General features: G+C 41.4%; 53 protein-coding genes, 3 pseudogenes and 2 riboswitches (1 of these 58 running past the window's edge). Of the genes and pseudogenes, 14 read left to right on the plus strand and 42 right to left on the minus strand.

Going from position 1 to position 57,671, the window contains the following annotated elements; all coding sequences use genetic code 11:
- Window positions 1-1,161 precede the first annotated feature (1,161 nt).
- Window positions 1,162-1,485 carry an HPr family phosphocarrier protein gene (locus J2S25_RS13985; RefSeq protein ID WP_307192195.1) on the plus strand — a complete coding sequence of 108 codons (324 nt, stop codon included), beginning with the start codon at window positions 1,162-1,164 and terminating at the stop codon, window positions 1,483-1,485.
- Between the two features lie 227 nt (window positions 1,486-1,712).
- On the opposite strand, the gene J2S25_RS13990 is transcribed toward J2S25_RS13985, so the two are convergent.
- A complete protein-coding gene (locus J2S25_RS13990) occupies window positions 1,713-4,016 on the minus strand; it encodes a transglycosylase domain-containing protein (RefSeq protein ID WP_307192196.1) in 2,304 nt (767 codons plus the stop codon).
- Window positions 4,017-4,198: 182 nt separating this feature from the next.
- Entirely contained in the window at window positions 4,199-4,372 is a 174-nt protein-coding gene (locus tag J2S25_RS13995; protein WP_157841625.1) for a hypothetical protein, read from the minus strand.
- Between the two features lie 155 nt (window positions 4,373-4,527).
- On the opposite strand from J2S25_RS13995, the gene J2S25_RS14000 reads away from it, so the two are divergent.
- Window positions 4,528-5,046, plus strand: coding sequence for a universal stress protein (locus J2S25_RS14000; protein WP_052807018.1), 519 nt, complete (start codon window positions 4,528-4,530; stop codon window positions 5,044-5,046).
- A gap of 34 nt (window positions 5,047-5,080) precedes the next feature.
- Here J2S25_RS14000 and J2S25_RS14005 read toward each other — a convergent pair whose 3' ends face one another.
- The 5 genes from J2S25_RS14005 to thiT form a co-directional block, all read right to left on the minus strand.
- Window positions 5,081-5,545 carry a helix-turn-helix transcriptional regulator gene (locus J2S25_RS14005; RefSeq protein ID WP_044393965.1) on the minus strand — a complete coding sequence of 155 codons (465 nt, stop codon included), beginning with the start codon at window positions 5,543-5,545 and terminating at the stop codon, window positions 5,081-5,083.
- Window positions 5,546-5,654: 109 nt separating this feature from the next.
- A complete protein-coding gene (locus J2S25_RS14010) occupies window positions 5,655-5,816 on the minus strand; it encodes a FeoB-associated Cys-rich membrane protein (RefSeq protein WP_084221816.1) in 162 nt (53 codons plus the stop codon).
- 21 nt (window positions 5,817-5,837) lie between these two features.
- On the minus strand, window positions 5,838-7,847 hold the full coding sequence (gene feoB, locus J2S25_RS14015; RefSeq protein ID WP_084221819.1) for a ferrous iron transport protein B: 2,010 nt from the start codon (window positions 7,845-7,847) through the stop codon (window positions 5,838-5,840).
- Complete coding sequence (locus tag J2S25_RS14020) at window positions 7,847-8,071, minus strand: FeoA family protein (protein WP_052807019.1); 225 nt, start codon at window positions 8,069-8,071, stop codon at window positions 7,847-7,849. The genes feoB and J2S25_RS14020 overlap by 1 nt, the downstream gene beginning before the upstream one ends.
- A gap of 206 nt (window positions 8,072-8,277) precedes the next feature.
- Window positions 8,278-8,859 (minus strand): energy-coupled thiamine transporter ThiT, encoded by a 582-nt coding sequence (gene thiT, locus J2S25_RS14025; RefSeq protein ID WP_307192197.1) that lies wholly within the window; start codon window positions 8,857-8,859, stop codon window positions 8,278-8,280.
- Window positions 8,860-8,964: 105 nt separating this feature from the next.
- Window positions 8,965-9,071, minus strand: a riboswitch (TPP riboswitch).
- Window positions 9,072-9,308: 237 nt separating this feature from the next.
- Between thiT and J2S25_RS14030 the strand changes: the two genes are divergently transcribed.
- On the plus strand, window positions 9,309-10,442 hold the full coding sequence (locus J2S25_RS14030; protein ID WP_307192198.1) for a histidine kinase N-terminal domain-containing protein: 1,134 nt from the start codon (window positions 9,309-9,311) through the stop codon (window positions 10,440-10,442).
- Window positions 10,443-10,485: 43 nt separating this feature from the next.
- Here J2S25_RS14030 and J2S25_RS14035 read toward each other — a convergent pair whose 3' ends face one another.
- A complete protein-coding gene (locus J2S25_RS14035) occupies window positions 10,486-11,754 on the minus strand; it encodes a dicarboxylate/amino acid:cation symporter (protein WP_307192199.1) in 1,269 nt (422 codons plus the stop codon).
- Window positions 11,755-11,874: 120 nt separating this feature from the next.
- Between J2S25_RS14035 and J2S25_RS14040 the strand changes: the two genes are divergently transcribed.
- Complete coding sequence (locus J2S25_RS14040; RefSeq protein ID WP_307192200.1) at window positions 11,875-12,435, plus strand: GNAT family N-acetyltransferase; 561 nt, start codon at window positions 11,875-11,877, stop codon at window positions 12,433-12,435.
- 27 nt (window positions 12,436-12,462) lie between these two features.
- Here J2S25_RS14040 and J2S25_RS14045 read toward each other — a convergent pair whose 3' ends face one another.
- Window positions 12,463-13,530 carry an ATP-binding protein gene (locus J2S25_RS14045; RefSeq protein ID WP_307192201.1) on the minus strand — a complete coding sequence of 356 codons (1,068 nt, stop codon included), beginning with the start codon at window positions 13,528-13,530 and terminating at the stop codon, window positions 12,463-12,465.
- Between the two features lie 455 nt (window positions 13,531-13,985).
- Between J2S25_RS14045 and J2S25_RS14050 the strand changes: the two genes are divergently transcribed.
- A complete protein-coding gene (locus tag J2S25_RS14050; RefSeq protein ID WP_307192202.1) occupies window positions 13,986-15,332 on the plus strand; it encodes a hemolysin family protein in 1,347 nt (448 codons plus the stop codon).
- 44 nt (window positions 15,333-15,376) lie between these two features.
- Here the strand turns inward: J2S25_RS14050 and J2S25_RS14055 are convergent, their stop codons facing one another.
- The 8 genes from J2S25_RS14055 to J2S25_RS14090 form a co-directional block, all read right to left on the minus strand.
- Window positions 15,377-16,324 carry a cation diffusion facilitator family transporter gene (locus J2S25_RS14055; RefSeq protein WP_044393974.1) on the minus strand — a complete coding sequence of 316 codons (948 nt, stop codon included), beginning with the start codon at window positions 16,322-16,324 and terminating at the stop codon, window positions 15,377-15,379.
- A gap of 161 nt (window positions 16,325-16,485) precedes the next feature.
- Complete coding sequence (locus tag J2S25_RS14060) at window positions 16,486-18,282, minus strand: TIGR04190 family B12-binding domain/radical SAM domain protein (RefSeq protein ID WP_439117502.1); 1,797 nt, start codon at window positions 18,280-18,282, stop codon at window positions 16,486-16,488.
- Window positions 18,283-19,042: 760 nt separating this feature from the next.
- On the minus strand, window positions 19,043-19,366 hold the full coding sequence (sugE, locus tag J2S25_RS14065; RefSeq protein WP_307192204.1) for a quaternary ammonium compound efflux SMR transporter SugE: 324 nt from the start codon (window positions 19,364-19,366) through the stop codon (window positions 19,043-19,045).
- Between the two features lie 80 nt (window positions 19,367-19,446).
- Window positions 19,447-19,546, minus strand: a riboswitch (guanidine-I (ykkC/yxkD leader).
- Between the two features lie 28 nt (window positions 19,547-19,574).
- Window positions 19,575-21,950: a sensor domain-containing protein gene (locus J2S25_RS14070; RefSeq protein ID WP_307192205.1), complete on the minus strand. Its 2,376-nt coding sequence runs from the start codon at window positions 21,948-21,950 to the stop codon at window positions 19,575-19,577.
- 94 nt (window positions 21,951-22,044) lie between these two features.
- Window positions 22,045-22,431 carry a YidH family protein gene (locus tag J2S25_RS14075; RefSeq protein WP_307192206.1) on the minus strand — a complete coding sequence of 129 codons (387 nt, stop codon included), beginning with the start codon at window positions 22,429-22,431 and terminating at the stop codon, window positions 22,045-22,047.
- Between the two features lie 73 nt (window positions 22,432-22,504).
- Complete coding sequence (locus J2S25_RS14080) at window positions 22,505-23,416, minus strand: cation diffusion facilitator family transporter (protein ID WP_307192207.1); 912 nt, start codon at window positions 23,414-23,416, stop codon at window positions 22,505-22,507.
- 158 nt (window positions 23,417-23,574) lie between these two features.
- On the minus strand, window positions 23,575-24,981 hold the full coding sequence (locus J2S25_RS14085; protein WP_307192208.1) for a SpoVR family protein: 1,407 nt from the start codon (window positions 24,979-24,981) through the stop codon (window positions 23,575-23,577).
- A gap of 68 nt (window positions 24,982-25,049) precedes the next feature.
- Window positions 25,050-25,373, minus strand: coding sequence for a DUF3889 domain-containing protein (locus tag J2S25_RS14090; protein WP_307192209.1), 324 nt, complete (start codon window positions 25,371-25,373; stop codon window positions 25,050-25,052).
- 135 nt (window positions 25,374-25,508) lie between these two features.
- Between J2S25_RS14090 and J2S25_RS14095 the strand changes: the two genes are divergently transcribed.
- A complete protein-coding gene (locus tag J2S25_RS14095) occupies window positions 25,509-25,760 on the plus strand; it encodes a YhdB family protein (protein WP_044393986.1) in 252 nt (83 codons plus the stop codon).
- A gap of 71 nt (window positions 25,761-25,831) precedes the next feature.
- Here the strand turns inward: J2S25_RS14095 and J2S25_RS14100 are convergent, their stop codons facing one another.
- Both J2S25_RS14100 and J2S25_RS14105 read right to left on the minus strand, forming a co-directional pair.
- Window positions 25,832-27,577, minus strand: a complete 1,746-nt coding sequence (locus J2S25_RS14100) for a phospho-sugar mutase (RefSeq protein ID WP_307192210.1) — start codon at window positions 27,575-27,577, stop codon at window positions 25,832-25,834.
- 80 nt (window positions 27,578-27,657) lie between these two features.
- A complete protein-coding gene (locus J2S25_RS14105; protein ID WP_307192211.1) occupies window positions 27,658-29,196 on the minus strand; it encodes a bifunctional GNAT family N-acetyltransferase/carbon-nitrogen hydrolase family protein in 1,539 nt (512 codons plus the stop codon).
- 237 nt (window positions 29,197-29,433) lie between these two features.
- On the opposite strand from J2S25_RS14105, the gene J2S25_RS14110 reads away from it, so the two are divergent.
- Window positions 29,434-29,904, plus strand: a complete 471-nt coding sequence (locus J2S25_RS14110; protein WP_044393990.1) for a thioredoxin family protein — start codon at window positions 29,434-29,436, stop codon at window positions 29,902-29,904.
- Window positions 29,905-29,953: 49 nt separating this feature from the next.
- Here J2S25_RS14110 and J2S25_RS14115 read toward each other — a convergent pair whose 3' ends face one another.
- A complete protein-coding gene (locus J2S25_RS14115) occupies window positions 29,954-30,352 on the minus strand; it encodes a YhcU family protein (RefSeq protein ID WP_044393993.1) in 399 nt (132 codons plus the stop codon).
- Between the two features lie 151 nt (window positions 30,353-30,503).
- Between J2S25_RS14115 and J2S25_RS14120 the strand changes: the two genes are divergently transcribed.
- On the plus strand, window positions 30,504-31,415 hold the full coding sequence (locus J2S25_RS14120; protein ID WP_044393995.1) for an RluA family pseudouridine synthase: 912 nt from the start codon (window positions 30,504-30,506) through the stop codon (window positions 31,413-31,415).
- Between the two features lie 48 nt (window positions 31,416-31,463).
- Here the strand turns inward: J2S25_RS14120 and J2S25_RS14125 are convergent, their stop codons facing one another.
- The 4 genes from J2S25_RS14125 to J2S25_RS14140 all read right to left on the minus strand — a co-directional run bounded on the left by J2S25_RS14125 (window position 31,464) and on the right by J2S25_RS14140 (window position 33,827).
- Entirely contained in the window at window positions 31,464-31,718 is a 255-nt protein-coding gene (locus J2S25_RS14125; RefSeq protein ID WP_044393996.1) for a GlsB/YeaQ/YmgE family stress response membrane protein, read from the minus strand.
- 368 nt (window positions 31,719-32,086) lie between these two features.
- Window positions 32,087-32,914 carry an aldo/keto reductase gene (locus J2S25_RS14130; protein ID WP_439117503.1) on the minus strand — a complete coding sequence of 276 codons (828 nt, stop codon included), beginning with the start codon at window positions 32,912-32,914 and terminating at the stop codon, window positions 32,087-32,089.
- A gap of 235 nt (window positions 32,915-33,149) precedes the next feature.
- Window positions 33,150-33,533, minus strand: a complete 384-nt coding sequence (locus tag J2S25_RS14135) for a DUF302 domain-containing protein (RefSeq protein ID WP_307192212.1) — start codon at window positions 33,531-33,533, stop codon at window positions 33,150-33,152.
- Between the two features lie 111 nt (window positions 33,534-33,644).
- Window positions 33,645-33,827: an H-type small acid-soluble spore protein gene (locus tag J2S25_RS14140; protein ID WP_307192213.1), complete on the minus strand. Its 183-nt coding sequence runs from the start codon at window positions 33,825-33,827 to the stop codon at window positions 33,645-33,647.
- Window positions 33,828-33,999: 172 nt separating this feature from the next.
- On the opposite strand from J2S25_RS14140, the gene J2S25_RS14145 reads away from it, so the two are divergent.
- The gene (locus J2S25_RS14145; RefSeq protein WP_307192214.1) at window positions 34,000-35,301 is read left to right on the plus strand and encodes an NCS2 family permease; all 1,302 of its coding nucleotides are present in this window, start codon (window positions 34,000-34,002) and stop codon (window positions 35,299-35,301) included.
- Between the two features lie 1,030 nt (window positions 35,302-36,331).
- Here the strand turns inward: J2S25_RS14145 and J2S25_RS14150 are convergent.
- From J2S25_RS14150 to ytvI, 3 genes and pseudogenes are all read right to left on the minus strand, one after another.
- Window positions 36,332-37,684 carry an L-cystine transporter gene (locus J2S25_RS14150; protein WP_198528194.1) on the minus strand — a complete coding sequence of 451 codons (1,353 nt, stop codon included), beginning with the start codon at window positions 37,682-37,684 and terminating at the stop codon, window positions 36,332-36,334.
- A gap of 201 nt (window positions 37,685-37,885) precedes the next feature.
- A pseudogene (locus tag J2S25_RS14155) lies at window positions 37,886-38,104 on the minus strand (glutaredoxin family protein); the annotation flags it as partial.
- Between the two features lie 128 nt (window positions 38,105-38,232).
- Window positions 38,233-39,264 (minus strand): sporulation integral membrane protein YtvI, encoded by a 1,032-nt coding sequence (ytvI, locus tag J2S25_RS14160; RefSeq protein ID WP_044394003.1) that lies wholly within the window; start codon window positions 39,262-39,264, stop codon window positions 38,233-38,235.
- A gap of 147 nt (window positions 39,265-39,411) precedes the next feature.
- Between ytvI and J2S25_RS14165 the strand changes: the two genes are divergently transcribed.
- Both J2S25_RS14165 and J2S25_RS14170 read left to right on the plus strand, forming a co-directional pair.
- Window positions 39,412-40,059, plus strand: a complete 648-nt coding sequence (locus tag J2S25_RS14165; protein WP_044394005.1) for a DNA-3-methyladenine glycosylase — start codon at window positions 39,412-39,414, stop codon at window positions 40,057-40,059.
- Complete coding sequence (locus tag J2S25_RS14170; protein WP_044394006.1) at window positions 40,056-40,598, plus strand: D-glycero-alpha-D-manno-heptose-1,7-bisphosphate 7-phosphatase; 543 nt, start codon at window positions 40,056-40,058, stop codon at window positions 40,596-40,598. Before J2S25_RS14165 ends, J2S25_RS14170 begins: the two co-directional genes overlap by 4 nt.
- A 370-nt stretch (window positions 40,599-40,968) precedes the next feature.
- Here the strand turns inward: J2S25_RS14170 and J2S25_RS14175 are convergent, their stop codons facing one another.
- From J2S25_RS14175 to J2S25_RS14190, 4 genes are all read right to left on the minus strand, one after another.
- A complete protein-coding gene (locus J2S25_RS14175; protein WP_044395916.1) occupies window positions 40,969-42,165 on the minus strand; it encodes a class I SAM-dependent rRNA methyltransferase in 1,197 nt (398 codons plus the stop codon).
- A gap of 528 nt (window positions 42,166-42,693) precedes the next feature.
- Entirely contained in the window at window positions 42,694-44,145 is a 1,452-nt protein-coding gene (locus tag J2S25_RS14180) for a transposase (RefSeq protein WP_241768537.1), read from the minus strand.
- 348 nt (window positions 44,146-44,493) lie between these two features.
- The gene (locus J2S25_RS14185; RefSeq protein ID WP_044395912.1) at window positions 44,494-44,814 is read right to left on the minus strand and encodes a hypothetical protein; all 321 of its coding nucleotides are present in this window, start codon (window positions 44,812-44,814) and stop codon (window positions 44,494-44,496) included.
- Window positions 44,815-45,036: 222 nt separating this feature from the next.
- Window positions 45,037-45,882 carry a DegV family protein gene (locus J2S25_RS14190; protein WP_044395910.1) on the minus strand — a complete coding sequence of 282 codons (846 nt, stop codon included), beginning with the start codon at window positions 45,880-45,882 and terminating at the stop codon, window positions 45,037-45,039.
- A gap of 309 nt (window positions 45,883-46,191) precedes the next feature.
- Between J2S25_RS14190 and pgoN the strand changes: the two genes are divergently transcribed.
- Both pgoN and J2S25_RS14200 read left to right on the plus strand, forming a co-directional pair.
- Window positions 46,192-47,022, plus strand: a complete 831-nt coding sequence (pgoN, locus tag J2S25_RS14195; RefSeq protein WP_044395908.1) for a glyoxal/methylglyoxal reductase — start codon at window positions 46,192-46,194, stop codon at window positions 47,020-47,022.
- A gap of 158 nt (window positions 47,023-47,180) precedes the next feature.
- On the plus strand, window positions 47,181-48,140 hold the full coding sequence (locus tag J2S25_RS14200) for an NAD(P)H-dependent flavin oxidoreductase (RefSeq protein ID WP_044395905.1): 960 nt from the start codon (window positions 47,181-47,183) through the stop codon (window positions 48,138-48,140).
- Window positions 48,141-48,387: 247 nt separating this feature from the next.
- On the opposite strand, the gene J2S25_RS14205 is transcribed toward J2S25_RS14200, so the two are convergent.
- Window positions 48,388-48,885, minus strand: a complete 498-nt coding sequence (locus J2S25_RS14205; RefSeq protein ID WP_052807091.1) for a PIN domain-containing protein — start codon at window positions 48,883-48,885, stop codon at window positions 48,388-48,390.
- A gap of 3 nt (window positions 48,886-48,888) precedes the next feature.
- Window positions 48,889-49,110, minus strand: coding sequence for a hypothetical protein (locus J2S25_RS14210; RefSeq protein WP_128721580.1), 222 nt, complete (start codon window positions 49,108-49,110; stop codon window positions 48,889-48,891).
- A gap of 120 nt (window positions 49,111-49,230) precedes the next feature.
- Here J2S25_RS14210 and J2S25_RS14215 point away from each other — a divergent pair, with 120 nt between their 5' ends.
- Window positions 49,231-50,031, plus strand: a complete 801-nt coding sequence (locus J2S25_RS14215; RefSeq protein ID WP_431305982.1) for a C39 family peptidase — start codon at window positions 49,231-49,233, stop codon at window positions 50,029-50,031.
- Window positions 50,032-50,138: 107 nt separating this feature from the next.
- Here J2S25_RS14215 and J2S25_RS14220 read toward each other — a convergent pair.
- From J2S25_RS14220 to queG, 9 genes and pseudogenes are all read right to left on the minus strand, one after another.
- Window positions 50,139-50,471, minus strand: a pseudogene (locus tag J2S25_RS14220) (helix-turn-helix domain-containing protein); the annotation flags it as partial.
- Window positions 50,472-50,506: 35 nt separating this feature from the next.
- Window positions 50,507-50,877 (minus strand): annotated as a pseudogene (gene tnpA / locus J2S25_RS14225) (IS200/IS605 family transposase).
- A 192-nt stretch (window positions 50,878-51,069) separates the two neighbouring features.
- Window positions 51,070-52,239, minus strand: a complete 1,170-nt coding sequence (gene yhbH / locus J2S25_RS14230) for a sporulation protein YhbH (protein ID WP_044391766.1) — start codon at window positions 52,237-52,239, stop codon at window positions 51,070-51,072.
- 255 nt (window positions 52,240-52,494) lie between these two features.
- Window positions 52,495-52,692, minus strand: coding sequence for a hypothetical protein (locus J2S25_RS14235; protein WP_241768424.1), 198 nt, complete (start codon window positions 52,690-52,692; stop codon window positions 52,495-52,497).
- 92 nt (window positions 52,693-52,784) lie between these two features.
- Window positions 52,785-54,680, minus strand: coding sequence for a PrkA family serine protein kinase (locus J2S25_RS14240; protein WP_044391770.1), 1,896 nt, complete (start codon window positions 54,678-54,680; stop codon window positions 52,785-52,787).
- Between the two features lie 338 nt (window positions 54,681-55,018).
- Entirely contained in the window at window positions 55,019-55,495 is a 477-nt protein-coding gene (trmL, locus tag J2S25_RS14245) for a tRNA (uridine(34)/cytosine(34)/5-carboxymethylaminomethyluridine(34)-2'-O)-methyltransferase TrmL (RefSeq protein WP_044391772.1), read from the minus strand.
- Window positions 55,496-55,580: 85 nt separating this feature from the next.
- Window positions 55,581-56,465 (minus strand): amidase domain-containing protein, encoded by an 885-nt coding sequence (locus tag J2S25_RS14250; RefSeq protein WP_044391774.1) that lies wholly within the window; start codon window positions 56,463-56,465, stop codon window positions 55,581-55,583.
- 72 nt (window positions 56,466-56,537) lie between these two features.
- The gene (locus J2S25_RS14255; RefSeq protein WP_044391776.1) at window positions 56,538-57,293 is read right to left on the minus strand and encodes an NRDE family protein; all 756 of its coding nucleotides are present in this window, start codon (window positions 57,291-57,293) and stop codon (window positions 56,538-56,540) included.
- 48 nt (window positions 57,294-57,341) lie between these two features.
- On the minus strand, window positions 57,342-57,671 hold the end of the coding sequence (gene queG / locus J2S25_RS14260) for a tRNA epoxyqueuosine(34) reductase QueG (protein WP_044391778.1). Its footprint extends 816 nt past the window's final position; 330 of the gene's 1,146 nt are visible here — the last part of the coding sequence; its start codon lies beyond the right edge, outside the window — the gene reads right to left on this strand; it ends in the stop codon at window positions 57,342-57,344.

Consider the following 57,671-nt stretch of genomic DNA (forward strand, 5'->3'; position numbering starts at 1 on the left):
AAAGCCAACCGAAATTCATCTCCCACCTACTCATTGGGCTTTAGCCCTTCCCATTCCTTGAGGATGAGAGACTTCTTTCGGAAATCCGTTAAAATAAGAAAAGCGGAGGCAGTCATGAATGCTGCTTCCGCTTTTCATTATGGCTTTTTTTCCAAAAATTATCCCTTATAAATTGCGTATCCGATGTAATAGCCAAGAATCATGATGCTCGCGATGCTTAATGTTACTGTTAGCTCCGCCATCTCAACAACCTCCTGATATTCATATGCTTATGATTAAGCTACCATAGGAAAACCAGAGACAACAAAGCTGTTTCGCAACATTCTGTGACAAAAACAAGAGTCTTTGTAACGTAACGCACACACTACCACCATTAAAAAGGGTCAACACATAAATACTGATATTATAAGAAAAACGCAAGCGCCTTTATGATTGTCGCAACTTCCTAGTGGCAAGCACCCGTTTCCTTCTCCTGCTAGAGGCGGATTTAATCAGCGCTGAGGTCTTATGCTGGGTGTTTTCTCATAAAAGCTTCCACCGCAGGCCGGCCGCTCTTTGATATTTGCTATTTCTGGAGCATTATGACGCCAAGCTGTTTATTGATGACCTCTTTTTCCGGTTTCTGGAGATTCTGGTAACCACTACGGCTCATTGGTTACCTCTTTTTCCGGTTTCTGGAGATTTAGGGCACCAATACGGCTCATTGGTTACCTCTTTTTCCGGTTTCTGGAGATTCAGGGCACCAATACGGCTCATTGGTTACCTCTTTTTCCGGTTTCTGGAGATTCAGGGCACCAATATGGCTCATTGGTTACCTCTTTTTCCGGTTTCTGGAGATTCAGGGCACCAATACGGCTCATTGGTTACTTCTTTTTCCGGTTTCTGGAGATTCAGGGCACCAATACGGCTTATTGGTTACCTCTTTTTCCGGTTTCTGGAGATTCAGGGCACCAATATGGCTCATTGGATACCTCTTTTTCCGGTTTCTGGAGATTCAGGGCAATATGGCTCATTGGTTACCTCTTTTTCCGGTTACAGGAATTTGCAATCGCCAATTCTACCAACATCGCCCATTTAACTCCATGAAGGTTTTCAAACCACGATTACGGGGTAATATTCAACTAACCTACTTAAAAAGTTTTTTAAAGGAGTTAATTATAAATGAAAGAGATTATCTCATCTAATGTATTGGTCGAAAAGAAATTTACAATGAAGAAAATGCTTGAAATTTATCAGACTGCCAGCAAATTGGATGGGACTACTTACCTTTACAGTCGTCAAAAGGCAGTTGAGGCAACCTCTTTATCCAAGCTTGTATCCTTCTTGTTAACTGTTGAACCAAATACGACTTTAAAAATAATTATGGAAGGTATCGATGTAGAACCTAAATTGACACTGCTGACAAAATTGGTATCAAATGAAGCTTCTGTTTTACGGGTGAAGCGCAAGCATCTGATTGAGACTACCGAATCTTTTCAAATTTAGTTGTATTTAAGCATAATAAAATTGAGGTGATATTTTGTGGTTAGAACTATTTTAATGATCATTGGGGCAATTGTCGTGATCGGTTTCTTGTTTAGTTTGTTATAAGTTTAGTGAAAAGGGCTGCCTAGGCTAGCCTCTTTTTTTTTCGTTTAGGATAAAGCAAAAATGGTTTGTGCTGCTGCTTCAAAATTTAAAAAAACAGCACAGGAATCCCGTGCTGTTTCCATTTAGTTATTGTTTTTTTCCCTATTTGATCCATCCTCGCCAGTTCCACCGGTTTCTCCTGATCCTCCTCCGGCATCTTCTGCACCACCAGTATCCCCTGTTCCTCCACCAGCATCTCCTGCACCTCCAGATTCCCCTGTTCCTCCAGTATCCCCTGCACCTGAACCATTAGTATCTCCTGATGCTCCGGCGTCTGCTGCTCCTCCGTTATCTTCTCCATTTCCTGCATCATTTTTATCTTCGGTTTCGGGTTTGCTGTCACCAGTTTCGGTTGTCGTAGCGGCTTCCGTTATGTTGTCTTTTTCCTTGTTCTTATCGGGTTTAGCTTTTGGTTCATCTTTTTTCTTCAGCTTCTCTTTTGCTTCTTCCCACTGCTTCTTCAGTTTTTCTGATTCTTTCTTAATTATTGTTTCTAATTTCTTTAGAGACTTGGCACGCTGCTGCTGCTTATGTTCCTCTATATATTTTGAAAGTGGAGGGACACCGAAGGACTCTGCTGTTGTATTTTTCAAGGCCTCTGACATAAAATCTTTAAAAATCAGAGCGGCTCCTTCGCTACTTGTCGTCGTTAAATAATGTTCTTTATCGGTTTTATCGTAACCAACCCATACAGCCCCGACAAGCTGGGGAGTGTAGCCGACAAACCACTGGTCTTTTGTTCCATTTATTCCTTGAATCGGAACTTGGGTAGATCCCGTTTTTCCAGCTAATTCCCTGCCAGGGATTTGTGCTCCTTTTCCTGTTCCATCCTGAACAACATCAAGCAGCATAGTCGTCATTTTTTCTGCGGTTTCTTTTGAGACAACCTTGCTCTTTTTCCCTTTGTACTCCACAATTGTCTTGCCTTCCTTATCTACGATCTTCGTAATCGCGTGCGTTTCATACCGCTCACCACTGTTCGCAAACGACGAGTATGCCTCAGCCATCGTTAAGGGAGATACCCCTTTCGATAAACCTCCTAGTGCCAGACCTAAATTCCGATCGTTTTGTGGATCGAGTTGTATTCCAAACTTCTTGACAGATTCCATCCCTTTGACAATTCCGATCTCATTCAAAAGCCAGACTGAAGGCACATTCAAGGAGTCCCTAAGTGCTTCATACATCGGCACCTCGCCTTTATATTGATCATTATAATTATGTGGTTTGTAATCTTTGAATTCCATTTCCTCATCCTTAAGCATGTCGGTAACATCCCAGCCTTCTTCCACCGCTGGAGCATATACGGCGAGCGGCTTCATGGTTGAGCCGGGCTGTGCTGTTAGCTGGGTAGCTCGATTATACCCACGGAATACATGTTCCCCGCGGCCGCCTACAAGAGCACGGATGCCTCCTGATTTTGGATCGACCAATACAGCGCCGCTTTGGACTAGTTGTTTTTCTGTTCCTTTCGGGAATATTTCATCTTTCTGATAAGTGGCTTCCACCGCTGACTGCATGGTTCTATCGAGTTCGGTATAAATTTTCAGTCCGCCAGTCAGTACATCTTCCTGAGTTAGACCGTATTTTTTTATGGCTTCTTCGATAACATGGTCTACATAAAAAGGGTAGCGGCCGCGTAACGGGTCTTCGCCATTTTTATTGAGGGCAATTTTTTCAGCAACTGCCTGATTGTATTCCTCTTCCTTAATAAATCCGTTCGTTTTCATCATTTGCAGAACAAGATTTCTTCTCTCCATGGCCTGATCATAGTTCTTATGTGGGTCGAGAGCCGATGGTGCCTTGATCAGTCCCGCAAGCAAAGCTGCTTCGCTTATGGAAAGATCTTTTACATCCTTGCCAAAATAGCCCATTGCCGCCTCTTTGATGCCCCATGAGCCATTACCGAAATAAATCCGATTCAGATACATTTGCATGATTTCATCTTTGGAATATTGCTTTTCGATTTCCCTGGCCAAGAAGAATTCTTCCAACTTTCTTTTGTATGTCTTTTCACTCGAAAGCAAAGCATTCTTTGTCAGCTGCTGCGTGATCGTACTTCCACCTTCCACAATGCTGCCTGCCTTGATATTTTGTACAAAAGCCCGCGAAATTCCAACAAGATCCACCCCAGAATGTTCATAAAAGCGGTGATCCTCGATGGCAATGACTGCATTTTTGACATGGTCCGGGACAGCTTCAATCTTGATCCCTTCGTTTTTCACTGCCGAAATTTTGCTTGCGACCTCTCCATTGACATCGTAAATGACAGTAGACTGGGCCATGTCATCGTTCAATGCGCTGATGTCTGCCCCCTCCGAATAAACATGGAAAAAGCTCAAGAATGCCAGTATTGCTGTTGAAACTGACAAAACAAGCACTTGGTTCATATGAAACCTCTTCCAGCCGTTTAAAAAACGTGCTGCTAGTAAATTTTTGCTCACTGAGCACCCCAACCTTTTAAAAATAGTTTAGAAACAGAACACTTTCTTTTACCCATTATTCAAAAGGAATTAACACATTTTGCTAAAAAAAGACCAATCGCCAAATACGCGAGTGATCCTTTCCTACATTAATTTATTTCCTTTTTCTCCATTTCCTCAGCAGCCCTATCCCTTTCCCGGAGAAGCGTTTCCATATACATGTAAACGATCTGTTTTGTTTTGTCATCTGCTTGGATGACATCAAGGTGCTGCAGGCATTTCCGTATTGTCGGATGTATTGCCTTTTGAGAATCTTTTCCCATATAGGCCACTCCTTATCTCAAAATAAACGATTTACAACAAGTTTCGTCGCTTTTTGATCATTTATGAGGGTTTACCCAATTTTTTTCATGTTAGTTCTTTTGGAAAAACGGGTAAGGACAAGAAAAAGAAGTACGAACCTTGGAGGTAGAAGAATATGGCCGCAATGAAAAATGTGGTTCTCGCTTATGATGATTCCGCTGGTGCTCAAAAGGCCCTTCAGTTAACGAAGGAACTTACTAGAAACTTAGACGGGATCAAGCTGTTTGTTGGTCATGTATATGAAGAAAAAGTAAAAAATAAACTGATCGACTCAGTTGACCAACCAAGTATGCCGTTGCCAATTGCCAGCTTTCCTGCAGACGGACTCCAAGTTCCTCCTTTAACCACAGAACAAGGTGCTTTTGACAAATCAGAGCACGCAATTATTACGCATAGTACGGAAACAGTCTTCCAAACGATCAAATCTGAATTGGAATCCCTTCATATGGACAGTGATTTTTCTATTTTAGAAGGAAATCCGGCGGAAAGTATTTTGGAATATGCAAAGGAAGTCGATGCAGATTTGATTATTATTGGGAAGTCAGGAAATGAAGGAATCAAGCGGAAGCTCCTCGGAGGTGTAAGTCAAAAGGTTGCAAGTCATGCTCATTGTCATGTGCTTATAGCAAAATAACAGTGGAAGAGCCGGGGAAAAGGTGCCCGGCTCTCTAACTATCCATTGCTTCTGAAGCAAGTTCCTTCAAACGATGCCTAGTTTCTATTTCTTCAAAACTGCTAAAAATCCGAAAATCATCTTGATCGACGATCCTGTAATGCTGGCTGAGAATATTTTGCTGCATGACAAAGCCACCAACTCTGGCGATTTCCCGCCACCAGACTTTCCCTCCCAACGTCTTTTCTTTTCGGTAATCTGTACCTTCATGAGCAATCGTTTCGAGCACCTCAAGCGGTTCATTGCCGAGCAAAAACTGAATCGACTCCGTCTCCCTAAACAATGCACAGATAGTAACGACAATGGACCACCCGGCCTGTGCTCTGCCTTTTTCGATTTGGACAAGGGTCTTTTTGGAGATTCCAATGATGTCAGCCATTTTATCCTGGGTATAACCTACTTCTGCTCTAAGGATCCTCAATTTCTCCGAAACCCTGCTAATGATTTCATCTCTCGTCATCCGCTTCATCCTTCTTCATTCTTTTAGTGTAATTTTACACTTACTTGCTCGAAATTCAACAAAAAAAGACTCAGAATAAAATAAAACAATTCCGAATCCTCTTTTCCCCTTATTTGACCTGTTTTTTCTGATTAACGCTACAGTTGCTTGAACAGGAGCTTTGGATAGAGCAAGCAGCACATTTTCCTTCTTTTGATTTTTGGATGAATCGATAGAAGGCCCAGCCGGCATATCCGAAAATGGCTCCGCCAATTACAATATTTGCGATCATGTTCCTTTCCTCCTTCAGCTGTTAGCTAAATCCCATCAGCATTCCGCCCTGGTATATGACTAGCGACAACAGATAAGCGACGACTAGCGCATAGCCGATTGAAAAGGCAGTCCAGCGTTTAGAGCCTGTTTCTTTATAAATGGTCGCGGTAGTCGCAAGACAAGGGATATAAAGCAGAATGAACACCATGAAGCTATAAGCAGCAAGTGGGGTATAATGAATCGCGAGCAACCCTTGAAGACTTGCTTCATCTGGCACAAAGTAGATGATGTTCATGGTGGAAATAATCGCTTCCTTCGCCAGGAAACCAGTGAAAAGGGAAGCACTTGCCTGCCATGTTCCGAATCCGATCGGAGCGAATAGAGGCGCAAAGATTCCTCCTAGCAGTGCCAGATAGCTTTCATCCATGCTGACATTCACGCCTTCGGGACCAGCATAGGCGAGCAGCCAAATCAGCACAGAACCTGCAAAGATGAATGTTCCGGCTTTTTTTACGAAGCCTTTTCCTTTATCCCAGGTGCTTCTCCAAAGTGCTTTTGCCTGCGGCATTCTGTATGGCGGCAGCTCAATAACGAAAACGGATGTTTCCCCTTTCAGCAATGTTTTTGAAAAGACCTTGGCCAGAATCAGTGCCACTGCAACTCCTAGTACATACAAACTAAGAACGACAGCAGCCTTGTTGCCTGTGAAAAACGCACCGACAAACAATGCGTATACAGGAAGCCTTGCTGAACATGACATTAGCGGCGTCAGCAGGATGGTCATCAATCTCTCTTTTGGTGTCTCTATCGTCCGTGCTGCCATGATCCCTGGCACATTGCAGCCGAATCCGATCATCATTGGGATGAAGGCCTTCCCGTTAAGGCCGACAGATTCCATTAACCTGTCCATGACCAGTGCGACACGGGCCATATACCCTGAATCTTCAAGCAGCGAAATGAAAAAGAATAAAATAAAAATTTGTGGTACAAATACCAGGACTCCTCCTACCCCGGCGACAATTCCATCAAGGATAAGGTCTTGAATAAACGAGGATGCCCCTGCCAAGTTGAGTGCTGCTGTGATTCCAGCTGTAACGGGTCCGGATAGGACTGCATCCAATGCATCGGACAGTGGGAAGCCGAGCCAGTCAAAGGTTAGCATAAACAGGATGTACATCATGAAGAGAAAGATTGGGATCCCGAGGAATTTATTCGTCACGATCCGATCGACTTTCTCCGACAAAGGAATTTTCCCATCTACTGGAATGGTAGTGGCTGCAGACACAATTTTTTCGATTGCATCACTTCGTTTTCGGTGGATCACCTGGTCGAGCGCTTGTATGCCGCCCGATTGTTGCTGCTGTGCAACCGTTACTGAATCGACAATGGATTCAATTTCTGCCTCTGGCAAAAACGTTGTTAAATAGGTTTTTACATAGGGATTTCCCTCAAACAGTTGAATCGCCAGCCAGCGAACAGGATGCCTTGTCCTCCCATTCAGCTTCTGTCCCAGCTGGAGAATTCCCTCCTCTATCGCTTTTCCATAATAGACTAGCGTTTTTTCGCTTGACACTGTCGCTTCTCCTGTTGCCAGTTCCGCAAGTTCCTTACAGCCTTTTCCCGACCTTGCCACTACTGGAGCAACATGGACACCCAATGATTTTGACAACTTTTCAATATCGATTTGAATGCCTCTGTTTTTTGCGACGTCCAGCATATTCAACCCAACTGTGACTGGTGCTCCATATTCCAAAAGTTGCAGGGTGAGATGTAAGTTCCGCCTTAATTGGGACGCATCCAAGATGTTCAAAAGCTTCTCAAAAGATTCTTCCAGGAAGAAGTTCGTAACCACCCCTTCATCCTTCGACAATGGATTGAGCGAATAGACTCCTGGTAAATCAATCAGCTGATCCTTTCCATTCTTAAAAAGGCCAACTTTCTTTTCGACCGTTACTCCGCTCCAGTTGCCAACATATTCATATGATCCTGTTAAGTTATTAAATAATGAAGTTTTACCGGTATTTGGATTGCCGATAAGCGCGATATTCATCATACCCGCTCCACTTCGATCCGTAATGCTTCTTTGCGGCGGATACCGATGCATTGACCGCACGATTCCACCATGACCGGGCCGCCAAAAGGCAGAATGCATTTTATGCACACTTCTGATCCTTCAGCGATCCCGAAATCTAGCAGTCTTCGTCTGACAAATTTATCCGTTCCCGCAATATTCATGATCCGGCCCTTTTCACCAGTCTTAAGATTTCCCAGCATAGCCATCACCTTTTTTAGTTTCTTAAATTTATTGTATCAGAAAATCATTGACTTGAGGTAACTAATTGAGAATGATTATCTTTATTTAATCAGGTACTGATCTATTTTACTGTGATATAAATCACGAAGCACCAAAACGCCATAAAATCGACAATTTTTAAAAAAAGAGCTGAACGAATTGTCAGCTCTCCTTGCATTTCATATTTTTATTGCTTCGATCTTACCATCCTTGACGGAGCGGAGCTAATAACAAGAATGATCATAATGGCGCTTAAGATCATACTTGGAAGCATATAGGTTCCATTGTAGATGAGTGAATAAAGCCATGCTGGCTGTCCTTCTGGTGCCCAAACTCCGAAAAAGACCCAGCCAGAGAAAAAGTGAGCGATAAAGCGAAGTGCGCTTCCCACGAAGGTACCTGCGATAATCCAGCCAATCCACTTTTTTTTATCTCCATTTTTGATATTCACTTGGACTTGCTTGGCAAATAGACCGGCAAATCCTAAAACAGTAAAGGCAATCAAATAATCGATGATCCCCTGAACAGGATGGAAAATTTGCGAAAAGCCTAGGATGAATTGCAATAGCCCCAACAGGAGACCAGTAATTGCCCCTCCCTTAATTCCCCAGCGAAATGCCATCAAGAATACCGGCACCATTGCGATGGAAACCGAACCTCCCTGCGGCCAAATTCTCGAAAATAAAAAACCGGAGAATAGATCCAGCAAATAAGCCAGTGCCGAAAATACCGCAATCTCCACTAAAAATAGAGTCTGTTCTTGTTTCATTTTTGTTCCTCCTCCTTTTCAGAATGAGGTCCGTTTTCAACACGCCTTATCTGCTTCAGTAACAAAAAAAGCAATCAGGGATCGATATAGGCTCCCAAGATTGCTTTCCTATCGCATCCACATTCCTTCGCTAGCATTACCTAACAGGTTCAAAGGGTAAGAACTCGGGCGCTCACTCTCAGCTACACATGGCAGCTCCCCTTGTGGTTATTATTTAATTTCTACATTATGAATATACTCCTTCTTCCATTCGATCACAAGTCAAAAGGGAACCTCCATGTCGATCAAACTAGAAAAATCTCCATCAAAGTAGCAAAAATATCGGTCTTTTGTCACGTTTTTTTCTTTTCGACGCATTTCCACGGATGTTCTCATTTTTCGACAAAGGGATTCCGTGATTTTACAGCGAATTTATATACCGAAAAGAAAAACTGGAGGACTACATAAAAATGCTGCCAATTATGGACAACCGATTGTTTAGCTTCCTCATTAGCGAAAGGGAGCAACTCATAGCCGATTGGACTGTTAAAATTATCGTCTCGGAAGATGATCCGTATAGAGAGAAAATAACCAATAGCGCGGAGAAAATGTATGAAATCATTCTCTCTGTTTTTTCTGACACAAAGGAAGAACTGGAAGAACATCTCCAAAGTCTTGCTTTCATGGTAGGCGAGGAACAAGTTCGCACAAACATCAATATTGGTGATTTTGTTTTCAATGTTAATTCAGGCCGATCGATCATCTACAAGCATCTGCATAAAATGAATGTTGAGTGGCCTGAAATACAGGAGGCAATCAACCGTATTAATTACTGTTTTGATACCTTCCTGTATTATTCGGTCTCTTATTACAATGAACAGAAAAACAAAATCATTGAGGAAAAAAATCAATTTATCGACTCTACCCATAAGGACCGGCTGACATTGCTTGGCCAGATGACATCAAGTTTTATCCATGAATTCCGTAATCCACTGACTTCCATCCAAGGATTTATTCAACTATTGAAGTCTGAACACGAGGATATGAAGTATCTAGATATCATATCGAGTGAGCTTGAACAATTGAATTTCCGAATTTCTCAATTTCTGCTTCTTTCGAAAAAAGAATTAATTGGAAAGGAAAAAAGTCTTTTTTCCTTAAATAAAATGATCGATGAGGTATTGAACTTCCTATATCCCAGCATCCTTGACACCAATGTAAGAATTATCATGGAAGTAGCGGATGACATGGAATTGTATGGCTATGCCGATGAAATCCGACAAGTTTTGATCAATATTATTTTCAATGCGATTGATGTTCTGAGCCAGTACCGTACGGATCCTAAAATAGAAATCAAGGGATGCTTCGTGAATGATACACATATAAAAATCGAGATTTCCAATAATGGTCCGGTCATTCCCGACCAGCTGCTGAAGACGATTTTTGAACCTTTCGTGACAACGAAAACACTTGGAACTGGTCTTGGGTTATTTGTCTGCCGGGAAATAATTGAGAAGCACAAAGGCATTCTTGCCTGCTCATCCGAACCGGATAAGACTTCCTTCATTATGCTTTTGCCATTACTTAGATTGGAGAACGAATAACATAATCTTGACCCTGCCAGCGCTGGCAGGGTCTGATTTTTTCTTAATACTCAAGTGTCCGTTTATCCTCTGTATTTGTGATTCTGCTCCTCCCCTTTTGAAGGGAGTGCTTTTTTTCCGTTTCCGCTACAATGACAGCACACGCTGCATCCCCTGTGATATTGACAGCTGTACGCGCCATATCCAGCAGACGGTCAATTCCGAGAATCAAGCCGATCCCTTCAACCGGGAGGCCGACAGACTGGAGAACCATGGCGAGCATGATCAAACCAACGCCAGGAACGCCAGCAGTGCCGATACTTGCCAGTACTGCGGTTAACACAACAGTCACTATCTCCGTCATCGTAAGGTCCACGCCATAAACCTGTGCAATAAAAATCGTAGCTACTCCCTGCATGATTGCCGTTCCGTCCATATTAATCGTTGCCCCAAGAGGCTGAACAAAGCTGCTTACCGGCTCTGGAACACGAAGATTTTTTTGGGCAGTTTCCATTGAGACGGGAAGAGTTGCGTTGCTGCTGGATGTACTGAATGCAACTCCCATAGCTGGGGCGAAACCTTTGAAAAACTTGAACGGATTCATTTTTCCAAGGAAGTATACGGTTGATCCATACGTCAAGACAGCATGGATGATTAATGCAAGAACAACGACTAACATATATACACCCATCGCCTTTATTGCGTCGAAGCCCTGGCTGCCGATCGCTGTAGCAATCAAACCAAAGGTTCCAAATGGGGCAAATTTCATGACAAGTTCTACTAAATACATCATGATGTCATTGCCTTGTTCAACAAGATTTACAATTCCTTTTGTCTTATCACCAAGAGCTGTCAGTGCTATTCCTATGAACAAAGCAAAAACAATTACTTGAAGCATGTTTCCGCTTGTCAGTGCTTCAAATGGATTCGCCGGAATAAGATTTAAAAAGGTTTCGCTTATTGGCGGTGCTTTTTCTGCATTAAATTCGGCTCCTGTTGTATCAAATTGCCCCATTAGCCCTGGCTTAATAAGAAAGGCTAGTACAAGGCCGATTATGATGGCAATCGCTGTTGTCGCTAAAAAGTAGCTTACAGCCTTAAAGCCAATTCTGCCGAGCTTCTTTGGATCTCCGAGCCCTGCTGTCCCAAGAATGATCGAAAACAAGACAATTGGCACGACCAGCATGCTGATTAAATTGATGAAAATTTTACCTAGCGGCGTAAATAAGAATTTATCGAAAACAGTGAACAATTCTGGTGAAAAGATGTTAAGGATCAGCCCTGTCATAGCACCAAGTCCAAGGCCAATCAAAATCTTTGTCGTCAGTTTCATACGATTCCTCCCAATCTAAAAAAAGAATGTATTGATTTATTCCCTCATATGTTCTCTGTAAACCATCGAGCGGAATTAGGAATAAATTCCCTCATAAACTGATACTAGAGGTGTTGTTATATGGCTTACTTAAAAGCAGATTCTGAGATCAGCCTTCGCTTTTTTAGTTCACAGGACGCCATGGAGTTGTTCTGGCTTGTAGACACAAACAGAAAGTTCCTGCACAAGTGGCTTCCCTGGGTAGAAGGAATTCAATCTCCTGCACAGATTCTCTCTGCTATTCAAATGTGGGAAAAAAGGTTACAAGAAGGCAGCAGCTTTCACTTTGGAATCTGGTACAGAGGTATCCTTTCCGGTAGTATCAGCCTTCATTCGATCGACTGGGCTAATTCGCAGGCAAGCATCGGCTACTATTTAGGAGAAAAGTGGCAAGGCAGAGGCATTACCATCCGAGCTGTTAGCACTGTGATTAACCACGCTTTCTACGGACATGGCCTAAATAGAATAGAAATACGATGCGGGAAGGAAAATCAGAAAAGCATAGCAATACCAGTTAAACTAGGTTTTCGTAAAGAAGGAATACTGCGCGACGCAGAATTCCTAAATGGGAACTTTCATGACTTGATTGTATATGGCCTTCTGGCTAGAGAATGGAACGTCCGGTCTGTTGGATTTTATTAAGACTTACATTCAATACTGGCAAACGATTTACTGGATTGGCAGACTGATTGTGAATATTGTTCCCTGGGGACTTGATTTCACACTCATTTTGCCATTATGCTCTTCAATAACTTTATGACAAACCATTAGGCCAAGACCGTTGCCGTTTTCCTTGGTTGTAAAAAAAGGAGTCCCAATCTTATCGAGATGTTCTTTTGCAATTCCTTTGCCAGCATCTTCGACCTTTATAGTTAAGTCTTCCTCTGTTTTTGAAATCCAAATATTTACCTTTCCCGGCAGGTCCATAGCATCAATTGCGTTCATCAGTAAATTAATCAACACCTGTTTTATTTTATTCCCATCACAAAGAAACATTGCATCCTTTCCTCTTGATTTTCTGATAATTTTGACACACTTCTTCGCTGCCTCAGCATAAAGAAGGGTGATAGCATCATCAACTAATTCATTTATGTTAACAATAGTAAAGTTTGACTTATGAGGTTTCGCTATCAACATCAGCTCTCTAGATACCTCATCAATGCGTTGAATTTCTTCTTCCATGATCGCTAAATAGCCATGATTCAGTTCTCTTCCCGCTTTCATAAGTTGGATAAAACCCTTAAGGCTTGTTAAAGGATTTTTAATTTCATGGGCAATCCCTGCTGCAAGCTGCCCAATAACGTTCAACTTTTCATATTCCAGAATCAAATGCTCCACGTTTACTTTGGCGGAATCATCAGTCTTTATCGAAATCAATTCGTAGTGCTGGTATGTATTTTGGGCACGTGTAACAGACATCTGAGAATTCACCCAGATGTATTCCCCATCCTTTCTCTCTATCCGGTATGTCAGGCTGCAAGTCTCTTCTCCTTTAGGCATCGCAATTTTAGCAATTCTTTTATAGTCTTCATTATGTACGAATAAGGTGTATAGTTTTCCGACTAGTTCATCAGGAGCATAGCCAAGCATGGATTGTACAGACGGCGAGACGTACTTTATGATGCCATCAAGGGATCTTTTACAAATGAAATGCAAGGAAGGTTCTTCCCAAATTCGCTCATTGCTTTCCCCTTCCTTTTGAAGCTCCGTTTCCAAACCAAATACAATATTTTCCATATAATCCCTCCTTTTGTTTATCTTACTGAATATTTAAATATATTTCCATTCAAATGCACTAGTTGACTAAAGATCATTACTTCCTCTTATGAATCCATTTAATTGTTAAAGTCAGAATTTTTTATTATAATAAACGATGAACTTCATACATTATGTATCTCTTTCATACAATAGTAATAATCATATTAATCTTCCCCGAAATTATTCCGGATATGATATAATTACATTTAAATGATAAAGCTGAGGTGGTATGATGGGGTAAACTATCGTATCAAGAATGTAAGCACCCGAGCGGACGGAACAGCATAACAGGTAATGGGCCTTGGCTGATCCAGCCACGGAAATGGGCCGTTGCAGATTCTTGAAAAATTTTATTTATTTAATTGAAGTCAATAAAGCTTAATTTACTAGGAGGTGACTCCTTACCTGCAGATCTGTGGGTTAAGGGAATTTATTTGGACATATTTAACTTGGTTTGGATTGCCATTTTAATTGCGCTAACGGCATTTTTTGTCGTTTCGGAATTTGCGATCGTTAAAGTGCGAACTTCCAGAATAGACCAATTAATAGAAGAAGGCAACAAAAAAGCGATACTGGCCAAAAGAGTCATTAGCGGCTTGGATGAATATCTTTCAGCTTGCCAATTGGGAATCACGGTTACCGCCCTTGCTATTGGCTGGCTCGGAGAACCGACAATAGCCAAATTACTGGAGCCGTTGTTCATTAGACTGAATGTCTCTCCGTCTCTAGGTCATATCTTGTCTGTTGGAATTGCCTTTGCAGCCATTACATTCCTACATGTCGTAATTGGTGAATTGGCTCCAAAGACTTTAGCAATTCAAAAAGCAGAGTGGGTATCGTTGAATACCGCAGGTCCGCTGATCTTATTTTATAAGGTTATGTATCCATTTATTTGGATATTAAATGGATCTGCACGCCTTACAGTTGGCCTATTCGGACTTAAGCCTGCCTCAGAAAATGATTTAGCACATTCTGAAGAGGAACTGCGCATTATTCTTTCTGAAAGCTTAAAAAGTGGCGAAATCAACCAGTCAGAGTTTAAGTATGTAAATAAAATCTTCGAATTCGACAACAGGATTGCTAAGGAAATCATGGTGCCACGTACCGAAATCATTTCCTTGTCGATGGAAGATTCACTGGAGACTTTCCTTCAGATTGTAAAAGATGAAAAATTCACCCGCTATCCTGTCATTGATGGCGACAAGGACCATATCGTCGGTCTCGTTAACATCAAGGAGTTCATGACTGATTTGATTCAAGATCAGGACCGCGGCAAAAAAGCAATCGCATCTTATATTCGCCCTATTATCAGAGTCATTGACAGCATTCCGATTCATGATTTGCTGGTAAAAATGCAAAAGGAACGCATTCACATGGCGATCTTGATGGACGAATACGGAGGTACGTCAGGACTTGTGACAGTTGAAGATATCCTGGAGGAAATTGTAGGCGAAATTCGTGACGAGTTCGATATGGATGAAGTGCCTATGATTCGCAAAATTAAAGAAAGCCACTATATTATTGATGCGAAAATGCTTGTAAGCGAGCTAAATGATCTTCTTGCCCTTGAGATTAATGATGAAGACGTAGATACACTCGGAGGCTGGATCCTTACCAAGAATTATGAAGTAAAACAGGGAGACGTGGTCAGTTTCGGCATGTACCATTTCAAAATCATTGAAATGGAAGAACATCACATCAAGTATATTGAAGTGACAAAACAACCCGAACGAGAACCATCAGAAAATTTTTTTATAAACAAGACTGAAGTAGTCTCTTAATCAAAAGCCCGGACAGATTTTACTGTCTGGGCTTTTTCATCTTTTTAAAGTTTCCACGTCTGGACATCATCCGCTTCGATGATACCCATTACTACATCGTCCACATCCGGATCTGCCAGCACTTTATCCCGGACCCTAAACTTAATATCATCGGCATCTGCCAGTGTCAGTCCTTTACGAAGTTCTAAATAGCTTTCAACATGATACTGTCTACCCTCTTGAATAATTCTTAGTGTATTAATATCCACCACATCTGGATCGGACAGGATCAACTGAGCAATCCGGTCCTCCACTACCTTTGGTGCCGCTACACCAATTAAGCCAACGGTATTTTCATAGCCAATCTTCACAGCAATTCCAACCAGCAAAATGCCAATTAATAAAGTTCCAATGCCATCGAGCAAATAAAAGCCAGTTACATCAGCAAGTACAATGGAAACCAAAGCAATCAGCGCACCGAATGTTGCGATTAAATCCTCATAGAATACCAATCTTGTCGGAGGCGCAGCAAAACTTACTTTTTTAAAAGCGTTAGGGATTATCCCAAAACCTGTTGCTTCACTTCTCGTTTCATGGGAGATTTCCTTCATTGCCTTAATCAGGATACTGCCATCGACAAGAACTGATACTATCATGATCAGTACGTTCAACCACATATTAGAAGAAGATTTTGGATGCTGAATCAGTTCCCATCCCTTGAGGATTGTTTCGTACGCCATAATAGAAATAATAATGACAGCTAAAAGTACAAATAAATTCACAACCCTTCCAAAACCGGTTGGAAACCTTTTAGTTGCTTCCTTTTCTGAAATGGAACTGCCAATGAATACAAAAAATTGATTTAGAGCATCGGCAATTGAATGAAGGGTCGTAGCCAACATCGTACCACTTCCACTGATACCTGCCGCAACTCCTTTAATGATGGCAAGGAATGTATTTCCTAGCGCAGCAATTCCCGAGGATTTGTTTCCTCTTTTTAAAAATTCTATCATCGATTCCCTTCCTCCATCCGCTAATTACTTTCTGATTCTCTTATATTTTTCACATTTCAAGCATCTTTAAACATGGATGTTCTCGAATGATTGCCTAAAAGATTTTTTTAAATAGAAAAATAGCCGCCAGAATTGTCCACTGACGGCTTTTGATTCGCTATTCATATTCGGCTTTTTGAAGTTTCTGCAAGTTGCTTTTGATCCGCTTTAAACCGTTGCTTAACATTGATTAAAATGTCCTCTGCCAGGAGTTCCAATCCAATCGAAGTCAGAGAGAAGATATTTGCGTAATGCTTTTTCACTTCCCATTTTAGCTCATGCTTTCCGCAAATACTGTATTTGTTGACCTCCTCCATTTCCTTGCTTAGGAGGGCCAACTGACGATTTTTTTCTTCTTCAGGCAGGGCAACAATTTGATCAATTTTCTCTATATATTCCAGTGATTTGTCAATTTTTTCGATGACTTCATCATGCGTTTTCTTGTCAACAAGATCATACTTCCACTTGAATTCATTCAGTTTTTTAGCAGAATCATAGGTTGATTGGACTATTTCATCTCTAGTCATATATTCTGTTTCAAAGCTAAGCATATATTTCCAGGAAGGCTGGGTGATTGCTTTTCGATGATCTTCAATTGTATTGCAGAACTTTTTATAGCCGTATTTCTCCGGATGTTCAAAAGCTGGGCTTGCCGGATCGAGAAACGGCGCAAGCGGAGCGACAAAATACGATAACCGCTTATCTTCACCGCAGGCATTATGAATTTCCTCACAAAAATCGACATTTTTTAGTGCACTTTGGGTATCTTGATGCGGGATACCCACCATGAAGAAAATGTCTATTTTTTTGCAGCTGTGCTTTAATGCAGACTGAAGTGTTTCAATGACTTTCGCATTCGTGCAGTTGAATTTCCCATTGAATCGGCGAATTTTTTCATCATGTGTCTCTAGGGTTAATTCAATGCTATACTTCGGCACAGCCTTCTCTATTTTTTCAAAGTACTCTTCATTTGCAAACTGAAACAGTTCAAAAACCAGTTCATTTTTAAGCTTAATTTTACTGAGCCGCTCGAAAAAATCATCCACATACTCTTTGCCTGCCTGGCGGATATCATGAAGAATGAAGATTGGCGCCCTGCTGAATCGTTGAATGAACAAAATGTCCTCAATCAATTTCTCAGGGGAACGTTTGGCAAGCACTTTGCGGTTGCAATTATCCTTGTATGATTGCTTGGAGCCTCCACAAATCAGGCATCCTTGGGTGCACCCTTTTGCCGTGAGAATCGCTGTATTCGGATATTGCAACCAGCCATTATAAGGGAGAGGATCTAGGAAGTTTCGATACTTAAACACCGATTTGATCGTGTAGCGATATCCAGGAATATCAAATTCATCCAGACTATCTGGAACATAGCTCAGTGCATTGTAAACCGGTTGGTTGCTATCCTTCCATGTTAAATTGGCAATTCCGTCAAGCGGATAGGTTCCAAATTTTATATACTTCATCAATTGCAACATCAGTTTTTCGGTAGAATCCCCTCTCAGGACATAATCAATGAAGGGATACTCAATTAATTCCTTATGGTAATAAGTGGCAGATAGTCCACCAAAAACGATCGGGATTTCTGGATGAAGCTTTTTGACTATTTTTGCAAGCTCGATGCTGCCATGTGCATGGGGCAGCCAGTGAAGATCAATCCCAAAGGCCCGTGTCTTAATTTTTTTTAGCTTCTTTTCGACATCGAAGCTCTCATCCATCAGCATCCGGTTTGCGATATTGAGGATCTTCACACGCAGCCCTTGACGCTCTAAATATTCTGCAATACTCGTCAGCCCAATTGGATACATTTCAAATACTGGAGATGATGGTACAACATCACTGATTGGGCCAGCCAACAATGCATTCTTGCGGAAATCATAAACACTTGGTGCATGGAGAAGAACTAAATCGAATTTCAACGCACTCACCTCGTAAAAATAGAATCTATTAAAATTGCAATATCAGAACAAGTTGAAGATACTTTTATCATAACTCCAGCACTCTTCGTTGAAGACAAAGAAAGGTATCGATATTGTGAACTGCCGCGTTCTTAAAAGTGTGAAAGCGTTTCCTAATCATGTATAACAAGGGTTTGTGGACTTATGAAAATTTTGTGGATATAGCAAGAAAAGCGCAAGCGCCTTTATGATTGTCGCAACTACCTAGTGGCAAGCACCTTTCTACTAGCCGTTTCCTTCTCCTGCTTCAGACAGAACTTGATCAGAACGGAGATCATATGCTAGGTGTATAGGCATTTTTAGCACCAATAAGCAATTTGGTGACCTGTTTTCTCGATTTTAGTTCATCTAATAGAGGAGCCCGCCTGCTCTTTGGTCAGCTTCATATGCTGCAGGATTAGTGGCATATTCCGGCGAATTTCACCATTTGTCCGGTTGCATCCACGAAATTCCTCCGTTCAGGAATTCTACGATTTTTTGGTCACCAATACGGCTTATTAGTAACCTTAAATCATAATCAACTAACTTACTTAAATACTTTTTAAAAGGAGTTCATTCTAAATGAAAGAGATTATCTCATCTAATGTAATGGTTCGAAAGAGGTTTTCTATGAAAAAAATGCTTGAAAAAAAGAGATTGCACCTCGGCAATCTCTTTCCTGGAAAGTAAAAATCCCTTCAGACATTTCTTTTCGCTTTAAATGCCTGATTTTATGGCTAGATCAATTGCTTCCGGAAGTTGCCTTCAGACCAATGATTCCAATTAAAATGAAAGCTACAAACAACAATCTCAGAAGACTGCGCGGCTCCCCGAACAACACGATTCCAAGCAGCACGGCACCGGCTGCACCTATCCCCGTCCAGATGGCATAAGCAGTACCAATCGGCAGTGTTTTAACAGCCATGGATAAAAAATAAAAGCTTATTCCCATCCCAGCGAGTGTGATTAGCGATGGATAAAGCTTGGTAAATCCATCCGTATACTTCAGGCCAATCGCCCATACAACTTCAAATAAGCCAGCGATCACTAAAAAAATCCACGCCATATTGATTCCTCCCTTTCATATAAAATCAGGGCACCTTGTTACGAAATTTCAGTAAAAAAACCCGGGAGATATCCATCGATATCTCCCGGGTTTTTTTCCCTCCGTGTACACATGTGTTCCTGTGCGTCCTCTCTCGGACCAGTCCAGCCATACAGCTGCGGAACCCTAGAGGACTTTTCATATTTGGAATAGTATCATAACGGAAGTCTCAAGTCAAAAGAACGTGTTCATTCTCAGGGAACTCTCTGTTCATCTTGGTTTCATATTCTGCCGAGGGCAGCGGCGGTGAATAGTAATAGCCCTGGACTTCCTGGCAACCAAGTGACTTTAGCAAGTCAATCTGAGATTCTGTCTCCACTCCCTCTGCGATGACCTTCAAGTTAAGGTTCGTTGCCATCGATACGATCGTAGAGATAATTTCACTATTTTCCTGAGAATGGGCAACAAAGCTTTGATCAATTTTCAAGCGATCAACAGAAAGCTTGCTTAAATAACTCAAGGAGCTATACCCTGTTCCGAAATCATCAATGCTGACTTCAATCCCCATTTCCCTAAGTGCCTGAAGCTGTTCATTGATTCCATCTTCTTTTTTGATCATAATGCTTTCGGTCACTTCAATTTCTATCAATTCCCCACTTAAATCATACTCTATAAGAGATTGGTGCATGAACTTTACGAAATCTTCCTGGTAAAAATGAATGATTGAGATATTGATGGATGTCCGCGGAACCTGGTATTTCTGCCCCTTCCAAACAACAAGCTGGCTGAATACCTGCCTGATAATCATCCTTTCCAGGGACACGATCAAGTTCGCCTCTTCAGCAATCGGGATAAACACCCCAGGAGGAATCATGCCATGACGAGGATGCTTCCATCTCGCCAACGCTTCTGCCCCGGTGATATTATTAGTGTTTGCATTGTACTTTGGCTGATAGTATACGGTAAGCGAATCGTTTTTGATTGCGTTTCGCAAGTCATTCTCCAGTTCAAATTTATTGACATCCTGATCGACCATACTCTTGTCAAAAAATTGAAAATCATTTGTCCCGTTCTGCTTCGCTTTATACATAGCCATATCGGCGTACTTCAGCAGAACCTCAAGATCACTTGTATCATCCGGAAAACGAGCAATCCCGATACTTGCAGTAATCAAAAACTCCATTCCACCGGCAAAGACCGGTGTCTGGAATGCCTTAACCACCTCGTCTGCTACTCTTTCTGGTTTATTCCCTTTTGTCACGAGAATCGCAAACTCGTCCCCACCAATTCTAGAAGCCAGGCAGTTACCAGGTGTTACTTTAGCAAGCTGTCTGCCGATTTGTTCAAGAATCTGATCTCCAAACGAGTGACCAAATGTATCATTGATCCTTTTAAAACGATTAAAATCAAGGTAAATCAAAGAAAAAATTTCACCCTTACTATCCAATCTTGCCATCACTTTCTCTAACTGTCGCCGGTTCGGCAAGTTTGTCAGATCATCATGATACGCTAGATACTTAATCATTTTATCTGTTTTTTTCTGTTCCGTAATATCCCTGACAATTCCAAAAACACCAATAGTCGTATTCCTTACGATGATTCTGACAGCTGTGATCCTCACTTCAGCAGAGGTCAAATCCGCTTTCTTTAAGGTCGTTTCAATTACCTTTGTCTCTCCGCTGAGTACTTTCCTATAATACCTTCTAATTTTCTCGCTTTCTTCGCGGTCGGCAATCAACTCGATAAAATCGAGACCAGTGAGTTCACTGGCTGTATAGCCTGTCAACTCAACTGCCTCTTTGTTCACATTCAGGATCATTCCTTGTAAATCAACCCTGAAAACAGAATCTGGATTATGGCTAAACAAGGATAAATGAGATTGGACATTTTTTAAGATCAATTTTTCACCGAAAAGATCAGGGATAAGCATAAAGAGGAAATTAGCGGCAGCCATATAAAGGAAGGGAGCCAAAAAGGATTGGAATCCAGCTTCTTCCGTAGTCGGTATCATCGAAGTCAAGACAATATATGGAATACCACCTAGGGCCATTCCCCCAAAGATACTCCCCAAATACTTATATTTCTTTATAAATTCGTAGAGATCCTCATTCGTAATTTGGATTATAAACCTGACCAGCAAAAAAGAGGTGACTGTTACCATTAACGTGCTTAACATTGCTAACATCCACTGTATCTCCGTTGCATCGCTAAAAATGAGGTGAAAGGCTGTATACTCTGCAAACAGAATGGTGGTGGCGATCAGCATACTTGTATAAATATACTGTGGCGTAGTGGCAATATCGCTTTGCAACAGTCTCATAGCTGAGTATGCACCTAGCGAACATATGCCAAAAAACAGTAGAAGGAATAAATAGAAGTTGTCCGTTGAAAAAGGAATATCTGCTGAAATGATCACAAATAAGTGTGTCAATAAAAAGATAGCTGCCAGAAGTAGAGAATACAGAATACTTCTTCGTTTTTTTCGAACCGGATTTTTTTTGACCTGCCTAGTAAATTCGACCCCCATCAATAAGGAAATGATCAAAAATACGGTGGTCAAGGCAAATGTTTTTACGTCAAATATGTACATGTAAGGGATCTCCATCCTGCCCTCTGCTTTTGCGTTTTTTATCGCTGCTTTTCCTTCTATTTCATTTATCGGCCATAAACAGCGAATTTTAAGCAGTACAAATTCAAGATCAAAATAAAATAGAAATTAAATACAATCCGAGCAGCAAGAATATAAAAAAGATGATTCCTGTCGATACTTTTATCAGTCTATTTGCTGATTCGAAGGTTTGGCTATTAATATTTCTCTGAACGAAAAAATAATGTCTGGTGGCAAGAGCCAAGATGGCAAGACCAACTAGCAAGGAAAAGATGCTCACAAAAACTGCGATCGTGTCGGCAAGTTGGCTTACTTCTTTGATATTATTGAAATGCAGACTTGATGCCAAAAATCCAATCCCAATAATAGTAATGGATGTCCTGACCCACGCAAGATAAGTTCGTTCATTCGCAAGATGCTGTTGAATATATTTTGATTCAAGCGTTTTGTTCTCTTCCATTCCCATCCTCACTTTCATTCCGCCTCTTGTCCTACCTATGTTATCTTTCCACCCGATTAGTAATCGTTATTCATCAAGCATAGAACATGCTCTAATTACAAGGCTCATGCGCACAAGGGCAACCTTGTTCCTCCGCTTCGACTTGGAGCGTACTGTGGTCGATTCCAAAACGGTCATGCAGAAGTGTCTGCGCTGCTCTTAGGACATGGTCATGTGTTCCCTTTCCTTCAACCGAAATATGGCCGCTAAGCATGAAAACCCCTGATGTGATCGACCAAACATGAATATCATGGACATCTCTAACTAGTGGAATCTTCATTATTTCCTCTTTCACTTCTGCTAATTTAATTTGTTCTGGCGTCCCTTCCATCAAGATATGAAAACTCTCCTTAGTAATCCGCCATCCGCTGATAATGATCAGGATTGCGACGAATATACTAGCGATCGGATCTGCAAGTCCCCAGCCAAAAAAGTAAATAAGCAATGCAGCAACGATTGCTCCAACTGAACCAAGCATGTCACCTAATACATGCAGAAATGCACTCCTTACGTTCAAATTCTCCTCTTTGTCACCACGCATTAGCATCCATGCTGCCAAAATATTGACCAGCAATCCGATAACTGAAATGGTCAGCATTCCAAGACTTTGCACTTCTGGTGGATTAGCCATGCGATGATACGCTTCGACAAAGATATAAAGCGAAATAATGATCAATGTCAAGCCATTAAGTGCGGCGGCAATAATTTCAAAACGTTTAAAGCCATATGTTTTCAAATTGGTCGCTTTTTTTTCGCCAAGCTTCATTGCAAATAAACTCAACCCAAGTGCAGCTGCATCAGAAAGCATGTGGCCGGCATCGGATAGAAGCGCGAGACTATTGGTGAGAAAGCCGCCAATCCCTTCCACCACCATATAACTGGCGATTAAAAGGAAGGACCATAATAATGCCTTTTTATTGTTTGAATGACTGTGACCATGACTATGAGAATGATTATGCCCCATTTTGTCAGCCTCCTTTCGGAAAATGAACAATTGTTCCTATAGATGATTATGACTTAATTACGAGTATGGTTCAACTATTAGCTTCTCTATTCCTATTCACTTTTATTATCAGCTTGAAACACGAAAAGCCGCTGGTATTCAGCGGCTTTATCCAAGACTTATAAATATTTACGGTGAACACCTTTTCCATCGAACGTATAAAGCATAGCCCTGCCTTCGACAACTGTTTCAATATGGCAATTCCGTCCCCAAAGCTGATGGAGATAGGGAAGAACTTTTTCAAGGTATTTAATGTCCAATTCTATTCCTTCGAAGCCATGTGTAATATAAAGCTCGCCATTTTTAAGATAATCGCCATCGGTTACTGTCAAATAAGGAAAACCGCCATTTACTCTCATGCTTACGAGCTGGTCACGAACGAGTTCCCATGCTTTGTCCACGACTTTGTATTCTCTCCCCTGCTTTTGAAAGAGATATAAATCCTCACGCATCACCAGATCCTTAGTCAAGTAATTACGTAAAAATGAACTATCCGATTCAATCTCTCGGACTTCGAACATTTTTTCCCTTCCTGAACCAGGTTTGACACCAAGACGTTTCATTTCCTCCGTTGGATGATCATACCGTTCTTCAATATCTTCAAAAATTTTGATACCCAGGTAATATGGATTGATTCCTGTTTTCGAAGGCTGAACGACACCAGCATTCAATTTGGCGAACTCAATGGATTCTCCGCCAGTTAGATCCATCTCGCGGAGGATGCGCTGATGCCAATAAGATGCCCAGCCTTCGTTCATGATTTTCGTCTCCAACTGCGGCCAAAAATAGAGCATTTCCTCGCGCATCATTGTTAGGATATCCCTTTGCCAGTCAGCTAATTCCCGGCTGTAGCTTTCAATGAACAAAAGGAGGTCTTTCTCTGGTCTCGGCGGAAATTTCTTTTTGCGTTCTTTTGGCGGGACATCCTTCGTTTCCAGATTCCAAAGATCATCATAAGGAGTCGTTGCCGAAACCGGCTCCTCATCGCCTTCATCCTCTTCCATGGACCTTGCGAGCTTTGGCCTCATCAAAGAAGGATCAATATGCTCTTCAATCGCCAACACAGCATCGAGAAAGGACTCTACCTTTTGTTTTCCATGTTCGATTTCATATTTGCGGATCCTGTCAGCAGTTGCCGCCATGCTTTCAACCATATCTCTTTTCGTATTATGAAAACGAGCATTATTTTTAAAAAAATCGCAGTGAGCAAGTACGTGAGCAACAATCAATTTGTTCTGGATAAGCGAATTCGAATCGAGCAGGAAAGCATAACAAGGATTCGAATTGATCACCAACTCATAAATTTTTGATAGCCCTAAATCATAATGAAGCTTCATTTTATGGAACTGTTTCCCGAAACTCCAATGCGAAAACCTCGTTGGCATTCCGTAAGCACCAAATGTATAGATGATTTCTGCAGGACAAATTTCATACCGCATCGGATAAAAATCCAGACCGAATCCCTTCGCAATTTCAGTAATTTCAGAAATGGCATATTCTAGCGACCTTTGTTCTTCCGACACCATCTCTCCCCCTTTCCCCTCTTACATCAATGTATGAGCAAAAAAGGAGAAAGATGAACAGGTTAACAATTTTACGGCTGGTAATGTGCCGTGATGCTAAGGCTGATTAACCGGTTGTTTTTGAGATCATGGGTTACTTGCACCGTCATAAAAACCGGTTTTTCTTTCCCAGTAATTTTGTACTGGAAGGAGTCCTGAACCGTTAGATCATCCATTTGATTTCGGCCCATATATTTATAATCCTGACTCGCCTCACCAGGAAATTCTTCTTTGATCACCGCTGTTGCAATCCGGCCATACCTTTCATAGTCAGGTCTCTGCGCGTTACTGTTGATCGGCAGGAAGCCGATCAACAAGTACAAGGTTATCGCTGCTGACACAAAATATTGTTTCATAAAAAAACACTCCTTCCTGTAATTATACAGGTAAATATTTAAAAACCCTGTAAACAAAGACGACCAAGATTTGCTGAGGAAGTTCTGCACCCAACTCCATATAATATAATCAACTCCTCATAAGGAGGATATACAATGAATCAAACGGATTATGATCGCGCATTATTTTACACCCATCGATCTCAATGGGATAACTTGCTCATCTTGATGGTCAGGACAAAGGATCAATTCCTGGCAAAGAAAATTGAACATTTTCTCCACGCTTATCATTTCGAAAAAGACTATACTGTCATTGAGAGAAGCCTGTATTCCCTGTTAAGATACATTGACCACGCAAATGAAGCCGGCGGCGATGAAGGCCTGGAAACCGCTACCGGTTCGATTTAAGCTAGAGAATTCCACCAAAATAACACGGCACCTTAATTAAGGTGCCGTGTTTTCAGCTTTTTTATACGGTTTTACAAATTTTTAGCAGCTTGCATTTTTTTGTCAACGAGTTCCATGAATTCCTGCTCGACCTTTTTGAGTTTCAGCTTGCTGTCCATGAGATTTCGATCATTCACACCAAAATAAAATTTGATTTTCGGCTCGGTACCTGATGGTCTCAAACACATCCACGACCCATCTTCAAGATAGTATTTGATCACATTGGAGGATGGAAGGACGATTTTTTCCTCCTCGCTACCCTCTTTCACTCTTACTCCTGTCAAATAGTCCTCGATCATCGTGACTTTCCATTCACCTAGCTGTTTAAGCGGCTCCCTGCGGAAAACCCGTAGCGTTTTCTCGATTAAATCGGCGCCTTCTTTGCCTTTCAGCGTAAGGGAACGAAGCCCTTCCTGATAGTAACCATACTCTTCAAATACACTAAGAAGCGCTTCGTATAAAGACATGCCCTTCTTTTTATAATAGGCGCATACTTCGACTGAAAGCATTGCAGCCTGGACGGCATCTTTATCGCGAGAAAAGTCACCGATCAGGTAGCCATAGCTTTCTTCGTACCCGAACAAGAACTTATATTCGCCAGTCGCTTCAAATTGCTTTATTTTCTCCGCAATGAACTTAAAGCCAGTCAGGACATCCATCGTTTTAAGTCCGAAAGCCGAAGCAATTCTTCGTCCAAGTTCGGACGTAACGATTGTTTTTAACACGATTCCATTGGCATGGAGCGTACCTTTTTCCTTTTTCTGAGTAAGAATATAGTGCAGCAACAAAGCTCCTGTCTGGTTACCTGTGAGCACCGTGTACTCTCCGTCCTTATCCTTTACCGCAATACCAAGACGGTCTGCATCGGGATCTGTTGCGATCAAGATATCTGCATCGATTTTTTTCCCTTCGCGGATTGCCAGTTCAAAAGCAGCATGTTCTTCTGGATTCGGACTTTTCACTGTAGAAAATTCTGGATCTGGCAGCTCCTGCTCCTTTACTACTACAACATTCTGGTACTTCAAATTGGTCAGAATATTGCGCACTGGCATATTAGCCGTTCCATGCAATGGAGTAAAAACCACTTTGACATTGGTTTCGTCCGATAATGAAGGATTTTCGGAAATAGTCATCAGTTTCTCGAGATAAGCTCGGTCCACTTCAGGCCCAATCATTTTGATCAGCCCTTTTTCCTTTAGCTCCTGCTCGTCCAGCACTTCGAGTGACAATTCATTTTCTATTGCATTCACTTTTGAAATGACTAAGTCAGCACTGTCAGTCGTAAGCTGTCCACCATCAGGACCGTACACCTTATAGCCATTGTACTCAGGTGGATTATGGCTAGCCGTTATTACGATTCCAGAATATGCATGCAAGTATCGGACAGCAAAGGACAGCTCAGGAGTCGGCCTTAATTCTTCAAAGACATATGTCTGGATCCCACGGGTGGCTAAAGTCTTAGCAGCTTCCATCGCGAATTCCGCTGACTTATGACGGGAATCATAGGCAATCACGACACCGCGCTGCTTTGCCTCATCCCCATGTTCTTCTATGTATGCTGCCAGTCCAGCCGATGCTTTGCGCACGGTGTACATATTCATGCGATTGGTTCCGACGCCAATCTCGCCGCGCATTCCTCCAGTTCCAAATTCAAGATTTTTGTAAAACGCTTCTTCTAAATGTTTCTCATCGCCCTTTAATGAATCAAGTTCGATTTTAAGCTTCGGATCCAATCCGGCAAAACGAAGCCACTTGTCAGCGTTCATTCTCCAATCCATCGAATGACCTCCCGAAAAAAAGATTTAAATCTTACTGCTAATTATAAAACAAGATAGATCATGTTTGATATCTTTTATGCTTACTTTTTGTACTGAATCCGATAAAGATCGTGTCTGCGGTCTTTCAACTGGCGCACCGTTCCATCCTGGCGCTGGCGGCGAAGAATTTCGAGGTCGACGTCGCCAATCATGACCATTTCGATGTTCGGGTTGGTTTCACCGACAATCCCGTCCCTAGCAAATTCAAAATCAGACGGCGCAAAAATCCCAGACTGGGCATACTGGATATCCATATTTTCTGTTTGTGGCAGGTTTCCTACTGTTCCTGAGATAACAGTGTACACTTGATTCTCGACTGCTCTTGCCTGTGCACAGTAACGGACGCGAAGATATCCTTGGCGATCTTCTGTACAAAACGGGGTGAAAATGATTTTCGCCCCCATATCGGTGGCGATCCTGGAAAGCTCAGGAAATTCAACATCATAACAGATCAGGATAGCAATTTTCCCCGAGTCGGTATCAAACACTCTCAATTCATTCCCAGGGCTAATGCCCCACCACCTGCGCTCATTTGGTGTAATGTGAAGCTTATATTGCTTATCGATTGTGCCATCGCGTCGGAACAGATAGGAAATATTATAGACTTCTTCATCTTCTTCTTTAACAAGATGGGAACCGCCAATAATATTGACATTATAACGGACAGCTAAATCAGTAAAAAGTTCAATATATTGTTCTGTATATTCAGCCACATGGCGGACGGCCAGCGAAGGTGATTTTTCATTCATGAATGACATGAGCTGGGTCGTGAAAATTTCCGGAAACACCGCAAAATCCGATCCAGCATCTGAAGCAACATCAATGAAATATTCAACTTGGTGGGCAAAGTCCTCAAAAGAATGAATTTGCCTCATCATATATTGGACAACACAAATGCGTACCGGATTGCTTGTTTTGAAAAACCGCTTCGATTTCGGATGATAGTCGACATTATTCCATTCCATCAAGGTTGCATATTTGTTTGACTGAAGGTCATCCGGCAAGTAATTCGGATTAATCCTCATTAATATGAAATCATTTCTTAACTGAAAAGAGAGAACGGGATCATATATTTTATGTGATGTAACCTGTCTTACATACTCACGAGGTGACATTTCCTTCCCATGCAGATGATAATTCGGAATCCGTCCGCCAATAATGATACTCTTCAAGTTCATCTGCCGGGCAAGATCTTTTCTTGCCTCGTACAGCCGATAGCCGACCTTCATTCTCCTAAAGTCAGGATGAGTCATAACTTCAATTCCGTATAAGTTATAGCCATCGGGATTATGATTGGTAATATAGCCTTCATCGGTAATATCATCCCAGCTGTGGCGATCATCGTATTCATCGAAATTGATGATTAGACTCGAACAGGACCCGACCACCCTGCCATCATATTCCGCTACAAACTGGCCTTCGGGAAAAATGTCCAGATGGCTTTCCAACTGGTCACGCTTCCAAGGCTCCATACCTGGAAAGCAGCTATTTTGCAGTTTAATGATTTCCTCCATATCAGAAGGCATCGTATTTCGAATCATCATTTTTTTTTCAAATTTAGACAAATCCAGCTCCGTCATTTAACATTGCACCCTTTCTTAATCGTCTCGCTTTTATGTATAAAAAATACCCCATCATGCCCTATACCCGCAATCAGCCAAAAGTATGACACGATTTAGCTTCTCCTGATTGATTCGGAAAAATTATTTTAGGAAAAGGGAATTGAAATATTTCTATCCATTCCTTAAGATGGAAGGAGGGATAGTTGTTTCTTTAACCCTGAGTTAGTTGGAAGAAAGTGAAGGAGGAAACTTCAGTTGAAGAAAGTTATTATTTTTTTGGTTATCATCATCGGATTGTTCGCGGCTTTATTTTTTGTCACGAAAGCGCAGAATGAGGAGAAAGCTGGAAATAATCCTTATGGAAAGGATACGCTCCATCCTGAAACCGTTAAGCAGCTGGATGATCCAAACTATCAAAACATCATCCTCCCTGATGAACTAGCTAACAAGCTTGACGCTGGAGAAGATGTTACGGTTTACTTTTTTAGTCCAACATGCTCTCACTGTGTCCGTACAACCCCTGTGGTCGCACCACTTGCAAAGGATATGAATGTTGAGCTAGTACAATACAATCTTCTCGAATTCGAACAAGGCTGGGATAAATACGGAATCCAATCAACTCCCACCATTGTCCAGTACAAGAATGGGGAAGAAGTCGCCCGAATTGTCGGATACCAAGAAGCAGCCACTTTTCAAGATTGGTTTAATGAAAACACCTTGAAATAGCCAAAAACGCCTGTGGATTAAGCAGGCGTTTTCTTTCGCGATCGTAATTCTATAATAATAGTCTGTTGGCTGCTTTTGTATACGTACTGATATACTCTAGATGGATATGGTTGGATTCAGAGAATTGACTGTAATTAAACGGGAAGCAAATCCCATAGTTCGTCAAAATTTGGACATTTTTACGAAACATCATCTGATATTTTTTAGGAATATTACCTGACTCCAGAATCGAAATCAGTGTTTGCATACTTGTTATCACTTGGAAAGCATCTCCAAGTGTACTGAATCTTTCGAATTGTTCCTGCCTTATATGTAATACTTCCAGCCTTTCAAAATCCTGTATGTCTTCATCCGTAAAGTATAATGGAAAAATATCAGTGTAAAAATAATTTGCAAGTTCTACAATTTTTTCTTCTTGTCCGGGCGTAGACGCATAAACAATTTTCAATGTCGACCCACCTTTTTCCCTTTGTAATATCACTGCAATATATATTCTTAGAATAACATATCCATGCCAGCTAACCGGGTGGTAATTATGACCATCAGGAAGGTAAAAGCCGACAAATCGGGAATCTGACCACATAGAAGAGGAGAGTACGATGATTCACACAAATAAAAAAGGCAGTTGGCTTGAAATCACAGTACCTGAAGAATGGGAAAAATACACGCTTGAAACGCTATTCAAGGATTTTTGGATGGCACCGAAAAAGCTTGTTCATGCATTCCGAATGGAAAAAAGCGTCTTACTAAACGGGCAAGTGCCTGATTGGACACTTCCATTTCAAAAGAATGCCCGATTAAGTCTGAAGCTTTTTACCGAGGAAAAACCAACCCACATTCCTCAGTATTTAAATGTCGATATCATTTATGAAGATGATCACCTAATTGTCTTCAATAAGCCAGCTGGAATGGATACCCATCCAAACGAAGATGGCCAGACGGGCACCCTTGCTAACGCAGCTGCATTTCATTTGCTGGCAAGCGGTGAAGTAAGCCGTCCGCGCCATATTCACAGACTCGACCGTGATACTACAGGTGCTGTTCTTTTTGCAAAAAACCCGCTCACTGCCGCCATCCTTGATAAGATGCTTCAAGAACGTTCCATCAAAAGAACCTACTTGGCGCTGACAGATGGGATCATCAGACAGAAAAAAGGAATAATTGATAAGCCGATTGGACGGGACCGGCATCACCCAACAAAAAGGCGTGTTTCCGAGAACGGCCAACAGGCAATTACCTATTTTCATGTGATAGAAAAAAAGAAACAACACACCCTTGTCCAATGTTCATTGGCGACAGGCAGGACTCACCAAATTCGCGTCCACTTTAGTGCCATTGGTCATCCGCTCACGGGAGACTTGCTTTACGGGGGGAGTGATGGAGTTTCCCGCCAAGCGCTGCATGCAGTTAAATTGGAATTCACTCATCCGTTTACACAGGAAAAAATCACCTGTCATGCTCCATTTATCGATGAGGAACCAATTTTTACTATTGATCCGTATAGCATTTGATAAAATCAAAGAGCCCTTCCACACCGGAAGGGCTCTTACTTTCTTTATTTAAGCTTTGCGCATGCTTTTCATAACGAGGCTGACGATGAATACTAACGCAATTGCACCAATCAATGCTGGAATAATCGCAAAGTCGGAAACCACTGGTCCCCAGTTGCCAAGGATGGCTTGTCCAATCCAAGCTCCTAAGAAACCTGCGATAATATTGCCGATTACTCCACCTGGAATATCTCTTCCAAGGATCAGCCCTGCAATCCATCCAATAATACCACCAATAATTAATGCCCAAAGAAAACTTAACATAATTGTTATTCCTCCTTATAAATGTGAATGTAAAGTTAAGTAGTAGTGCCAGGTGTACTTGCACCTATTTTTCTTACTGCAGTTTGTGTTATTAGGACTTGCTGATCCATTTGCTTCCCGGGAGCGAATCAGCTTGTTCTAATAGTATCTTACCTCTTTATCGATGAGGTTAAACCAGAGATCCTGCAGCGTTCAAGCAGTGAGAGCCAAGGCGTTTCTGCCTGTACACCTACATTACCACCCTCAGAAGATTTTAAAACCTACTCGTAATTACATTTGTTTTAAAACTTGCACCGGGTACTTTCACTGCTTTAGTGTATCCAGTTTCACAAAAAAAATAACGGATCGATAAAACTCAATCCGTTTTGTTAAAAATCGATATAGTCGGGATCCGCTCCAAAACGCTGTTCCTTATTAAGTCCATCAATTTCCGCTATTTCTTGTTCACTGAGCCGGAAATTAAATACGTCGGCATTTTCTTTTAGCCTGGACGGTGTGACTGATTTTGGAATAGGAATGATATCGTGCTGCAGATGCCATCTTAAGATAACTTGAGCCGGGGTTTTTCCGTGGCGATCTGCGATGTTTCCTAGTATTGGTTCATTCAGGAACCTTCCCCTTGATAATGGCGACCACGCTTCCACTGCGATGTCGTTTTGCCGGCAATACTCCCGAAGCTCAGTCTGTGCAAGCAACGGATGAAGTTCCACCTGATTAATCACTGGCCTTTCCTTACTCTGGGAAAGGAGATCCTGCAAATGATGGATCTTAAAATTGCTAACACCAATCGCTTTCACCCTGCCCTCCTGATATCGTTTTTCAAGGGCACGCCATGTTTCGATGTACTTCCCTTTTACTGGCCAATGGATCAAGTACAAATCCAGGTATTCAAGCCCTAGTTTTTCCAGACTTTCGTCGAAGGCTCTCCATGCATTGTCATATCCTTGGTCTGAATTCCAGACCTTCGAGGTAATAAATAACTCTTCCCTTGGGATGCCGCTATTCCGGATCGCCATGCCAACGCCTTCTTCATTCTGATAAAACGAAGCTGTATCAATCAACCGATACCCCAATTCAAGTGCTGTATGAATCGTTTCCTCAATTTGATTTCCTTGTTCTACTTTGTATACACCCAAACCAAGTACAGGCATTTCCACACCATTATGTAGCTTGATTTTATCATAAATACTTTCCAAGAAATCCCCTCCTTTCCCCCATTTTATCCCTCGCCAGAATGGATTACAAATAAAAGCGACTGCACAAGAGCAGCCGCTAAATCTATATAAACGGCTGGATAGCCGCTATTTTCATCATCACTCACTCTCTATGTTCCCGGCAAAAATTTGTCCTAAACAGCCGGACAACTTTGATTTTTCTCTTCTTTCGAAAAGAAAAACAAAGCCCCAGGAGGGTACCTAGGGCTTTGTTTTGTTATTTAACTCTATCTATTGCTCCGATCAGTCTATTTTCGATGTCTGAGGCAATCACTTGGAGATCGTCATTGTCTACAAACCTGATCAATTCAGTAGGTTTCGGTAGGCCGATCTTTGTTGAACCGTTTTCTTTATACACAACAATTTTGCATGGCAGAAAATAGCTTACAAGGGGATTTTTCTCAAGTACCCGCTTTGCTTCATGTGGATTGCATACTTCAAGGATAAGATAGTCTCCGTCTAGCTCTACACCTTTCCCAGCCAATGTTTCCTTCATATTTAACGACCAAAGGACACCAAATTTTTCGCTTTTTAAGCTTGCTTCCAGTGCTGAAACCGCTTCATTCAATGACTTGTCCACTTCAATGGTATAATGGAACATCTTCATCTCTCCTTTCAATTTTGATACCTATATTATAGGTACTATTTACATTGTGCCATACAATAAAACCGCCGTACATTTTTTTGCATACCGGCGGTAATATGTCCTTAATTAAAATCTTTCTTGCAACTCCGAAATCTCAACAGTTGTTCTCTCTTCGAGTGGTCCACGAAGATGAACAGTTGCCGTCCGTCCATCTTCACTTAAATGATCAATCCAAACAGATGCCCCATTGTAGACAACATCAATTTCTGCAGACGAAGATAGAATTTGCTTCACCCGGTTCAAATCCATTTCTTTCCCTCCATAAACCATTTTCTCCACTATTTTAGCTAGAAGCTTTCGTTTTTATGCGGAACAATAAAGGAAACTTTCCAAACTTCGGTTAAGTTTTCTCTTGTAAAACAAAATAAAAACGAATATTATATTTATTGTGTTAAAAAAACGTTCGTATTTTGGAGGAGTTATGTTTAAATTAAAAGAGAACAACACAACCATTAAAACTGAATTGATGGCTGGGTTTACAACCTTCTTCACAATGGTTTATATCGTAGTCGTCAATCCCATCATCCTAGCTGATGCTGGTGTTCCTTTTGAACAGGTTTTCACCGCGACCATCATCGCTGCTGTCATCGGTACATTGTGGATGGCTTTATTTGCTAATTATCCGATTGCGATTGCTCCGGGCATGGGTTTGAATGCTTACTTCGCCTATTCCGTTGTCGGCAACCACCAAAATATTACGTATGAGACGGCTTTCGCCGCTGTATTTATCGCTGGTTTACTGTTTATCATCCTCTCGCTGACATCGTTCCGCGAGAAATTAATCGAAGCAATCCCTGTCAATCTAAAACATGGAATTACTGCTGGAATCGGCCTGTTCATTGCTTTTATTGGCTTGCGCCTGACGGGGATCATCACCGCCCATCCAACAAATCTGGTTGCACTCGGGGATCTACATTCACCATCCGCACTGCTTGCTTTGGGTGGACTTGCCATTACGCTTATCTTAATGGTGCTCAACATCAAAGGGGCTCTTTTCCTTGGCATGGTTGCCACAGGCATGATTGCCTTTTTCACTGGACAGCTGAATTTCAATGACGGTTTCATGGCGATGCCTTCTCTGCCTGAAGGGATGATTGTCCTAAATCCTTGGACAGCATTGATGGATGTAATCCAAAATAGCTTGTATGCAGTTGTCTTTTCTTTTATCTTGGTAACTATTTTCGATACGACCGGTACAATGATCGGTGTTGCTCATCAAGCAGGACTGATGAAGGGGAATTCATTACCGCGAGCTCGGCAAGCACTTCTTTCTGACTCCATTGCCACTGCTTTTGGGGCCATGTTCGGAACTAGTCCGACGACTGCTTACATTGAATCGTCTGCTGGTGTAGCAGCAGGCGGACGTACTGGACTTACTTCACTGACAGTTGCAGGCTTGTTCATTTTTGCTGCTTTCTTCGGACCGCTTGTAAGTGCAGTTTCTGGATTGTCCGCTATTACTGCACCGGCATTGATCATTGTCGGAAGTCTGATGATGGGAAGCATCTCTAACATCACATGGGATGAACTTGATGAAGCCTTCCCTGCATTTTTAATCATCCTGAGCATGCCGCTAACATCGAGCATTGCTACAGGAATCGCACTTGGCTTCATTTCCTATCCTCTTCTAAAAGTCGTCAGAGGAAAATGGCGTGACGTCCACCCGCTGCTTTATGTTTTCGCAGTCCTGTTCTTTTACCAGCTTGCATTCTTGCCTCATTAAGAAAAACCGGGCAAACTTCGCCCGGTCTTTTTTTGGTTTGGCTGATCATCGGGGCTGTTGATTGGAACGGATGACACTCGCTTTCCGCGGGGCTCCTCGTCGCTTTGCTGAGAGCACTTAAAAAGTCCGATAAATTTTAAGAAAAACAAGTCCTCCCCACTTTAGTTTTTAAAATGAGTGGGAAATTGGACTTAACTTCCCACTCGTAAAGAAATAAGGGCGTAATATGGGATTGTGATAAAACTCCTTAATCTGGTAGTTGTTTTTTATAGCGCCCATCCTGATTGTTTAGCAAGTTTACTCTTTTAAGCCTGTTTGAACGAGCGAATTGAAAATCACAACTGCCAAATTTTATGTTTCGTATATTTTTTACTAAAAAACTGCCATAAGGGTGCAATTCAAGCGGAAAGATACCCTTATGCAAGCAATTTCACCTCTATAAGAGCATCTCTCATGCGGAAAGATACCCTTATGCAGGCAATTTCACCTCTATAAGGGCATCTTTCATGCGGAAAGATACCCTTATGCGAGCATTTTCACCTCTATAAGGGCATCTCTCATGCTGAAAGATACCCTTATGCGAGCATTTTCACCTCTATAAGAGCATCTCTCATGCGGAAAGATACCCTTATGCAGGCATTTCCATCTCCATAAGGGCATCTTTCATGCGGAAAGATACCCAGTTAATTCCCTAATTAATATAATTTTGGTCATTTGGACCAGCGAAATAGATTACGTACCGCTTTCCTTGAAGTTTTAAACAAAATATGGATCTCGCGTATCTTATTTAATTTCATGTGATGCTCGTCCGAAACATGCCGAAGATATCTTGGCTCGTTTATGTTATGGGAAAAAATGAGAATAATTTTTCCGATTCGCTACCCTCATTTCGAATTGTCTAGTGTAGCCTCTTAGAAACTCTGAAACTTCCACTCCGCTGGCAGAAAGATAGAAACACACAGTATAAAAAAAAGTATCCACGAACAAAAATATACTTCTTGCCCCATAGCTCGCTTTTTTTTTAGTATCCTTACGCTTCCGCTTCGATTTTTTGATTCATGTCTGTATAAATGGTCGGATCGATTTCCTTAGTGATTCTGCTTGTCAGGATTCCTGAAGTCATCGAGCCGCTGACATTTACTGCTGTGCGTCCCATATCAATCAATGGTTCAATTGAAATCAGCAAGCCGGCAAGGCCCACTGGGAGGTCCAATGCTGACAGCACGAGTAAGGCTGCAAAGGTAGCCCCGCCTCCAACTCCAGCAACTCCAAAGGAACTGATCGCAACGATCGCAATCACGGTTGCGATAAAGGATGGTGATAAAGGGTCAATCCCAACAGTTGGCGCAATCATAACTGCGAGCATTGCCGGATAAATACCAGCGCAGCCGTTCTGTCCAATTGATAATCCGAAGGAGCCTGCAAAGTTTGCGATTCCTTCTGGTACCCCCAGTGAGCGCTGCGTTTTGATATTTAAAGGCAGTGCTCCTGCACTCGTTCTTGAAGTGAATGCAAACGCTAGAACAGGAAATGCTTTTTTGATGTAAGTGACCGGATTCAATCCAGAAATAGTCAATAGAAGCAAGTGGATGATGAACATGATCGTCAGTGCCACATAAGAAGCAACTACAAATTTGCCCAAGTTAATAATTGCAGCAAAATCGCTTAATGCCACCGTTTTTGTCATGATGGCAAGAACGCCATACGGAGTCAGTCGCAGGATCAGCGTGACTACTCTCATGATGACTGCATAAAAAGCATCTACGATTTTAGCAAAAAGCTCTGCCTGTTCAGGAGACTTCCTCCTGACTCCAAGAAATGCGATTCCCAGGAAAGCCGCGAATATCACGACAGATATTGTAGATGTCGGCCTTGCACCCGTGAAGTCCAGAAATGGATTGGCCGGCAACAGATCGAGAATTTGCTGCGGCATTGTGCGTCCTTCGATTCCCCCATAGGTTTCCTCAAGTTTCATAGTCTGTGCTTGCTCTGCCTCCCCTTGATTGATTTGAACTGCTTCAAGGTCGAATCCTACTGCAGTCACTATCCCGACCATTGCTGCGACAGCTGTTGTACCAACCAGCAAGCCGAGGATCAGGGTACTGATTTTACCGATATTATTCGTGAGCTTCAGTTTTGTAAATGCAGCAAGAATGGAAATGAATACAAGCGGCATGACTACCATTTGCAGGAATTTAACATAACCGCTTCCCACGATCGAGAACCATTCCGCACTCTTCGTGAGGACTTCAGAACCCACTCCATAAATGAATTGCAATGCAAAACCAAACACAATCCCAATTCCCAGTGCAATGAAAACTCGTTTAGAAAAAGATACATGCTTTTTTTGCATGTAAAAAAGAACAGCGAGAATGCCCAGCATGATCAAAATATTTACTATCACTAATCCAGTGGTCACTGCTTTTTCCCCCTTCGTTTTCTTTCTCAAATAATATAATACATGTATTCTGATAAGTCAACTCGGAATTAAAATCATTGCCCTACCATGACAGATTACTATATGTTAATTTGGTTCCATACCAACTAAAAAGCCATCCCATTTGGGATGGCTTTTTAGTTTTAGTTATAAGCTACCTACAAGTTTTTCAATTTCACTCCGGTTATTTTCAAATCCGATCAATACCTTTTTATTTTTTAAGAACAGCATCTTTGTATTTGTAAAAATGAAGGCTGGAACGATTATGGTTCCGGTCAATTCCTTCAGCTGTTTCTCCACTTCCGGTTCATCCTGTACATTGATTTCTTTATAAGGAACATGCTTTTGCGAAAGGAACTCCTTCGCCTCCTGGCAATCTGTTCACATCGGCCTAGTGTATAATGTTAATGTGCTTTTTGACATTGCCTTCCCTCCTAAAACCAAGCTTTAATGGTAGTATATATGCAAAAGTGCCGATAATCCAATATCCCGATTTAAATTCTGAAGTTGAGCTTAATCACTTTCGCTTTTCTTAACGTTTCATAAATAATCACAACGATCGGACCGATAAAGACCCCTGCTATTCCTAATAGTTTGAGACCGATATACATGCTGATCAATGAGGCAAGCGGCGAGATCCCCAAGCTGGAAGAATAAATTTTTGGCTCAATCACTCTTCGGACTACCGTAATGACGAGAAACAGAATGAGCAACCCGATCCCGAGAAAATGGTTGTTCTGGAGAATTGCAATGACCGCCCAGGGAACAAGTACCGAACCTGTCCCGAGAATTGGCAGAATGTCCACTGCAACAATCAGCAAGGACAGAAGACCGGTATACTTCACCCCTAATATGCTCATACCAGCCATTGACATGACGAATGTGACAAAACTCAAGATGACTTGAGCTTTTAAAAATCCAATTCCTGCCTTGTTTAATTGGCTGCCGACAAAAAAGACTTTTTGACGGGTTTCTTCTTTCAAATGGGCCTCAAGCTTCAATTTTAATTTGGGAAGTTCAAGACTGAACAAGAATAACGCAATTAAATACACAAGAAACTCAATCATGAATCCCGGTATAGCAGAGAGCAGGTTGATAATCCCTGCTACAACTTGCTGAAGGAAGGAATCGAGGGCATTAATGTTTTTTTCGATTGTTTGCTCAATTTGAGCAATTACTTCCAACGGGAAATTTTTCGAGTAGAATTCCCATTTATGCATCAATGGCAGAATCCCAGTTTTGTACATGTCCTTTACAAAGGTTGGCGTCTTTTCCGATAATGACACTGCCTGGTGAGCAATAATCGAGACAAGATTATAGCCAATTACTGCCAGAAGAAGCACAAATCCAAGGAACACAGCGGTCACGGCATGAAGACGCTGAAATGAAAATCTTTTCATGATCCATTGAACCGCACCTTCGAGCATGACTGCTGTCAGGAAGGCAAAAATGAGCGGCAGGCTGTAAGGAATAAGAAAGAAGATGACTGCTGTAGCCACACCAATCGTTAACCATTTTTTCCACATAATCTATACTCCCTTATAAAAACCTAAAGCATGTAGCTTTAAAATTACTATATACCATCTTGGCGTTTACGGCTATTTTTTCGCAGATAATTTTGTTTTTCCGTTTGAAAGGGTATAACGATAAAAAGTACGAAAGGAGGAGATCATATGAGGGAGCAATTTACCTTTCTGTCTCCGCTCAAAGAGGATTTCTTTCATCAGCCTACTCTAGACTTGGCCACCTCCCTGCTGGGCTGCATCCTCGTAAAAGAAACTGCAGAAGGAGCAGCAGCTGGAATGATTGTCGAGACGGAAGCATATATGGGCCCGATAGATCAGGCAGCACACAGTTACCAAAACCGAAGGACGCCGAGAACGGAGATTATGTTCCACCAAGCAGGATTGGCCTATACATATGTCATGCATACCCATACTCTTTTCAATATTGTCAGCGGCAAGGCAGGCAATCCGGAAGCTGTGTTGATCAGGGGAGTGGAACCACTATTTGGCTTGGATTTAATGGTGAAGCGACGAGGGATGCCATTATCAGCCAATCTCACCAATGGGCCAGGGAAGCTGACAAAAGCGCTGGGGATCCAAATGTCAGATTACGGACATCCGTTAACGAAGAAACCTCTTTTCATCGCAGCACGTGATTCGATACCAGAAAGCATTTCGTCTGGGAAAAGAATTGGCATCGATAACTCGGGAGTAGCAAAGAACTACCCATGGCGGTTTTGGATCACCGGCAACCGATTTGTTTCTCGCCACCAGAATGCTGACAAAATAAGCAGAACCAATGGAGGATCAAAATGAAAAAGCAAGCGATCTTTTTAGACAGGGATGGTGTTCTCAATGAAGTATTATCCCACCGGGTCAAATTCGTCAACTCCCCGAAAGACCTATTTTTGCTCGAAGGGGCTGGTCAAGCCGTAGCAGAATTGAGCAATGCAGGATATGACATTTTTGTTGTTACCAACCAAGGAGGAGTTGGACTGGGATTTTTACAAGAAAAACGGCTGCACGAAATCCATGACACTATGAGCGAGAAAATCAAAGGATATGGCGGCCAGATCAAGGAGATAGCCTACTGCCCTCACAAGCCAAATGCCGACTGCGATTGCCGAAAACCAAACGCCGGGATGCTCCTGGACCTCGCCAGCAGGCATAACATTGCACTGGAGGGAAGTGTGATGGTCGGCGACCATGAGCGCGATATAGAAGCTGGAAAAAAAGTCGGTTGCAAAACCGTCTTTATCGGTTCCGACAAAACAAGTGCAGACAGAAAAGCACCTTCCCTACAAGCTGCTGTCCCACTCATACTCGAACTTTTAGAGGAAAAAACGGACAAATGATCAGAAAAACCGGGCAAAAATCGCCCGGTCCTTTTTGGTGTTTGGCTGATAATCGATTTTCACTCCAGACACTCGCTTTCCGCGGTGCGACAGGTGAGTCTCTCCTCGCTTTGCTCAAACCTTTCCGATAGCAACCGAGCCTATCACCATCCAAATAAATAATTTCACCCCAAACTCTCACAGGATCGGTTTTTTTGATAAGAACATAGAACCTGTCAAAATAACAGGGGTTTCTTGACAACTTTTCGCTCTACATCCCCAAACCTGTCAAAATAAATTTGTCCAGCACTAGCACATAGCCCAACGCTTAGGCAAGCCGTTTGCCGCTAACTCCTCAAGACGTTTATTCAGGGCTATTTAACATTTTTTCTCATTTCCTTACTTTGATGAACAAAACTTTTAAATAGTTAAACTCAGGAAAGTTGTGTGGGACAGCAAAATCCTCAGGTAACTGATGCTCTTCCAAAATCTTATAGCCAACATTCATTTCCTTAAATGCTTTATCAATAAATGATTTGAACTTCTTCATGTTAAAGCTCGCATTATTGGTTGATGCAATAATTAAACCGTCATCATTAGTAATTTTCAGCGTGTCTTTTATGAACTTCGGATAATCTTTAGCTGTACTAAAGGTCATTTTTTTTGTACGCGCAAAGCTTGGTGGATCCAAGACCACAATATCAAACTTCAAACCATGACGCTCTTCATATCGAAAATAATCAAAAACATTCATCACCTTAATATCCTGCGATTCAAAATTAATTCCATTAGCCGAAAATTGCTCGAGCGTTTTTGGTAAACTGCGCTTGGCTAAATCAACACTTGTCGTTTTTGCTGCTCCACCCAAAATCGCAGCTACTGAAAATGCTCCAGTATAGGAAAAAGTATTCAAGACCGTTTTGCCTTTTGCATACTTGTCACGCAAGGCTTTTCGAACATTTCTTTGATCCAAGAAAATTCCTGTCATGGCCCCATCGTTTAAATCAACGAAATAATTCATGCCATTCTCCTTTATCACCAATGGGAACTCACCTTTTTGACCTGACACAAAATCATCTTGATCCAAATATTGACCATTCGTATCAAATCGTAATTTTTCATAAATCCCGAGAGCATCTACGACTTCGTTTAGTGCTTGATAGATGTCTTTTCGGAACGAATAAATCCCCTCACTATACCAGCTCACCATATAAAAGCCGTTGAAGAAGTCGATCGTTATGCCACCAACCCCGTCTCCTTCCCCGTTAAAAACCCGGAAAGCATTGGTATCTTCTGAGGCAAAAAATCTATCCCGTTTCTCTACTGCTTCACGAATTTTCCTCTCAAAAAAAGAAACATCAATCTCTTCTTTTTCCTTACGAGTTAATACCCAGCCTATCCCTTTATTTTGTTTCCCATAGTAGCCGGTCCCTATAAAGGCCCCATTAAGATCCACTAAATATAATAAATTTCCTTCTTGCATAACCACTTCTGAATCTTTAATGGCATCTTTTACAAGTAATGGATATCCATTCTTGATATCTTTTACTGAATTTGATTTTAATGGTACTTTTACGACCTGTCTCATCGAGTCATCCTTACTATGTTTTGTCCTGATTATCCATATAAGAAACATAATATCACAATCCAAAATATTACACATCTTCCTATAGATTATGCTCCTAAGTATTGCAGCAATTCCACCATCATCAATTCCTGGCCTCTTAATTCTTACTCAAGGGCTTTATTGCATGATGATAGGTAACCTTTTCACTCCAATTTCAATATGTAGACAAAATACGCAAATGAAAAAATTTAGGTGGAGTTTGCCCTTTACCTTTAGGCGTTCAAAGAAGATATTTGACACAGAGAAACTCCAATTAGAAGTCCTTTTCTTTGTTATAAATCATCATTATTCTTTAGAGCCACAGGACAAAATTAAAATTGGGATAAAACAATTTGAAAATATTAGGATGTAGATGGAGCTGCTTAGGTGATTTTTCTAAAATCCCAGCGCGTCATTTCCTTTTTTTGTAAACGAGTACTAAAAAAGGACATGGCAATCCCGTCGTCAGTTTTTAGGTTTACAAAAATTGGTAATGATATGTAGATACTATTATGCAGATAGTCTTGTCCAACCTCGATAGAGTTGACCTGTTTCTTGAACGGACATATAAGCCAAGGTGTGTGCAGTTAAGATACATCGATCTACATGAGCCTCGACTGCTACACGTCCTCGTTTGTGAACTCTACGCATACTAAGCCCTTCTTTGGCCTGTGCGTTGACCCGTTCAATGGCCGTTCTTTCCGCATATTTGGTTTTAAACGATTGAAGATGTTGCGGAAATTCAGGATCTATTTGAGGAGATCGTGTTTGTTGAATTCGAACGGTTCTACCCGTTTGGGCTCCACTACAACATTGAATATGGCAAGCTTCCGTACAAGAAAGCCCATCTTGCTTATACTTTGGATCGAATACAGGACATGTCCAAACATATTGTTTTTTGGTTTCATCAAGTCCTTTTAATTTCAATTTATGCCCACTTAAACAATGTGGAACACCATACTTATCGAGTTTTGTCATCCCACGAGCATCTAATTTTTGTTCCTTTATTTTCAGTGGATTAATAGGCGACAGTAGTTTGGCTTGAAGAATATTTTTTGTTTGTTCCTGGTTCTCTTTATTTTGATAGATTCCATCTGCGCTTACGTATTGGACGTTTTTCAACCATTCTTCGGGAAGATCTTGAGCTACCTTTTCCAAAGTGGCCTTGAGAGTTGTGCCATCGTGATCGCCCCCTTTGAAAACACTTCTAGATAAAGGGAGTTCTGATTTGACACCGCACACTAGCGCTACTTTATGAGCAATGTAGGTGACGGTGTTACTTTTTCTCATGAGTCCAACATTGTCATCTGTAGGAATCTTAGGGCAGTCACATGGTTCGTTATGGCCACACTTACGAGTCGCATTTAAAGTGGCTTCAGCTTCGACATGTGTAGTATCGACTGCCAATTGTTCTTCTTCCTCTATGATTCCTTGTTTGATGTTAAACTGCACCATTCGTAGACGAGCCTTTTCCCATAATCCGTTTTCAATCATAATCTGATCGAATCGTTCAAAGGACTTAAGGCATGGAATATCAGAAAAACCACAAACTGTTCGAAAATCAGAGTTTCCTGCAACTTGAAGAGGGACACTCGTGACCATGACTTCTACATAGAGAAGTGGGGCCAAAAGAAACGATTTAAAAAGGGAATAAAAATCAATTCCTTTGCGTCCTTTGGAAGATTTCTTAGGTTGCGCATTCACTTCGTTCGGAAAGTGGGGGAATAAATCCACTTGAAATGGATCGGAATCCTTTTGGTTTCTCTGATCTGAATAGCGTTGGAACCGAGCGTTGAGATAGTCTTGTTCAATGGGAGCGAAAACTTCCTCCCAAGGGAAAGCAAGCGCCAATTTTACATAAGGAAGTTGGCGCAAAGAGGAGAAACTATCTTGCATAAATGAAAACGAGGGTTGAAGATAGATTACATTTAAATGAGGTTTTGGTATAATAGAAGTAGTCATAATGGACTCCTTTCGTGATAGTTGATTTGTCACTTCTATTTTACCAAAGGAACCTCATTATGGCTTTTCTTTTTGTCAAAATTAGCAAAGTTTCCGTTTCCCATAAAAGCCCTGTAAAAAATTAGGGTTCCAATAGTATAAAACAGCCGATTTTGCTTAAATTTCGCCCAAAATCGGATTTGACAAATTGAAAAGTATTCGTTCCACCCACAAGCAGTGGGAACACTTTTTAATTTAACATTAAAAAAGGTCAATACTGTCAAGGGTTAGGGATTTTTGTCCTGTGGCTCTTAATATAGCTTTTTAAATAAAAAAAGGAGTTCATCGTGAACTCCTTTTCAGCATTTTTCATATTGCAAAACTCATGACGACATTTTGCGGCATGTCTTCTTCTTCGTAAATGTCTTTTCCTAATCTCTCACAGGAAGGCATTTCGTAGGAAAAGCGTTGTACTGCTTCAGGAATGAATCCTTTAGCCTTCAAAGTTTCAAATACCTTTTGCATGGCATCATCCGTATCCAGGCACTTATCCGTTCCTTCATATTGAAAACAATCTACACATGTTTCCACGATATTTGTATCAATCCGCTCCTGGGTAAACACCAGTTTTGCTCCTGCCATTTTCTCCACTTCACGATTTTCCAGCTCTATAATCGTTGTTACGTTCATTATTGGCACCTCCGTTTAGATTACACTTTTTATTATAGTAAGCTGAAATCGAAACAAGTGGCTTTGTAAAATTAGTTCATTTTTTATTCACATATTTCATTCAAAAAGTTGTCAAAACTCCGTAATAGCAGGACTTCCGATACCCGTTCCGGGATTCCCATTCAGAAATGAAATCTAGGTAAAAAAGAACCAGCCTTACTTAGGCTGATTCCTGTAATGGTGCTATTCATTTAACCATGCCAATCCAATTGTACCTTGACCGGTATGTGTGCCGGCAACTGGACTGAATGTAGTCGTAGTAAAAGAAATACCTGAGAAACGCTGCTGTAATTCTGCCTTCCATTCATTCGCCAATTGCTGCACATTGCCATGAATGACACTGGCTTCCTTCACGTTATCAGATGCTTCGGCAAAAATTTGGAACAAGCGCTCTTTCACCTTTTTTTCTGTCCTGATTTTATCAAACAGAACAACCTTTCCATCATCAAACCTAACAATCAGCTTTAGTTTGATCAAGCTGCCGATGATCACTTGGGTAGTCGAGAGTCGTCCCCCTTTATGGAGCTGTTCCAAGCTTCCCGGAGCCATATACAAATTGGCCTTGTCCGGTAGCGTTCTTAAATAGGAAACGATTTCTGAATATGACTTGCCTTCCTTTTGAAGCTCAATCCCTTTTTCAACCATACGCCCAAACGGGAAAGAACCAATTTTTGAATCGATGACATCGACCTTGAAGTCTACCATGCTGGAAGCAGCTACCGATGATTGGTATGTTCCTGTAAGTTCACTTGAAGCATGAATTGCAATCGCATGCTTGTATTGCCGCTTGAGTTTCTTGTATAGTTCCACAAACTCACCGATCGCGGGCTGCGAAGTTTTTGGCAGGACTTTCGATGCTGAAAGCTTTGGATAAAAATCCTCTGCGGTAATATCAACACCTTCCAAATAGGATTCTTCCCCAAAAATAATGCTTAAAGGTACAACATATATATCGTTTTCTTTTATGAATGCTTCAGTTAGTGAAGCTGTACTATCGGTTACCCATGCAATGTTATTTAATGTTGTCATATTTTCTCCTGATCTCCGTTAAAAATATTGATGAATAAGCTTACCAATTCCATGATATATGAAATTTCCTTATAAAACTATTAATAATTTTTTAAGAATACGATTTATTTGTTTAAAAACATAAAAAGGTACTCACATTGACACATGTTTAAGCTAGGAGAAACATATTTCGTGCACCTTTACCATTCCCTTATTTCCTGCATTTTAATCTTTTTTTCTGCAATACAGGCTAAAAAATCTCAATTACTTTTGATTAATTCAAAAATATGAGAAAATAGAAGTGTACTAATTTTATGGGAGGCGGACAAAATGCCAAAAAATCTTCAGGATACTACTACATTACATAACGGAGTCAAGATGCCTTGGTTTGGTCTGGGCGTATTCAAAGTAAAGGAAGGCTCAGAGGTAGTTGATTCTGTAAAAGCAGCCCTTAAGCATGGTTATAAAAGCATTGATACAGCTGCGGTCTACAAGAATGAGGAAGGCGTAGGACAAGCGCTAAAAGAAGCTGGTGTTGCTCGTGAGGAGTTGTTTATCACGACAAAGGTGTGGAATTCAGATCAAGGTTATGAATCGACTCTTCAGGCTTTTGAGACTAGCATGGGAAAGCTGGGCCTCGACTATCTTGATCTTTATCTAATCCACTGGCCAGTTGCCGGCAAATATAAGGAAACATGGAAAGCTCTTGAAAAGCTTTATAAAGACGGCCGAGTCCGCGCAATTGGGGTAAGTAACTTCCATATTCACCATCTAAAAGATTTGATGGCGGATGCAGAAATTAAGCCAATGGTTAACCAGGTTGAATACCATCCGCATTTGGCTCAAACTGAATTGCTGGAATTTTGTAAAGCAGAAGGAATTCAAATGGAAGCGTGGTCTCCATTAAAACAAGGAGTACTATTGACGGAACCGACAATTGTTGAAATTGCCAAAAAGCATGACAAGTCACCAGCGCAGATCATCCTTCGCTGGGATTTACAAAATGGTGTTGTAACTATACCAAAATCGATTAAGGAGCATCGCATTATCGAAAATGCAGATATCTTTGATTTTGAACTTTCGTCCGAAGACATGGGACGTCTGAACAGCTTGAACAAAGATGATCGTATTGGTGCGGATCCTGATAATTTTGATTTTTAAATACGTTGGACGCAGAATTAATTTTCTGCGTCTTTTTTTTATAAAAAATTAATACCAAATAATGATACCTATAATTAATATCTGGTGCTAAAAATCACTTCTTTTTCCTACATCCCATGTTAAACTGCAAAAGAATACAGTCTGAAAGGGGTATTAGCATGAATTTCCCAGAACTTAAAATCGGTCATATGGTTACAAGTGTTCCAATTTTGCAGGGAGGAATGGGAGTAGGAATCTCACTGAGCGGATTAGCCTCTGCAGTAGCGAATGCAGGTGGGATCGGCATCATTTCCGGAACTGGGATTTCGACCGAGGAATTACGGATACAAATCAGGAGAGCCAGAGAGTTAATCCTGGGCAAAGGCTATATCGGCGTTAATGTCTTGTTTGCGATGAATGATTTTGCTGAAAAAATGAAAGCAGCATTAGATGAAAAAGTAGACTTCATTATCTCGGGTGCTGGAATCTCAAGGGATATGTATTCATGGGGCAAACAAGCTGGAATCCCGGTAATTTCCATTGTTTCCTCGGCAAAGCTGGCAAAAATTTCAGAACGTTTGGGTGCTGCTGCGGTGGTGGTCGAGGGCTTTGAGGCAGGTGGCCATCTTGGAACAGACAGACCCTTGTTTGAAATACTCCCCGAGATTGTCGAATCTGTATCGATTCCGGTAATTGCTGCCGGTGGAATCATGACTGGTGCTGATATTGCAAAGGCAATGTCGCTTGGAGCTTCTGGCGTCCAAATGGGCACAAGGTTTGTTGCCAGTGAAGAATGCGATGCTCCGCAAAGCTTTAAGGAAAAATACGTCTCCGCTGAAGAGAACGACCTACTGCTGGTAAAAACAACTGTGGGATTACACGGCCGCGCTATAGCAAATAATTTTACCAGGCTAATCACAACCTCCGATAAATTAAAAATCAAAAAATGCCGGGATTGCCTGAAAAATTGCTCCTATCAATTCTGCACACTAGACTCTCTGCTTACATCAGTAGCAGGAGATGTAGAGAATGGCCTCGTGTTTGCTGGTGCCAGGGTAGGAGAAATAAAAGAAATCCTTCCAGTAAGGAAAATAATTGAAAAATTAAGGCTCGAATATATATCATCCGCCTTTGCTTAAACAAATCCGTTGGGCACAGGGTTAGCTTTAATGAGCACACTGGGCATAGTCATCCTTATTGCTCTGAACCTGCGAACAATTAGACAGAATGCTTTGAAAGGAAAATAACCCTTTTCTCTATAAAGAAAGAGGGTTATTTCCTTCTATTAGTTTGTCTAACTCGTTTCTCATAGCTACAAAATCAGCATCACTGGTAATTATAGCGTGATTCCATGAGCTTAATTGCTTGAAAGAACCGTCTAAAAGATTAAATAGCCTTTGTTCGTTTGCTTCGAATAATAAAGGATATAAAATAAAGTCCTTGATGTTGCTCGTTACCAGGATACCTCCTCTGCTGTATGCAGCAAGAAGTTTTCTGCGCAGGATAATTAACCTTTTTGGGAAGCATTTCGAAATCAGTACCGATTACTATATTATATTTTGAACGAACATAAGCAGACATTACTCTAATATGGTGTTCAAGTTCAATGTTATAAACATTGTCAGGAATGACGATTTGGGTTTTCAATAATTCCCCGATATCTTCTTTTTCTGTGTCTCTTAAACCAAAAAATTGAACCTCTAACTCCCGTAAGACCTCGTTAGGAGTGTAGAGATTCACTTTTTGATTAAGAAGCTCATCCTTAACTTTAAGCCAAAATTGATTGGGTGCTGCTTTGTGTACTGCTTGTGCTCCTGGGTTGGTTTCATATCTAAATGTGTTGGTATCTAATACGTATATTACCTTATCTCCAAATACCGTCATCCATTAATCCTCTCTTGCTAACATTTCCAGCATAATATCTGCTGTTTTCATGTTATATATCTGCACATTTTTCTTATCCTGGATGAATTTATTCCAATTTGGATGGTTCTTGAACTGCTCAATCGGAATTTTCCACTTACCACTACCTTCTAATGTTTGGTAAGCTTCAATTTTCCCTTCAGAGCAATAACGTCTCACCATTTGTGGAGAATTAACTAACTTCAACAGAATAGCGCTACGAATTGGTTCATTCCCTTTTTTCCCGATAAAAATCCATTAGTCTATTGAACCAATGTCGAAACTTGTATAAGATTGATCTAGAGATGTTGGTAAGGAGACGATATTTTGGATAAAAAATTCTTGCTGAGGACATTTTCACTAGGAGCCCTTTTCCTGTTCACCTTCCTTGGAGCTGAAAAAATACGGTCCATTGATAACCCTACAGCTGAGGCGAGAGCTGATGAAGTGCCCAAAATCACCCGGACGCAAGCTCATGTGGTGACGAAGAATATAGACGATAAAAACCTGCTTAAGGAATTTACGAATAAGGAAGAAAAAATAATCATCGATGGGGTTCCCCATATCAGTCAGCTTCCCGAATTGCAGCGAGGCTGCGAAGTAACCAGCCTGAGCATGTTGCTGCAATACGAAGGGATAGCAACAGATAAGATGACATTGGCAAAAAAAATATATAAAATCCCCTTCCGCGACGCGAATTATGTCAGAGGCAATCCGTATGATGGATTTGTTGGCGACATTTATACTTTCAGCAAATCTGGTTATGGTGTTTATCATGGACCAGTTGCCAACCTTGCAGAAACCTTTCTTCCGGGCAAGATCAAAGATGTAACGGGACAACCATTTCAGGCAGTAACTGCGTTGCTTGACAGCGGTTCGCCGGTCTGGGTAATCATCAATTCGACGTTCGCTCCGCTTCCAGAATCCGAGTTCACCACCTGGAAAACCAATACTGGGGATGTTAAGATCACGTACAATGAGCACAGTGTAGTAATCGTTGGCTATGATGAAAATTATTTATACATCAATGACCCCCTCGGTAGCTCTGGTTATAAGCCAGTTTCGCGCAAAGCATTTGAACAGGCGTGGATTCAAATGGGGAGCCAGGCAATTGGCATTCAAAAGTAGCAGTTGTGAACTACTCCCACCACTTACCACCCTTACTGGTCGCTTGAAGTGGGGGCTTCTCGACTTATCGCTGCTTTTACTAGCCAACGAAAACTGACCGAGCTAACCCTCTTGCCTTTACGGTTCTTGAACTTTGGAAATTCTGCATTTCCTTCAAAGAAATTCTTATAGGCAGTCTGCAAGTTGATTTGTGCGTTCGCTAAGGCTAGTGAATCCACTTCTTTTAGGAATGGAAATTCCCCTTTATATTTTGCAGGAGTCGGAAACTTTTGCTTTTTAAGTGCTTCTTTATCGTCTTTGAACTTCTCATAGGTGTCCTTGCGTTCAGCTAACATCTTGTTATAGACAAAACGAACACAACCAAATGTTTTAGCTAATAACACTTCCTGTTCTTTGTTTGGCAACAATCGAAATTTGAAAGCTTTGTTTTGTTTGGTCATATCCATTCGCCTCACTTTTGACCTTGATTTTCGATCTATTTTTTGATGGCATCAATTGGAGCACCGCCTGTTGTATGCAGGTAGAAACTTCTTGACCAGAACATTTCTTTCCCTAGCTTTTTTCTGATATGCGATAAATCTCTCTTTATCAATCGAGAACTTGCCACTCTTATAAACATTGATGAACTTTGATCATTCAGAGTTTGGATGTGCTTTGAATAAGATGTGAATAGGATCTTTATCATGATTCTACTAAAGAAATATTGTACTTACTTCCGATTTCAGTGAACTTTTCTTTTGCGAAATCACATATTTCACTGTCGAACACTTGTCTGCGATATTTTACTACCAGAACAAGATGGTAAAACATTAAGAATACTGAATGATTATTACTGTCTAATTTCATTGATAAATCAATCCTTTATTCTATCTAAGTCTGATTATACCCAAACCTTTGGCTAAAGCCAACCGAAATTCATCTTACACCTACTCATGGGCTTTAGCCCTTCCCATTCCTTGAGGATGAGAGACTTCTTTCGGAAATCTGTTAAAGAATAATAGGAAAAATCGGCAGGAATTCTATCCTGCCGATTTTTGTTTAAGCGTACATTTTATTTTCTTCTTTTTGGAAAAAGCTTTTCATGGCATGGAACACATCGGCTTTTTGCTTGAGGATATAGTATCTAAAATGTTCATCTTTTATGTTCTTATACGCTGACATTAAGGTTGAATTGCGGTTGTATTGATTAACTTCTCCATAACCGAACATATTGGAGACCTTCATCAACTCTTCCACTAATGTCACACAGCGGGCATTGTCAGAGGTTAGGTTATCCCCATCGGAAAAATGAAATGGATAAATATTGAACTTGCTTGGATTGTACTTCAAATCAATCAGTTCTAAAGCTTTTCGATAAGCGGATGAACAAATAGTACCGCCGCTTTCTCCTTTTGAGAAAAAGTCTTCCTCAGACACGACTTTTGCTTCTGTATGATGGGCGATGAATTCAATTTCAACCGTTTCATATTTAGAGCGTAGGAATCGGGTCATCCAGAAAAAGAAGCTCCTCGCCATATATTTTTCCCAAAGCCCCATACTACCGCTCGTATCCATCATGGCAAGCACAACAGCCTTAGAATCTGGCTTCATTACCTCATTCCATGTCTTGAATTTCAAGTCCTCCTTATAAATAGGGTGGAAGGATGGCTTTCCGGTCATCGCATTTCGTTTATAAGCCGACATCATTGTGCGTTTTTTGTCTATATTTCCCATTAAACCTGTCTTTCTGATGTCATTGAATTCAATGTTTTCCACGAGATGTTCCTGTTCTTCCTTCTTCTTGAGATTTGGAAGCTCCAGCTCTTTGAAGAGAGCTTCTTCAATTTCCATCATCGACACTTCTGCTTCATAATAGTCTTCCCCGGCCTGGTCTCCTGCTCCCTGTCCCTTGCCTGGTCCCTGCTGCTGACCGGTGCCATCCTGGGCGACAACATCCCCGATCTTTGAATCTCCGTTTCCTTGGCCTACATGCTTGTTCTTATCATAGTTATAACGGATTTTATACTCATCCAGTGACCTTATTGGAATCTTTACGACATCCCTGCCGTTGGACATGATAATATTCTCTTCCGTGATCAAATCAGGCAGATTGCTCTTGATTGCTTCCTGCACCTTTTCCTGATGGCGCTGCTGGTCATCATGTCCTTTGCGGTGGAGGGACCAATCTTCCTGGGAAATCACAAACTGGTGACTGCTTTCATCGGTCATTTTCAACCCCTCCTTTAAATTTTCATTTTGTGGAACATATTACAACCTAGTTTCATACAATATCCCGATGGCTGTTCGCCTCGAGGGAAATGTAATTACTCTATCTTATGCAAAAAGACAGAATAATTTACAAATAATTTTGACAATTGCTCTTTTCTCTTTAGTATGGACAAGCCCATTTTCCAATTTAATGAGAGCTTGAATGCAGATCGTACTAGCTTTAAAAAGAAATAACCTTTGCGTCATCCGCAAAGGTTATTTCTTTTCATTTGCTCGATCATATTGTATTGGATCCGGTACTTTGTGATATTCCTCTTTTAAAACTTCGCCACTGCGGCGATGCTCCATTTGTTTGCCAAGAGCTTCGATCTCCTCTTCATTGCGAGCCATTGAACTGTTTTGTGGAACATAGTCTTTTGGTATATCTTTTTGTACATCCTCTTTTGCCATCATTATCACCTCTGCTGTACTATTCCCTCTATGCCGACTAATAAACTACTGAACCTTAACTAAAAGAGGACCTGCTATCGGCAGGCCCAGGCTGACTATCTATTTAGCAAGCTTCCAACATACCGAAGCAATTCATTGGCGGAAGTGGAATTGTAGCCATGTTCATCAATTAATCTTGCAACTACATTATTGATTTTCTTCAACTGCGTCTCATCAGGAGTTTTTGTTGATGTCGTAATCTTTACAACATCCTTCAGATCAGCAAACAGCTTTTTCTGGATTGCTTCTCGCAGGCGGTCATGGGAACTATAATCAAACCTTTTGCCTTTTCGCGCATAAGCAGAAATTCTAATTAATATCTCTTCACGGAATGCCTTCTTCGCATTTTCGGAAATGCCAATCTGTTCCTCGATGGAACGCATCAACTTCTCATCCGGGTTAATTTCCTCCCCAGTTAGCGGATCGCGAAGCCTTGCCTTATTGCAATAGGCCTCCACATTATCAAGATAATTATCCATCAGCGTTTTAGCTGATTCTTCGTAAGAGTAGACGAATGCCTTTTGTACTTCTTTCTTGGCGATATCATCATACTCTTTCCTGGCAAGTGAAATAAAGTTCAAATAACGCTCCCGTGTTTCTGTGGTAATCGAGGGGTGCTGGTCAAGTCCTTCTTTCAATGACCGCAACACATCCAGTGCATTGATCGTTTTGACTTCCTTCCTGATGATGGTGGAAGAAATCCGATTGATGACGTAGCGGGGGTCAATTCCACTCATTCCTTCATCCTGATGCTCTTTCTTCAATTCCTCCACATCTGCCCGGTTGTAACCCTCTACACTTTCGCCATCGTATAGCCGCATTTTCTTGATCAGGTCAATATCACCTTTTTTCGGGTCCTTTAGGCGCGTAAGGATTGTAAACATAGCAGCCACCCTTAAGGTATGCGGCGCAATATGGACATCGTTCACATCGCTCTCGCGGATCATTTTGTCATAAATTTTCTCTTCTTCAGAAACTTTTAAGTTGTACGGGATCGGCATCACGATAATCCGAGAATGCAGTGCTTCATTCTTTTTATTGGAAATGAAGGAGCGGTATTCCGTTTCATTTGTATGAGCAACAATTAATTCATCCGCACTAATCAATGCGAATCTCCCTGCTTTGAAATTGCCTTCCTGTGTCAAACTCAGCAAATGCCAAAGAAACTTCTCATCACACTTGAGCATTTCTTGAAACTCCATCATCCCCCGGTTGGCTTTATTTAGTTCCCCGTCAAAGCGATATGCCCGCGGATCGGATTCAGAACCATACTCAGCTATCGTGGAGAAATCAATGCTGCCTGTTAAGTCAGCAATATCCTGTGATTTGGGATCGGAAGGACTGAACGTACCAATTCCTGTTCTTTTGTCTTCTGAGAAAAAAATTCTTTCCACAAGGACATCTTCTATTCTACCACCATATTCCTGTTCCACTCTCATCAGATTAAGCGGCGAAAGATTGCCTTCAATTCTGATGCCATACTCATCTTGAAAATCTTTTCGAAGATGATGCGGAATCATATGCAGCGGATCTTCATGCATCGGGCATCCCTTAATGGCGTAAATCGCCCCTTTATCAGTATAAGAATAAGCTTCCAACCCTCTTTTCAAAATGGTAACAAGGGTCGATTTCCCCCCGCTAACTGGTCCCATCAACAGCAGGATTCGTTTTCTGACATCCAGCCTTTTAGCCGCTGGATGGAAATACTCTTCGACGAGTCTTTCCAAAGCCTCCTCAAGGCCAAATAATTGAGAACTAAAGAAGGAATATAGTTTTTTGCCTTTGTCGCTTTCAATTCCAGCGTCTTTTATCATATTATATACACGCGAATGTGCCGATTGAGCAACCCATGGCTGTTCCTTTACAATTTCAAGATATTCCCTGAACGTCCCTTCCCATTTCAACTTTTCTTCATCCTGACGGAACATCTCAATCTTTTTTAAAATATCCATATGGACCTCCCCATGTAGCGTTATCAAGAGACGATTAATTCATTCTATGCACCAAACAATTTGAACATGCATATTCGTTCAGCTTGCCTGATTGTCCTTTTTTATTCTCCTCGAAAAAATAGCTGCTTCACCTTCCCAGTTCCAAGCTAATAGGCTATAATTATTTTTATACGGACAATATTGATCAAGGGGAGGCTTATATACATGAAACTAATTCTCATTTTGGGCGTCACAGTTACATTCTTGACTGCAATCTTCACTTCAGGTTACGACGATAAGCCTGGGATCACTAAAAAATAAAAAAGCTGCCAATCGGCAGCTTTTTTCATCACCTTTTATTATTTGCGCAAATCGCGGTAATCCTGCTGTCTTAATGCCTCATAAATCAGGATAGCAGCAGTATTGGAAAGGTTTAGGGAACGAATATTTTCATTCATAGGCAGTCTGAGGCATCTGTCCATATTGTTTTCAATTACTTCTTTAGGCAGTCCGGTTGTTTCCCGGCCAAAAATAAAGAAGTACTCCTGTTCGGTTCCACTATAATCAAAGGCAGAATGCCCCTTTTTGCCGAATTTGCTTACATAATAAAACTCTCCGCCCTCGTTCTGCTCGTAAAAATGCTCAAGCGAATCATAATAATGAATCTTTACGTGTTCCCAATAATCCAGCCCGGCACGCTTCAACATCTTATCATCTGTTGAAAATCCCAGCGGTCGGATCAAATGAAGCTCGGTATCGGTACCAGCACATGTGCGCGCAATATTGCCAGTATTTGCTGGAATGAGCGGCTGGTATAATACAACATGCAATGCCATGAATATCACCTCTCATAAAAACTACAGCTAATTATACCATTCCTCTTCTCGGCGCAAAAGCGGGTGGCTCCGTACCAGTCTTCATTCAGTCATTTTGGTCATCGGTAATCGTCAGGAATTTATACTTTATATTCGGAGTATAGGCTGTCGAATCCTCATAAGCCCAGTACCTCATCCGGCTATTATACGTATGAGCGTTAACAAGCGGCATTCCGTCCGCGTCGTGCCCGGTCACAATGGTTGTATGGTCAAAGCGTCCATCTCCCTGGAAATCATAACAAACCACATCGCCGAGTTTCAGCTTATCAGCACTAGCCACCACTTTTCCCCTTAGCCCATACTTAGAACCGGGAATATGCAAGCGTAACGCATTGGCAACCGACCAGCTGTAGCTCCAATTATTATTCTGCATCCACCAGCCATTGCTTCTGTTCGGGTAGCCACGCATTGGTGCCCCGCCGAAATGGAGACATTGCGATATATAATTGGTACAATCCACTTCGAACTTCTTATATGCCGGATTATAGTCATTCCACCAGCGCTCAGCATACTGGACTGCCTTTAGCCTGTCATATACAAAGCCTTTCCGATCCTGATCGCCCGTTTCATCCGAAAGGGCAGGCAACGCTTCCTTCAAGTTCTCCGCTGGTTTTTTCAACTTCTCGTCCTTTATTAGGACACCTTTGTAAAATTCCGCTCGCCTCTTTTCCACTTCCTCCTCCATGTAAAATAATCCTTTTTGCCTAATCAAATACTGAAAATGCACATCATATAAAACAGTTGCATTCTCCTGTTCTTCTAATTTGTGCTTGATTCTGCCAGCTGCCTTAGCTTTTACAATCTCTGCCGACCTTTTTCCAAGGCTCTGTTTTTTTAACTCAATGTCAGGACACTCATGCAATGGACTTCGAGGCATTGATACAATTTGAAGAACTCGCTGTTCCAGCAATTCCTGCAGTTGATCTCGCATCCTCATCTCCCCCTTCCCCTTTCATGTTTATGAAGCAACAGGGAATTTGAGGTATAGAAAATCTATTTTAGCTTAGATCGTAATAAAAAATTCCTGCTTTGTCTGTTGTCCTTCTTTAAAAACTCGTTCCGTAAAATAGATTTCTATGTCGTTCATTAAAATGACTGTTGAACTTCTCGTTCCGTATTTTTCACTTTTAATGAAAATAGGTGATAGTAGACGTTCCCATTCAAGTGTAACTCCCGTAGAAGGTAGTAACTGGTCAGGAGCAGGATCGGCATTTTCTAAAAGGCTAAATAAGCTGTCTGCCATGTCAAGAGAATCTTCAGCGAGGATTTTTTTCAACCCTGCTTTGCCTTTTTCTACTTTGGGCCAAGCAGTATCGAGCAAATGGTTGCTGACTCCGTGGATGCCTGGTTCCACTTTTAACAATTTATCTGCAGTGTTTGAATAATAATAAAGTTCTTCAACGTCCCCGCTTAAAAGATTATATCCAGGATAAGCATGCCGCTGTTGCGCTATTTTTTGAAGATAGGTTTTCGGCTCCTCAGTTCCCTTAAGAAAATCCACCACAAGCTCCCCACGTGTTCTTTTTCCAGCCGTATATTCACCTGGGTCACGGTAGTTTGTCAGGGCAGCAAACCTGCCAGAGGTAGTCACACCCATCCATGTCCCCATCTTTTCAAGATCGCGCCCGGCAAGCAGCTCCGGTGCATCTTCCCAAAAATGAGCTGGCGCAGTGTCGCGATCATACGCTTCATCCCTGTTTGCAGCAATAACCAGCTTATACTTTGGGTGCGATTTATAAGCAAATAAAATCAAACACATTATGATCACGTCTTTCCGTTATAGAGAATTTTTATAGCGAATGGAAAATTATCCTTGTTTTTTTTCAGCGAAAAAATACAATCCTTTCCTTATTTCCTGCAACACCTCTTCATCCTTCTCTACAGAAAAAGCATGCTGCAATGCCTCCAACGCGTCTTGGCCGCCGATTTTGCCAAGTGCCCATGCCGCCGTTCCTCTGAGAACAGGTCTTGGATCGTCCTTCATGACCGTTATCAACTCCGGGATTGCTGTTTCATCCCTATAATGAGCAAGTGCAATAATCGCATTGCGCTGGATAGGCTTCTTTCCGCGCCACGACCCTGATACATGTCCGAACTTTTCTTTAAACTCCCGATTGCTAATGCTCAACAGCGGCTT

Origin of the sequence: Mesobacillus stamsii, from assembly GCF_030814065.1 — a bacterium.
GTDB lineage: Bacteria > Bacillota > Bacilli > Bacillales > Cytobacillaceae > Mesobacillus > Mesobacillus stamsii.

Bases quoted from the DNA above. Each gene is read 5' to 3' on its own strand.
- J2S25_RS14200 (WP_044395905.1), top strand. From the start codon at position 47,181: ATGAATTTCCCAGAACTTAAAATCGGTCATATGGTTACAAGTGTTCCA.
- J2S25_RS14035 (WP_307192199.1), bottom strand. From the start codon at position 11,754: ATGAAACTGACGACAAAGATTTTGATTGGCCTTGGACTTGGTGCTATG.
- J2S25_RS14170 (WP_044394006.1), top strand. From the start codon at position 40,056: ATGAAAAAGCAAGCGATCTTTTTAGACAGGGATGGTGTTCTCAATGAA.
- J2S25_RS14040 (WP_307192200.1), top strand. From the start codon at position 11,875: ATGGCTTACTTAAAAGCAGATTCTGAGATCAGCCTTCGCTTTTTTAGT.
- J2S25_RS14055 (WP_044393974.1), bottom strand. From the start codon at position 16,324: ATGATAGAATTTTTAAAAAGAGGAAACAAATCCTCGGGAATTGCTGCG.
- J2S25_RS14020 (WP_052807019.1), bottom strand. From the start codon at position 8,071: ATGCTGGGAAATCTTAAGACTGGTGAAAAGGGCCGGATCATGAATATT.
- pgoN (WP_044395908.1), top strand. From the start codon at position 46,192: ATGCCAAAAAATCTTCAGGATACTACTACATTACATAACGGAGTCAAG.
- J2S25_RS13990 (WP_307192196.1), bottom strand. From the start codon at position 4,016: ATGAACCAAGTGCTTGTTTTGTCAGTTTCAACAGCAATACTGGCATTC.
- ytvI (WP_044394003.1), bottom strand. From the start codon at position 39,264: ATGTGGAAAAAATGGTTAACGATTGGTGTGGCTACAGCAGTCATCTTC.
- J2S25_RS14180 (WP_241768537.1), bottom strand. From the start codon at position 44,145: ATGACTACTTCTATTATACCAAAACCTCATTTAAATGTAATCTATCTT.
- J2S25_RS14165 (WP_044394005.1), top strand. From the start codon at position 39,412: ATGAGGGAGCAATTTACCTTTCTGTCTCCGCTCAAAGAGGATTTCTTT.
- J2S25_RS14000 (WP_052807018.1), top strand. From the start codon at position 4,528: ATGGCCGCAATGAAAAATGTGGTTCTCGCTTATGATGATTCCGCTGGT.
- J2S25_RS14080 (WP_307192207.1), bottom strand. From the start codon at position 23,416: ATGGGGCATAATCATTCTCATAGTCATGGTCACAGTCATTCAAACAAT.
- J2S25_RS14005 (WP_044393965.1), bottom strand. From the start codon at position 5,545: ATGACGAGAGATGAAATCATTAGCAGGGTTTCGGAGAAATTGAGGATC.
- thiT (WP_307192197.1), bottom strand. From the start codon at position 8,859: ATGAAACAAGAACAGACTCTATTTTTAGTGGAGATTGCGGTATTTTCG.
- J2S25_RS14100 (WP_307192210.1), bottom strand. From the start codon at position 27,577: ATGGATTGGAGAATGAACGCTGACAAGTGGCTTCGTTTTGCCGGATTG.
- J2S25_RS14185 (WP_044395912.1), bottom strand. From the start codon at position 44,814: ATGAACGTAACAACGATTATAGAGCTGGAAAATCGTGAAGTGGAGAAA.
- J2S25_RS14145 (WP_307192214.1), top strand. From the start codon at position 34,000: ATGTTTAAATTAAAAGAGAACAACACAACCATTAAAACTGAATTGATG.
- sugE (WP_307192204.1), bottom strand. From the start codon at position 19,366: ATGGCGTGGATTTTTTTAGTGATCGCTGGCTTATTTGAAGTTGTATGG.
- J2S25_RS14125 (WP_044393996.1), bottom strand. From the start codon at position 31,718: ATGTTAAGTTTTCTTTGGGCATTAATTATTGGTGGTATTATTGGATGG.
- J2S25_RS14075 (WP_307192206.1), bottom strand. From the start codon at position 22,431: ATGAAAGTGAGGATGGGAATGGAAGAGAACAAAACGCTTGAATCAAAA.
- J2S25_RS14010 (WP_084221816.1), bottom strand. From the start codon at position 5,816: ATGATCGCAAATATTGTAATTGGCGGAGCCATTTTCGGATATGCCGGC.
- J2S25_RS14235 (WP_241768424.1), bottom strand. From the start codon at position 52,692: ATGATGGCAAAAGAGGATGTACAAAAAGATATACCAAAAGACTATGTT.
- J2S25_RS14120 (WP_044393995.1), top strand. From the start codon at position 30,504: ATGATTCACACAAATAAAAAAGGCAGTTGGCTTGAAATCACAGTACCT.
- J2S25_RS13995 (WP_157841625.1), bottom strand. From the start codon at position 4,372: ATGGGAAAAGATTCTCAAAAGGCAATACATCCGACAATACGGAAATGC.
- J2S25_RS14095 (WP_044393986.1), top strand. From the start codon at position 25,509: ATGAATCAAACGGATTATGATCGCGCATTATTTTACACCCATCGATCT.
- J2S25_RS14030 (WP_307192198.1), top strand. From the start codon at position 9,309: ATGCTGCCAATTATGGACAACCGATTGTTTAGCTTCCTCATTAGCGAA.
- J2S25_RS14175 (WP_044395916.1), bottom strand. From the start codon at position 42,165: ATGAGACAGGTCGTAAAAGTACCATTAAAATCAAATTCAGTAAAAGAT.
- J2S25_RS14090 (WP_307192209.1), bottom strand. From the start codon at position 25,373: ATGAAACAATATTTTGTGTCAGCAGCGATAACCTTGTACTTGTTGATC.
- J2S25_RS14205 (WP_052807091.1), bottom strand. From the start codon at position 48,885: ATGACGGTATTTGGAGATAAGGTAATATACGTATTAGATACCAACACA.
- J2S25_RS14250 (WP_044391774.1), bottom strand. From the start codon at position 56,465: ATGCGAGATCAACTGCAGGAATTGCTGGAACAGCGAGTTCTTCAAATT.
- yhbH (WP_044391766.1), bottom strand. From the start codon at position 52,239: ATGACCGATGAAAGCAGTCACCAGTTTGTGATTTCCCAGGAAGATTGG.
- J2S25_RS14085 (WP_307192208.1), bottom strand. From the start codon at position 24,981: ATGGTGTCGGAAGAACAAAGGTCGCTAGAATATGCCATTTCTGAAATT.
- J2S25_RS14255 (WP_044391776.1), bottom strand. From the start codon at position 57,293: ATGTGTTTGATTTTATTTGCTTATAAATCGCACCCAAAGTATAAGCTG.
- J2S25_RS14240 (WP_044391770.1), bottom strand. From the start codon at position 54,680: ATGGATATTTTAAAAAAGATTGAGATGTTCCGTCAGGATGAAGAAAAG.
- J2S25_RS14070 (WP_307192205.1), bottom strand. From the start codon at position 21,950: ATGGAGATCCCTTACATGTACATATTTGACGTAAAAACATTTGCCTTG.
- trmL (WP_044391772.1), bottom strand. From the start codon at position 55,495: ATGGCATTGCATGTTGTATTATACCAGCCGCTCATTCCAGCAAATACT.
- J2S25_RS14190 (WP_044395910.1), bottom strand. From the start codon at position 45,882: ATGACAACATTAAATAACATTGCATGGGTAACCGATAGTACAGCTTCA.
- J2S25_RS14105 (WP_307192211.1), bottom strand. From the start codon at position 29,196: ATGACGGAGCTGGATTTGTCTAAATTTGAAAAAAAAATGATGATTCGA.
- J2S25_RS14150 (WP_198528194.1), bottom strand. From the start codon at position 37,684: ATGCTGGGCATTCTCGCTGTTCTTTTTTACATGCAAAAAAAGCATGTA.
- J2S25_RS14140 (WP_307192213.1), bottom strand. From the start codon at position 33,827: ATGGATTTGAACCGGGTGAAGCAAATTCTATCTTCGTCTGCAGAAATT.
- J2S25_RS14045 (WP_307192201.1), bottom strand. From the start codon at position 13,530: ATGGAAAATATTGTATTTGGTTTGGAAACGGAGCTTCAAAAGGAAGGG.
- J2S25_RS13985 (WP_307192195.1), top strand. From the start codon at position 1,162: ATGAAAGAGATTATCTCATCTAATGTATTGGTCGAAAAGAAATTTACA.
- J2S25_RS14135 (WP_307192212.1), bottom strand. From the start codon at position 33,533: ATGTTCCATTATACCATTGAAGTGGACAAGTCATTGAATGAAGCGGTT.
- feoB (WP_084221819.1), bottom strand. From the start codon at position 7,847: ATGAATATCGCGCTTATCGGCAATCCAAATACCGGTAAAACTTCATTA.